This is a genomic window from Arthrobacter sp. NPDC080086, from assembly GCF_040702285.1.
This window is the reverse complement of the sequence record NZ_JBFBKP010000015.1, coordinates 1-54,437: the sequence shown is the minus strand read 5'-3', so window position 1 is coordinate 54,437 and position 54,437 is coordinate 1. Positions and strand designations below refer to the sequence as shown.

At 70.6% G+C, this 54,437-nt stretch carries 53 protein-coding genes and 1 pseudogene (1 of these 54 running past the window's edge); 27 read left to right on the top strand and 27 right to left on the bottom strand.

The window, feature by feature from the left end:
* Together AB0305_RS07890 and AB0305_RS07885 are read right to left on the bottom strand one after the other, a co-directional pair.
* Positions 1-2,577, bottom strand: the 5' portion of a protein-coding gene (locus AB0305_RS07890; RefSeq protein ID WP_364136151.1) for an HAD family hydrolase. It extends 588 nt beyond the left edge of the window; 2,577 of the gene's 3,165 nt are visible here — the first part of the coding sequence; its start codon is at positions 2,575-2,577; the stop codon falls past the left edge of the window.
* Between the two features lie 73 nt (positions 2,578-2,650).
* Positions 2,651-3,670 carry a polysaccharide deacetylase family protein gene (locus AB0305_RS07885; protein ID WP_364136148.1) on the bottom strand — a complete coding sequence of 340 codons (1,020 nt, stop codon included), beginning with the start codon at positions 3,668-3,670 and terminating at the stop codon, positions 2,651-2,653.
* A 141-nt stretch (positions 3,671-3,811) separates the two neighbouring features.
* Here AB0305_RS07885 and AB0305_RS07880 point away from each other — a divergent pair, with 141 nt between their 5' ends.
* Positions 3,812-5,761, top strand: a complete 1,950-nt coding sequence (locus AB0305_RS07880) for a heavy metal translocating P-type ATPase (protein WP_364136145.1) — start codon at positions 3,812-3,814, stop codon at positions 5,759-5,761.
* Between the two features lie 13 nt (positions 5,762-5,774).
* On the opposite strand, the gene AB0305_RS07875 is transcribed toward AB0305_RS07880, so the two are convergent.
* Positions 5,775-6,641 carry a helix-turn-helix transcriptional regulator gene (locus AB0305_RS07875; RefSeq protein WP_364136142.1) on the bottom strand — a complete coding sequence of 289 codons (867 nt, stop codon included), beginning with the start codon at positions 6,639-6,641 and terminating at the stop codon, positions 5,775-5,777.
* Between the two features lie 101 nt (positions 6,642-6,742).
* Between AB0305_RS07875 and AB0305_RS07870 the strand changes: the two genes are divergently transcribed.
* Genes AB0305_RS07870 through AB0305_RS07855 form a run of 4 tightly spaced genes read left to right on the top strand, consistent with a single transcriptional unit; the run spans position 6,743 to position 9,656 of the window.
* Positions 6,743-8,008 carry a multidrug effflux MFS transporter gene (locus tag AB0305_RS07870; RefSeq protein WP_364136139.1) on the top strand — a complete coding sequence of 422 codons (1,266 nt, stop codon included), beginning with the start codon at positions 6,743-6,745 and terminating at the stop codon, positions 8,006-8,008.
* An 11-nt stretch (positions 8,009-8,019) separates the two neighbouring features.
* Entirely contained in the window at positions 8,020-8,454 is a 435-nt protein-coding gene (locus tag AB0305_RS07865; protein WP_364136136.1) for a cupin domain-containing protein, read from the top strand.
* Complete coding sequence (locus tag AB0305_RS07860; protein WP_364136133.1) at positions 8,451-9,308, top strand: aldo/keto reductase; 858 nt, start codon at positions 8,451-8,453, stop codon at positions 9,306-9,308. The genes AB0305_RS07865 and AB0305_RS07860 overlap by 4 nt, the downstream gene beginning before the upstream one ends.
* Before the next feature lie 12 nt (positions 9,309-9,320).
* The gene (locus tag AB0305_RS07855) at positions 9,321-9,656 is read left to right on the top strand and encodes a carboxymuconolactone decarboxylase family protein (protein WP_364136130.1); all 336 of its coding nucleotides are present in this window, start codon (positions 9,321-9,323) and stop codon (positions 9,654-9,656) included.
* 22 nt (positions 9,657-9,678) lie between these two features.
* Here the strand turns inward: AB0305_RS07855 and ppsA are convergent, their stop codons facing one another.
* From ppsA to AB0305_RS07830, 5 genes are all read right to left on the bottom strand, one after another.
* Positions 9,679-12,078 (bottom strand): phosphoenolpyruvate synthase, encoded by a 2,400-nt coding sequence (ppsA, locus tag AB0305_RS07850; protein WP_364136127.1) that lies wholly within the window; start codon positions 12,076-12,078, stop codon positions 9,679-9,681.
* 62 nt (positions 12,079-12,140) lie between these two features.
* The gene (locus AB0305_RS07845) at positions 12,141-14,798 is read right to left on the bottom strand and encodes a cation-transporting P-type ATPase (RefSeq protein ID WP_364136124.1); all 2,658 of its coding nucleotides are present in this window, start codon (positions 14,796-14,798) and stop codon (positions 12,141-12,143) included.
* A gap of 144 nt (positions 14,799-14,942) precedes the next feature.
* Positions 14,943-15,737 (bottom strand): glycosyltransferase family 2 protein, encoded by a 795-nt coding sequence (locus tag AB0305_RS07840; protein ID WP_364136121.1) that lies wholly within the window; start codon positions 15,735-15,737, stop codon positions 14,943-14,945.
* Complete coding sequence (locus AB0305_RS07835) at positions 15,734-17,149, bottom strand: bifunctional PIG-L family deacetylase/class I SAM-dependent methyltransferase (RefSeq protein WP_366172328.1); 1,416 nt, start codon at positions 17,147-17,149, stop codon at positions 15,734-15,736. Before AB0305_RS07835 ends, AB0305_RS07840 begins: the two co-directional genes overlap by 4 nt.
* Entirely contained in the window at positions 17,143-18,234 is a 1,092-nt protein-coding gene (locus tag AB0305_RS07830) for an acyl-CoA dehydrogenase family protein (protein WP_364136115.1), read from the bottom strand. The genes AB0305_RS07835 and AB0305_RS07830 overlap by 7 nt, the downstream gene beginning before the upstream one ends.
* Before the next feature lie 198 nt (positions 18,235-18,432).
* Here AB0305_RS07830 and AB0305_RS07825 point away from each other — a divergent pair, with 198 nt between their 5' ends.
* Together AB0305_RS07825 and AB0305_RS07820 are read left to right on the top strand one after the other, a co-directional pair.
* Positions 18,433-19,875 (top strand): glycosyltransferase family 2 protein, encoded by a 1,443-nt coding sequence (locus AB0305_RS07825; protein ID WP_364136112.1) that lies wholly within the window; start codon positions 18,433-18,435, stop codon positions 19,873-19,875.
* The gene (locus AB0305_RS07820; protein WP_290256913.1) at positions 19,872-20,096 is read left to right on the top strand and encodes a hypothetical protein; all 225 of its coding nucleotides are present in this window, start codon (positions 19,872-19,874) and stop codon (positions 20,094-20,096) included. Before AB0305_RS07825 ends, AB0305_RS07820 begins: the two co-directional genes overlap by 4 nt.
* An 8-nt stretch (positions 20,097-20,104) precedes the next feature.
* On the opposite strand, the gene AB0305_RS07815 is transcribed toward AB0305_RS07820, so the two are convergent.
* Positions 20,105-20,458, bottom strand: a complete 354-nt coding sequence (locus AB0305_RS07815) for a thiamine-binding protein (RefSeq protein ID WP_364136109.1) — start codon at positions 20,456-20,458, stop codon at positions 20,105-20,107.
* An 84-nt stretch (positions 20,459-20,542) separates the two neighbouring features.
* Here AB0305_RS07815 and AB0305_RS07810 point away from each other — a divergent pair, with 84 nt between their 5' ends.
* From AB0305_RS07810 to AB0305_RS07800, 3 genes are read left to right on the top strand one after another with little or no spacing between them, the layout of a single operon-like run.
* Positions 20,543-21,211 (top strand): helix-turn-helix domain-containing protein, encoded by a 669-nt coding sequence (locus AB0305_RS07810; protein ID WP_364136106.1) that lies wholly within the window; start codon positions 20,543-20,545, stop codon positions 21,209-21,211.
* A 4-nt stretch (positions 21,212-21,215) separates the two neighbouring features.
* Positions 21,216-21,632: a DUF1232 domain-containing protein gene (locus AB0305_RS07805; RefSeq protein WP_290256918.1), complete on the top strand. Its 417-nt coding sequence runs from the start codon at positions 21,216-21,218 to the stop codon at positions 21,630-21,632.
* A 58-nt stretch (positions 21,633-21,690) separates the two neighbouring features.
* Positions 21,691-22,617, top strand: coding sequence for an NADP-dependent oxidoreductase (locus AB0305_RS07800; RefSeq protein WP_364136103.1), 927 nt, complete (start codon positions 21,691-21,693; stop codon positions 22,615-22,617).
* A gap of 62 nt (positions 22,618-22,679) precedes the next feature.
* On the opposite strand, the gene AB0305_RS07795 is transcribed toward AB0305_RS07800, so the two are convergent.
* From AB0305_RS07795 to AB0305_RS07780, 4 genes are all read right to left on the bottom strand, one after another.
* Positions 22,680-23,075 carry a hypothetical protein gene (locus AB0305_RS07795; RefSeq protein WP_364136100.1) on the bottom strand — a complete coding sequence of 132 codons (396 nt, stop codon included), beginning with the start codon at positions 23,073-23,075 and terminating at the stop codon, positions 22,680-22,682.
* A gap of 79 nt (positions 23,076-23,154) precedes the next feature.
* On the bottom strand, positions 23,155-23,466 hold the full coding sequence (locus tag AB0305_RS07790) for an AzlD domain-containing protein (protein ID WP_364136097.1): 312 nt from the start codon (positions 23,464-23,466) through the stop codon (positions 23,155-23,157).
* On the bottom strand, positions 23,463-24,221 hold the full coding sequence (locus AB0305_RS07785; protein ID WP_364136094.1) for an AzlC family ABC transporter permease: 759 nt from the start codon (positions 24,219-24,221) through the stop codon (positions 23,463-23,465). Before AB0305_RS07785 ends, AB0305_RS07790 begins: the two co-directional genes overlap by 4 nt.
* Entirely contained in the window at positions 24,218-24,670 is a 453-nt protein-coding gene (locus AB0305_RS07780; protein ID WP_364136091.1) for a hypothetical protein, read from the bottom strand. The genes AB0305_RS07785 and AB0305_RS07780 overlap by 4 nt, the downstream gene beginning before the upstream one ends.
* 160 nt (positions 24,671-24,830) lie before the next feature.
* On the opposite strand from AB0305_RS07780, the gene AB0305_RS07775 reads away from it, so the two are divergent.
* Both AB0305_RS07775 and AB0305_RS07770 read left to right on the top strand, forming a co-directional pair.
* Positions 24,831-25,742, top strand: coding sequence for an ABC transporter ATP-binding protein (locus tag AB0305_RS07775; protein ID WP_364136088.1), 912 nt, complete (start codon positions 24,831-24,833; stop codon positions 25,740-25,742).
* Positions 25,735-27,327 carry an ABC transporter permease gene (locus tag AB0305_RS07770; RefSeq protein WP_364136085.1) on the top strand — a complete coding sequence of 531 codons (1,593 nt, stop codon included), beginning with the start codon at positions 25,735-25,737 and terminating at the stop codon, positions 27,325-27,327. Before AB0305_RS07775 ends, AB0305_RS07770 begins: the two co-directional genes overlap by 8 nt.
* 37 nt (positions 27,328-27,364) lie before the next feature.
* Here the strand turns inward: AB0305_RS07770 and soxR are convergent, their stop codons facing one another.
* Entirely contained in the window at positions 27,365-27,865 is a 501-nt protein-coding gene (gene soxR / locus AB0305_RS07765; RefSeq protein ID WP_364136083.1) for a redox-sensitive transcriptional activator SoxR, read from the bottom strand.
* Positions 27,866-27,957: 92 nt separating this feature from the next.
* Here soxR and AB0305_RS07760 point away from each other — a divergent pair, with 92 nt between their 5' ends.
* Positions 27,958-28,104, top strand: a complete 147-nt coding sequence (locus AB0305_RS07760) for a hypothetical protein (protein ID WP_290256928.1) — start codon at positions 27,958-27,960, stop codon at positions 28,102-28,104.
* Positions 28,105-28,128: 24 nt separating this feature from the next.
* On the opposite strand, the gene AB0305_RS07755 is transcribed toward AB0305_RS07760, so the two are convergent.
* A complete protein-coding gene (locus AB0305_RS07755; protein ID WP_364136079.1) occupies positions 28,129-29,016 on the bottom strand; it encodes a glycerophosphodiester phosphodiesterase family protein in 888 nt (295 codons plus the stop codon).
* 154 nt (positions 29,017-29,170) lie between these two features.
* Here AB0305_RS07755 and AB0305_RS07750 point away from each other — a divergent pair, with 154 nt between their 5' ends.
* Together AB0305_RS07750 and AB0305_RS07745 are read left to right on the top strand one after the other, a co-directional pair.
* Entirely contained in the window at positions 29,171-30,376 is a 1,206-nt protein-coding gene (locus AB0305_RS07750; protein ID WP_364136679.1) for a DUF445 domain-containing protein, read from the top strand.
* A 67-nt stretch (positions 30,377-30,443) separates the two neighbouring features.
* A complete protein-coding gene (locus AB0305_RS07745) occupies positions 30,444-30,863 on the top strand; it encodes a hypothetical protein (RefSeq protein WP_290256930.1) in 420 nt (139 codons plus the stop codon).
* Positions 30,864-30,881: 18 nt separating this feature from the next.
* On the opposite strand, the gene AB0305_RS07740 is transcribed toward AB0305_RS07745, so the two are convergent.
* The 5 genes from AB0305_RS07740 to AB0305_RS07720 all read right to left on the bottom strand — a co-directional run bounded on the left by AB0305_RS07740 (position 30,882) and on the right by AB0305_RS07720 (position 34,908).
* Positions 30,882-31,433, bottom strand: coding sequence for a GNAT family N-acetyltransferase (locus tag AB0305_RS07740; protein ID WP_364136075.1), 552 nt, complete (start codon positions 31,431-31,433; stop codon positions 30,882-30,884).
* Positions 31,434-31,440: 7 nt separating this feature from the next.
* Positions 31,441-32,190, bottom strand: coding sequence for a 5-oxoprolinase subunit PxpA (locus tag AB0305_RS07735; protein ID WP_364136072.1), 750 nt, complete (start codon positions 32,188-32,190; stop codon positions 31,441-31,443).
* Positions 32,174-33,007, bottom strand: coding sequence for a hypothetical protein (locus AB0305_RS07730; protein ID WP_364136677.1), 834 nt, complete (start codon positions 33,005-33,007; stop codon positions 32,174-32,176). The genes AB0305_RS07735 and AB0305_RS07730 overlap by 17 nt, the downstream gene beginning before the upstream one ends.
* 173 nt (positions 33,008-33,180) lie before the next feature.
* Positions 33,181-34,554: an NAD-dependent succinate-semialdehyde dehydrogenase gene (locus AB0305_RS07725; RefSeq protein ID WP_364136069.1), complete on the bottom strand. Its 1,374-nt coding sequence runs from the start codon at positions 34,552-34,554 to the stop codon at positions 33,181-33,183.
* A 72-nt stretch (positions 34,555-34,626) separates the two neighbouring features.
* Positions 34,627-34,908, bottom strand: coding sequence for a hypothetical protein (locus AB0305_RS07720; RefSeq protein WP_364136066.1), 282 nt, complete (start codon positions 34,906-34,908; stop codon positions 34,627-34,629).
* Between the two features lie 26 nt (positions 34,909-34,934).
* Between AB0305_RS07720 and AB0305_RS07715 the strand changes: the two genes are divergently transcribed.
* A complete protein-coding gene (locus AB0305_RS07715) occupies positions 34,935-35,945 on the top strand; it encodes a 2-oxoglutarate and iron-dependent oxygenase domain-containing protein (RefSeq protein WP_364136063.1) in 1,011 nt (336 codons plus the stop codon).
* Between the two features lie 96 nt (positions 35,946-36,041).
* Here AB0305_RS07715 and AB0305_RS07710 read toward each other — a convergent pair whose 3' ends face one another.
* From AB0305_RS07710 to AB0305_RS07690, 5 genes are all read right to left on the bottom strand, one after another.
* Entirely contained in the window at positions 36,042-36,797 is a 756-nt protein-coding gene (locus AB0305_RS07710; RefSeq protein ID WP_364136060.1) for a class I SAM-dependent methyltransferase, read from the bottom strand.
* A 208-nt stretch (positions 36,798-37,005) separates the two neighbouring features.
* Complete coding sequence (locus tag AB0305_RS07705) at positions 37,006-39,336, bottom strand: glycosyl hydrolase family 65 protein (RefSeq protein WP_366172319.1); 2,331 nt, start codon at positions 39,334-39,336, stop codon at positions 37,006-37,008.
* A 59-nt stretch (positions 39,337-39,395) separates the two neighbouring features.
* Positions 39,396-40,139 (bottom strand): HAD-IA family hydrolase, encoded by a 744-nt coding sequence (locus tag AB0305_RS07700; RefSeq protein WP_364136054.1) that lies wholly within the window; start codon positions 40,137-40,139, stop codon positions 39,396-39,398.
* Positions 40,140-40,223: 84 nt separating this feature from the next.
* On the bottom strand, positions 40,224-41,249 hold the full coding sequence (locus tag AB0305_RS07695; RefSeq protein ID WP_366172316.1) for a LacI family DNA-binding transcriptional regulator: 1,026 nt from the start codon (positions 41,247-41,249) through the stop codon (positions 40,224-40,226).
* Positions 41,250-41,391: 142 nt separating this feature from the next.
* Positions 41,392-42,009: a phospholipase gene (locus AB0305_RS07690; protein WP_364136048.1), complete on the bottom strand. Its 618-nt coding sequence runs from the start codon at positions 42,007-42,009 to the stop codon at positions 41,392-41,394.
* Between the two features lie 371 nt (positions 42,010-42,380).
* Here AB0305_RS07690 and AB0305_RS07685 point away from each other — a divergent pair, with 371 nt between their 5' ends.
* The 7 genes from AB0305_RS07685 to AB0305_RS07655 all read left to right on the top strand — a co-directional run bounded on the left by AB0305_RS07685 (position 42,381) and on the right by AB0305_RS07655 (position 47,974).
* Positions 42,381-42,644: a DUF6458 family protein gene (locus tag AB0305_RS07685; protein WP_290256947.1), complete on the top strand. Its 264-nt coding sequence runs from the start codon at positions 42,381-42,383 to the stop codon at positions 42,642-42,644.
* A 289-nt stretch (positions 42,645-42,933) separates the two neighbouring features.
* Positions 42,934-43,752 carry a DeoR/GlpR family DNA-binding transcription regulator gene (locus AB0305_RS07680; protein WP_364136044.1) on the top strand — a complete coding sequence of 273 codons (819 nt, stop codon included), beginning with the start codon at positions 42,934-42,936 and terminating at the stop codon, positions 43,750-43,752.
* The gene (locus AB0305_RS07675) at positions 43,749-44,735 is read left to right on the top strand and encodes a hexose kinase (RefSeq protein WP_290256949.1); all 987 of its coding nucleotides are present in this window, start codon (positions 43,749-43,751) and stop codon (positions 44,733-44,735) included. The genes AB0305_RS07680 and AB0305_RS07675 overlap by 4 nt, the downstream gene beginning before the upstream one ends.
* 2 nt (positions 44,736-44,737) lie before the next feature.
* Positions 44,738-46,792 (top strand): fructose-specific PTS transporter subunit EIIC, encoded by a 2,055-nt coding sequence (locus tag AB0305_RS07670; RefSeq protein ID WP_364136041.1) that lies wholly within the window; start codon positions 44,738-44,740, stop codon positions 46,790-46,792.
* Positions 46,793-46,838: 46 nt separating this feature from the next.
* On the top strand, positions 46,839-47,117 hold the full coding sequence (locus tag AB0305_RS07665; protein ID WP_364136038.1) for an HPr family phosphocarrier protein: 279 nt from the start codon (positions 46,839-46,841) through the stop codon (positions 47,115-47,117).
* A 112-nt stretch (positions 47,118-47,229) separates the two neighbouring features.
* Positions 47,230-47,535 (top strand): hypothetical protein, encoded by a 306-nt coding sequence (locus tag AB0305_RS07660; RefSeq protein ID WP_364136035.1) that lies wholly within the window; start codon positions 47,230-47,232, stop codon positions 47,533-47,535.
* A 151-nt stretch (positions 47,536-47,686) separates the two neighbouring features.
* The gene (locus AB0305_RS07655; RefSeq protein ID WP_364136032.1) at positions 47,687-47,974 is read left to right on the top strand and encodes a Rho termination factor N-terminal domain-containing protein; all 288 of its coding nucleotides are present in this window, start codon (positions 47,687-47,689) and stop codon (positions 47,972-47,974) included.
* 36 nt (positions 47,975-48,010) lie between these two features.
* Here AB0305_RS07655 and AB0305_RS07650 read toward each other — a convergent pair whose 3' ends face one another.
* Positions 48,011-49,138 (bottom strand): Ku protein, encoded by a 1,128-nt coding sequence (locus AB0305_RS07650; RefSeq protein ID WP_364136029.1) that lies wholly within the window; start codon positions 49,136-49,138, stop codon positions 48,011-48,013.
* 40 nt (positions 49,139-49,178) lie between these two features.
* Here AB0305_RS07650 and AB0305_RS07645 point away from each other — a divergent pair, with 40 nt between their 5' ends.
* Complete coding sequence (locus tag AB0305_RS07645; RefSeq protein ID WP_364136026.1) at positions 49,179-51,668, top strand: ATP-dependent DNA ligase; 2,490 nt, start codon at positions 49,179-49,181, stop codon at positions 51,666-51,668.
* A gap of 102 nt (positions 51,669-51,770) precedes the next feature.
* Positions 51,771-53,072, top strand: a complete 1,302-nt coding sequence (locus AB0305_RS07640; RefSeq protein WP_364136023.1) for an amidohydrolase — start codon at positions 51,771-51,773, stop codon at positions 53,070-53,072.
* Between the two features lie 29 nt (positions 53,073-53,101).
* Here the strand turns inward: AB0305_RS07640 and AB0305_RS07635 are convergent, their stop codons facing one another.
* On the bottom strand, positions 53,102-53,359 hold the full coding sequence (locus AB0305_RS07635; RefSeq protein WP_364136020.1) for a hypothetical protein: 258 nt from the start codon (positions 53,357-53,359) through the stop codon (positions 53,102-53,104).
* A 79-nt stretch (positions 53,360-53,438) separates the two neighbouring features.
* Here AB0305_RS07635 and AB0305_RS07630 point away from each other — a divergent pair, with 79 nt between their 5' ends.
* Both AB0305_RS07630 and AB0305_RS07625 read left to right on the top strand, forming a co-directional pair.
* Complete coding sequence (locus AB0305_RS07630) at positions 53,439-53,930, top strand: GNAT family N-acetyltransferase (protein WP_364136017.1); 492 nt, start codon at positions 53,439-53,441, stop codon at positions 53,928-53,930.
* Positions 53,931-54,186: 256 nt separating this feature from the next.
* Positions 54,187-54,437, top strand: a pseudogene (locus AB0305_RS07625) (MFS transporter); the annotation flags it as partial.

Sequence of the window (54,437 nt, the reverse complement as noted above, 5' to 3'; positions counted from 1 at the left end):
CTCCGCCTCGAGGATCAGGTCCAGGCGTTCGATGTTCCGGTAGCGGCGGCGGTACCCGGCCCAGTCCAGCTCCCGGAGCTCGCCATAGCCGGCGAACTGGCTGATGATGCCCTCGCCGTGGAAGGGCACGAACATCCGCCGGCTCAGCCGCGCCCACCGGGTGATCTCCGCCGTCGTGATCCCCAGCCGGGCCTTCAGGTCCTCCATGTCAAAGCCCCTGACCGAGCGCATAATCCATTCGGCCTGGTCGAAGACCCAGGCGGCCATGACGTTGGTGTAGGCGTTGTCCGCCAGGCCCGCGTCCGGGTGCTCCGGGGGTCCGGTGTGGTACTCGTCCGGGCCCATGACGCCGCGCAGGTGGAAGCGGTCGTCCGCGGGGTCGTGCTCGGCCATCGACGCGAACAGCCGGGCCACCTCCACGATCAGTTCGGCGCCGTGCTGGGTCAGCCAGCCGCGGTCCTGGGTGGCCTCGAAGTACTGCCAGGCGTTGTAGGCCACGGCCAGCCCCACGTGCCGCTGCCGGTGGGAGTAATCCGGCAGCCAGTGGCCCGACAGCCTGTTGTACAGCAGGCTGGGAGTCTGTTCGGTGCCGTCGCTGCCGCTCTGCCAGGGGAACAGGGCGCCGGAGAGGCCAGCCGACCGGGCCGCGTCCCGCGCCGTCCCCAGCCGGCGCCACCGGTAGTCCAGCAACTCGCGGGCCAGGGACGGCAGCCGCGAGTTCAGCACCGGCAGGACGAAGAGCTCGTCCCAGAAGACGTGCCCCCGGTAGCCCTCCCCGTGCAGGCCGCGGGCCGGGACGCCGGCGTCCAGCTCGGCGGTGTGCAGGGTGAGGGTCTGCAGCACGTGGAAGACGTGCAGGTTGAGGATCAGCTGGGCCTGGGAGGGGGCATCCGAGTCGATGATGAACGGGGTCAGCAGCAGGGACCAGGCCCGCTCGTGGTCGGCCAGCAGCTGGTCGAAGGTGCCGGCGCGGGCCAGCACCGCCTGCGCTCCCGCCAGCGGCGAGGACACCGCATGGTCCCGGGAGGTGGCCACCGCAACGGTCTTGGTGACCGCGACCGGGGCTCCCTCCCCCACGGCGGCCTCCAGGCGGTGGGCGTAGAGGCCGGCGGACTGGTGGTAGGCGGTGTTCGCCGGGCCGGAGGCCTCGGTGCGCAAGGCCAGCGCGATCCCGATCCGGCTGCGGCTGGTGCGGACCTGCACGTCGAGGCCGACGGCGCCCGGGCCGGGTGCGTTGGCGGGGTTTTCCACCGCCTGCACCCCGGTCAGGTGGCGCTGGGCGAGGCCGGCGTCCTCGGGGACGTTGGCGTTGCGCACCGCGGTGTCGCAGCCGCTGCTGATGCTGATCCGGCCGCTCCAGCCCGCCGCGCTGATAACGGTCTCCAGGGCCGCGAGGTGCGGTTCGGCCATCGATACCAGCCTCCGCTGCACCACCCGCAGCCGCCGCCCGGCGTCGTCCTCCAGCTCCGCCTCCCGGGTCAGCAGCGCGCGTTTCAGGTCCAGGGTGCGCCGTTCCCGGCGCAGCCGCAGCCCGCCCTCCGACCACCACGGCCCGTCCTCGATCCGCAGGTCCAGGTGCAGCCAGTCCGGGATGTTCACCATGTGCTCGTCCGTGGTCCGCTGGCCCTCCACCGTGCTGGTGAGCCGGTTGTACACACCGGCCAAGTAGCTCCCGGGGTAGTGGATGGGGCCGGCGCGCTGTTCCGGGGCCGTCCCGCGGGTGGCCAGGTAGCCGTTGCCCAGGGTGGTCAGCGCTTCCCGGTGCCCCTCGTGCGCCGGATCGAAGCCCTCGTAGACCAGCAGCCAGGGGTGGGTGATGACCAGGCCTATGTCCAGTTCGCTGACGTCTTCGACCACGATGTCCGCGCCGGCGGCCTCCAGGTCCGCGCGGCGTCCGTCCCGGTCGATGCCGACCACCAGCCCGAAGCCGCCTCGGCGTCCCGCCCGCACCCCGGCCACCGAGGCTTCGATCACCATGGCCCGGCGGGGCGGGATGTCCAGCTTCCGGACCGCCTCCAGCGGGAGGGCGGGGGCGGGTTTGCCGGGCAGGCCCCGGTGCGCGGCGGTCTGCCCGTCGGCGATCTGGTCGAAGGCGCCGTCGAGTCCGACGGCGGCGAGCAGCGGCGACGCGTGCGGGGCGGAGGTGGCCAGCAGCACCGGGACGCGGCCGGCCCGGAGCCGCTCCAGCAGGGCGACGGAGCCGGGGTAGGCCCGTGGCGGGTCGGCCGCCAGCGCCGCGGCGAAGAGCTGGTCCTGCCTGGCGCCCAGCCCCGCCGCCGTCCACTCCCCCGGCGGGTCGGCGGGGTGTCCGGCCGGCAGCGCCGCCCCGCGGGAGGCCAGGAAGTCCGCCACCCCCTCGGCGGGGGTTCGGCCGTCCAGATAGGCGGTGAAGTCGGCGCCGGTGGGCGGGCCGCGCCGGGCGGTGGGCGGCAGCCGGGGGTCACGCAGGACCTCGTCCAGCAGGATCCGCCAGGCCGCGGCGCGTTGTTCGGCGGTATCCAGCAGCACGCCGTCGAGTTCGAAGACGACGGCGTCCACCGGCGCCAGTGCTGCGGCGACTGTGGGCGAGACCGTCATGCGTTATTCGTACCAGCCTTCCCGGGCGCGCGACAGGCCTGCACCGCAGCCCGCGGGCACGTCATCGGCACCGTCAGCGGAGGAGGGCACCGAGGGTGGTGAAGCCGTAGCCCGCCGCCCGGAGCCGCGCGATCAACTGCGGCAGGGCGTCGGCGTCGAGGGTGCTGCCGTCGTCGGGGTTGGAGCCGATGTGCATCAGGACAATCTCGCCGGGGCGCAGCCCGGCGAGGGTCCGGTCCAGCACGGTCTGGACGCTGATGCCGCCGCTGGTTCCCTTCCAGCCCAGCGTGTCCACGGTCCAGCGGACCGCGACGTAGCCCAGGGCGTTGACGGCGGCGATGGTGCGCGCGTCCCGCTCGCCAAAAGGGAACCGGAACAGCGGCCGGGCGGTCCCGCCGGCGGCGCTGATGGCGGCCTCCGCGCCGGCGAGCTGCTGGGCGATCTGGGCGTCGGTCAGGCCGGTGAAGCCGGGGTGGGTCATCGAGTGGTTGCCGATCCGGTGCCCTCCGGCCACGATCGCGGCCACCCACGCCGGATTGCCGGACGCCCACGCGCCGGTGAGGAAGAACGTCCCCCGCACACCCGTCGCGGAGAGGGTCTGCAGGATGCTGGGCAGCCCGGCGGAGTTGGCCCCGGCGTCGAAGGTCAGGGCGACCACCGGCCCGGCGCCGGGGATGACCTCGACGTCGGCGCCCCGGAGCGCGGCCGGAAACGGGTCCGCGGGCGGGGCGGGCGGTTGCGGTGGCTCAGGTGCCGGTTCGGGCGGTGCGGAAGGCTGGGGTGCCGGTGGCGCGGGAGGTACGGGCGGCGCGGGTGGCTCCGCGGCGGGCGGCGCCGGTACGCCCGGCTCAGGCGCGGCCGCCGTCGTCGTGGCCGGTGACGGGGCCGCCGTGGTCGTGGCCTCGGACGGTGACTCCGTGGAAGCGGAGGACGACGGCGGCACGGACAGTGTGGCCGGGGATCCGCCCTGCGGGCCCGAACCCCGCGGCCCCGAGGCCAGCAGCACCGCTCCGGCCACCGCGGCCGCCACGAGCAGGACGGCGAGCACCGCCGCCAGGAGCCGGCGCTGACCGCCGACGGGGATCGACCACATGCCCCACCGTGACCCCGGATCCGCTGCCCGGGATAGGGCTCAAAGACCCCTCCAACGGCCCCGGAAACCCGCCGTCCCCGGGCAGTAGGATGCTGGAAGAGGCACATCCCGGAATCGGCGCTGAGGCAAGGCAGGACCCCCGTGAAAACTCTCTTCCGGTACCCGCTGGTGGCAGGCACCCTGGCCGTCCTGCTGGCCGTGATCCTGCTGCTGGTGTCCGGCCAGGAGGGCATCGCCCGGTGGACCGCCAGCCTCTACGCCCTGGCCGTCGCCGCGTACCTGGCGGTGGGCATGGTCCGCCGGCTGATGGGCGGCACCTGGGGCATCGACATCCTGGCCGTGACCGCGATCGTCAGCACCGTGCTGGTGGGCGAGTTCGTCGCCTCCATGATCATTGTGCTGATGATGGCCGGCGGCACGGCGCTGGAGGACTTCGCGGCGGGCCGGGCCAAGGCGGAACTGACCGCACTCCTCGAACGCGTCCCGCAAACGGCGCACCGCGAGCGCGCCGGTGTGGCGGCGGACGGCACCCACGGGGATGGCAGCCTGGCCGACGGCCAGCACGAGGATGTGGCCGCCACCGACGTACGGATCGGCGACATCCTGCTGGTCCGCCCCGGCGAGGTGGTTCCGCTGGACGGGGTCCTGCTCTCCGACTCCGGCACCTTCGACGAATCGTCCCTCACCGGAGAGAGCCTGCCCGTGGAACGGGCCGCCGGGGAAAACCTGATGAGCGGATCCCTGAACGGCGAGGCGGCCATCAGGATGCGCGTCACGGCCCGGATGGAGGACTCCCAGTACAGCCGGATCGTGGCCCTGGTCCGGGAAGCCGCGGAAAGCAAGGCGCCAATGGTCCGGCTGGCCGACCGCTACGCCGTCCCCTTCACGGGCCTGGCGTACGTGCTGGGCGCCGTCGGCTGGATCATCAGCGGCAGCCCCGCCCGCTTCGCCGAGGTGTTGGTGGTGGCCACGCCCTGCCCGCTGCTGATCGCCGCGCCGGTGGCGTTCCTGGGGGGGATGAGCCGGGCCGCCCGCGGCGGGATCATCGTCAAGTACGCCGGGGTGCTGGAGCTGCTGGGCCGGATCCGCACCGCCGCGTTCGACAAGACCGGTACACTGACCTACGGCCGGCCGGCGCTGGTGGAAATCCGCACCACGGGCACCCTGGACGAGGACGAGGTGCTGCGCCTGGCCGCGTCCGCGGAGCAGTACTCCTCCCACGTGCTCGCCGCCTCCGTGATGGACGCCGCGAGGGCCCGGGTGCTGGGCTTCCACAGCGCCTCCGAGGCCACCGAGTACGCCACGCACGGCGTCCGGGCCCGGCTGGACGGGCGGGACGTGGTGGTGGGGAAACCGAATTTTGTGGCCGAATCGGCCGAGGGCGTGGTGGAGACGGAACTGGTGTCCGGGCAGCTGGGCATCTACGTGGGGGTGGACGGAAAATTCGTCGGCTGCCTGGTGATGAGCGACCCGCTCCGGGACGAGGCGCGCCGCACCCTGGGCGAGCTCCAGCACCTGGGTGTCACGCAGACCGTGATGCTCACCGGCGACGCCCTGGCCACCGCCGAGCACATCGCGGACGCGGCCGGCCTCACGGACGTCCGGGCCGAGTGCCTGCCCCCGGACAAGGTGGAGGCGGTGCGGTCCCTGCCGCTGCGGCCGGTGATGATGGTGGGCGACGGCGTCAACGACGCCCCCGTCCTTGCCGTCGCCGACGTCGGGATCGCGATGGGCGCGCGGGGTTCGACGGCGGCTGGCGAGTCGGCCGACGTCGTGATCATCCTGGATGACCTGTCCAAGGTGGCCTCGGCGGTGCGGATCGGCCAGCGCACCGTGAAGGTGGCGCTGCAGAGCATTTGGATCGGCATCGCGATGAGCGTGGCCCTGATGGTGGCGGCCGCCGCGGGCTACGTCCCGGCGATCGCCGGTGCCCTGTCCCAGGAGGTGGTGGACCTGGCCACCATCCTGAACGCGCTCCGGGCGCTGAGTGCGGGCGGCACGGGCACGGGCCGGAACCCGGCACCGGGGACGGGGACGGGCACGGGCACGGGCACGGGGACGGGGACGGGGACGGGGACGGAGGGACCGTAGAAAGCGCCGGTTATCAGGCGATGGGCTGCGAGGCGGCCCAGGAGGCGAGGAGGCTCAGCCGTTCCGCTGAGGGTGACCCGGGTTCGGCCGAGTAGACAAGGAGCACGTGGCCGGGATCGGCCGTGACGGCGAGCTCCTCGTAGGACAGGGTGAGCTCCCCGACCACCGGGTGCGTGAAGCGTTTGGTCCCCGACCCGTGGGTGCGCACGTCATGGGCCCCCCAGAGCCGGCGGAAGACGTCGCTTCGGGTGGACAACTCGCCGACGAGGTCCTGGAGGAGCTTGTTGTGCGGGTCCCGGCCGGCTTCCGCCCGCATGATCGCCACGCACATGTCGGCGAAGAGGTCCCAATCGGGATAGAAGTCCCTGGAGGCCGGGTCCAGGAATTGGAAGCGGGCCAGGTTGGGTGTGCGTCCGCCGTCGCCAATCACGGGCGAGTAGAAAGCACGGCCCAGATCGTTGGTGGCCACCATGTCCTGGTGCGCGTTCCGGACAAAGGCGGGACCGTCGGTGATGGAACGAAGTGCCCATTGGAGGCTCGGGCGCAGGGCGGGATTCCGGGTGATGCCGCGGCGCCGCGAACGGCCCGAGGTGGGAATCCCGTCGGCGGCCCGGGCCAGGTCAAATAGATGGGCCCTTTCCGTGTCGTTCAGCTGCAGGGCCTCGGAGATGGCGTCCAGCACCGAGGCGGAGGCCCCTGCGATGGTTCCGCGTTCGAGCTTGGAGTAGTACTCCACGCTGACGCCTGCGAGCATGGCCACCTCCGAGCGGCGCAGTCCCTTGACTCGCCGGTTCGGGCCGGAGGGTATCCCGGCGAGCTCGGGGGTGAGTTTGGCCCGACGTGACATGAGGTACTCGCGCACCTCGGCTCGATTGTCCATGTTTATGACGATACGACGATCCCCGCGGCGGAGGGATGCCCTGCCAGTACACCTCTTGACAGGGACTTCTTCGGCCTGCCGATAAGGGTTTTGCTGGATACATGACTGATTCCTCCACCCTCAACCAGACGGGCCGCCATGGCCGGTGGTTGGCGGCGCTGTTGCTGGTGCTGACGGTCTTTGGACCCATCTCCATGGACCTCTATCTTCCGGCTCTCCCTGCCCTGACCGCCGAGCTTGGCGCGAAGACGTCCACGGCACAGCTGACGGTCACCGCGTGCCTGTTGGGGCTGGCGGCGGGGCAGCTGGTCGCAGGCCCGCTCTCTGACCGCTTTGGCAGGCGAAAGCCGCTCCTGATCGGGGTGACCGCGTACGTCGTCGTGTCGGCACTGTGTGCGATGAGCCCCTCCGTTGAGGTGCTGGTGCTCGCCCGGCTGGTCCAGGGCGTGGCCGGCGGCGTAGGGATCGTGATCGCCCAGGCGGCGGGCCGCGATGTGTACGACGGCGGCCGCTTGATCCGCTTTTACGGCCGGCTGACCGTTATCGGCGGCTTTGCGGCCATCGTGGGACCCTTGGTGGGCGGTGCGCTCTCCGCGGTGATGGACTGGCGGGGACTGTTCCAGGTCCTTGCGGTCATTGGTGCGGCGATTCTGGCCTGGGTCGTCGTCGGGTTTGGCGAGACGCTGCCCGCGGGGTCGCGCACCCCGGGCGGGTTCGGCCAGGTGGGCCGCGATATGCGGGTTTTGTTCCGGGACCGCGGGTTCGTCGGCGCTGTCGTGGTTCAAGGGTTTGTCTATGCGGCGCTGTTTGCCTATCTCAGCGGCGCCACCTACGTCCTGCAGGGCGCCTACGGCCTCTCGCCTCAGCAATACGCCATGGCCTTCGGCCTGAATTCTGCGGGGTTCATGGCTTTCGGCTACCTCGCCGGCCGGTCCAGCGAACGGTGGAGCATCACCGGGACCCTCATGGTCGGCCTGGCCATGTGCGCGGCCGGAGCCGGGGGAATCCTGACCGCCGGTATCATCCACCTGCCCTTGCCCGCGGTGATGGTTTCCCTGCTTCTCCTGGTGAGCGGGACCGCGGTCACCAGCCCGCCCTCGACCACCATCGCACTGGCCGGCTATCCGACCATCGCCGGCGCCGCCTCGTCCTTCCTTGGGGCCGCCCGCTTCGCTCTCGGTGGAGTCGCCGCCCCGCTGGTCGGACTCGCCGGAGCACTCAGCATCCTCCCGCTGGGCCTGGTGACCGCCGCCGCGATCATCCTGGCAGCTGCGACCGCCCTGGTCCTGCTGCCCCGTGCGTCGCGTCCGGCAGGCCCGGAAAGACCGTCCTCTGAAACACCCGTTCCAGAGCATTCCCATCACTGAAAGGAAACACCATGCACGGCACCGAATTTAGCCAGATCTTCCCGCTGGGCCAGAAGAACGACGCGTATGCGCAGTACTTCACCGGCCAGAGTTATCTGGCGCCCCTCGCCTCGGGCCCGGTCCCCGTCAGCAACGTCTCTTTCGAGCCGGGATGCCGCAACAACTGGCACATCCACCACGGCACAGACGGTGGAGGCGACCAGGTCCTGCTCTGCACCGCGGGCAGCGGCTGGTACCAGGCCGACGGCGAGGACCCCGTCAGCCTGGAACCGGGAACGGTCATCCACGTGCCCGCCGGCACCAAACACTGGCACGGAGCGAAGGCGGACTCGTGGTTCTCCCACGTCGCTTTCATCACCCCGGGCAACGACGTCAGCAACGAATGGCTCGAGCCGGTGACCGACGAGGTGTACGGCGGACTGTCCCAGAACGGAGAAACAGCATGACCATAGTGAACGAAACTCTTACCCTCTCGAACGGCGTCGAGGTCCCCACCCTGGGGCTGGGCACGTGGTTCATCGACGATGACAAGGCCGCCGAGGCCGTGCGCCAGGCCATCGCGGTCGGATACCGCAACATCGACACCGCCCAGGCCTACGGAAACGAGCGCGGAGTCGGCGACGGCGTCCGCACCTCAGGGGTGGCACGGAACGAACTCTTCGTTTCCACCAAGCTCGCCGCCGAAATCAAGGACTACCCCGGCGCCGTCGCCGCCATCGACCGGTCCCTGGAGCAGCTGGGGCTTGAGTATGTCGACCTGATGCTGATCCACGCCCCGCAACCCTGGGACGACTTCCGTGGCGGCGACTACTCCGAGGGCAACCTCGCCGCCTGGCGCGCCCTGGAGGAAGCCCACCGGGCAGGGAAAATCCGCGCGATCGGAGTCTCCAACTTCCTGCAGGCCGATCTGGAGAACCTCCTCAACCACGGAACCGTTGCCCCGCACGTCAACCAGATCCTCGTGCACGCGGGAAACACCCCCACCGAGCTGATCGACTACTGCCAGTCGCGGGGCATCGCGGTGGAGGCCTACTCCCCGATCGCCCACGGCCAGGTCCTGAAGAACCGGGAGATCGCGGCGATCGCCGAGAAATACGGGGCGAGCGTGCCACAGCTGTGCATCCGCTACACGCTGCAACTGGGCGCCGTGTCGCTGCCCAAGACCGCTAACCCGGCCCACATGCGGTCAAACGCCGAACTCACCTTCACAATCTCGGACGAGGACATGGAAACCCTCCGCACCCTCGATGAAAAGAACTACGGCGAGCACGCCGCGTTCCCCGTTTACTCCGGAAAATAGAGGAGACCCACAATGCCTGAAAAAGTAACGGCCGGCCGGGACGTGCTCGGTGATTTCGCCCCGACGTTCGCCGCGCTCAACGACGACGTCCTCTTCGGTCAGGTCTGGGCCCGCGAAGAACAACTCTCCCCGCGGAGCCGCAGCATCGTCACCGTGACGGCCCTGATGGCCAGCGGGGTGCTGGACAGCTCGCTCCAGCATCACATCGGCCTCGCCAAGGCCAACGGCGTCACGGCCGACGAGATGGCCGAGGTGCTGACCCACGCGGCCTTCTACGCCGGATGGCCCAAAGCCTGGGCAGCGTTCCGCATCGCGACGGAGACCTATGGGGTCGACCTCCCGCGGTAGGCCTGTCCAGGCCTAACGCTCCCTACCCACCCGCGGGCCGCCGCTCCGCCTCGGCGATCAGCGGGACGGTCCTGAGATAGCTGTCCGGGTTCAGTGAGATGGAATCGATCCCCTCCCCCACCAGGAACTGTGCGAACTCCGGGTGGTTGCTGGGGCCCTGGCCGCAGATGCCGATCTTGATTCCGGCCGTGTGGGCCTGGCGGATCGCCTCGCTGATCATCGCCATCACGGCCTCGTCCCGCTCGTCGAAGAGCGCTGCCAGCCGCGCCGAGTCCCGGTCCACGCCGAGGACCAGCTGGGTCAGGTCGTTGGAGCCGATGGAGAACCCGTCGAAGCGGGCGGCGAACTGGGCGGCGAGCACCACATTCGACGGGATCTCGCACATCATGTAGACCTGCAGGCCGTTCTCCCCCCGGACCAGGCCGTTCTCCGACATCACCGCCAGCACCTTGTCCGCCTCCTGCGGGGTGCGACAGAACGGCACCATGACGATCACGTTGCCGAAGCCCAGCCGCTCCCGGACCCGTTTCAGCGCCCGGCATTCGAGGGCGAACCCCTCGCGGTAGCGCTCGTCGTAGTAGCGTGAGGCGCCGCGGAAGCCCAGCATCGGGTTCTCCTCGGCCTCCTCGAAGGCCGCCCCGCCCACCAGGTGCGCGTATTCGTTGGTTTTGAAGTCGCTCAGCCGGACGATCACCGGCCGGGGGTGGTACGGCGCGGCGATCTTGGCGATCCCCAGGGCCAGGGTGTCCACGAAGTAGTCCCGGGGGTCCGCATACCCGCGCGTGAGCTCGCGGATCTGCGCGGCCTCGCCGGGGTCCGTGACCCGTTCCGGGTGGACCAGCGCCATCGGGTGGACCCGGATCAGGGAGCTGATGATGAACTCCATCCGGGCCAGGCCCACGCCGTCCGCGGGCAGCCGCCACCACTGGAACGCGGCGGCGGGGCTGGCAATGTTGACCATCACCCTGGTGCGGGTCGCCGGCAGCTCGCCAAGGTCCACCTCCTCGGTCTCGAACGCCAGGCTGCCGGCGTAGACACGCCCCTGGTCGCCTTCGGCGCAGGACAGCGTGACGGCCAGACCCTCCGTGAGCACCGCCGTCGCGTTCCCGGTACCGACGACGGCGGGCACGCCCAGTTCCCGGCTCACGATGGCGGCGTGGCTGGTGGGTCCGCCATGGTCGGTGACGATCCCGGCGGCGCGCTTCATAATCGGCACCCAGTCAGGGTCCGTCATCTCGGTGACCAGGATGGCGCCGTCGCGGAAGCCCTCGATGTCCGCGGCGCTTCGGATCACGCAGGCGGTCCCCTGCGCGATTGAGTCGCCGATCGCGGCGCCGGCGACCAGGACCGGGCCGGTTTCCAGCAGGTGGTGCAGGGTGAAACGGGGCCCCGTCTTCTGCGACTGGACGGTTTCGGGCCGGGCCTGGACCATGAACAGTTCGCCGGTTTCCCCGTCCCGGGCCCATTCCATGTCCATCGGCCGGCCGTAGTGCTCCTCGACGGTCACGGCCCAGCGTCCCAGCGTGAGGATCTCCTCGTCCGTCAGGACAAAGGCGCGGCGTTCCGCCTCGGACGTGTCCACGGTGCGGGTGCGGGCGTGGCCGCCCCGGCTGTAGACCATCTTGCGTTCCTTGGCGCCGAGGGTCTTCTCGATGATCGGGCGGATGCCGGCGGCCGCGGACGCCTCCCCCAGCAGCGGCTTGAAGACCAGGTACTTGTCCGGGTTGATGCTGCCCTGCACCACCGTTTCCCCGAGGCCCCAGGCGGCGCTGATCACGGCTGCGCGGGGGAAGCCGGAGTCCGTGTCGATCGAGAACATCACCCCGGAGGCGCCGATGTCCGAGCGCACCATCCGCTGCACGCCGATGGAGAGGGCGACGTCGAGGTGGTCGAAGCCTTTCACCTCGCGGTAGCTGATGGCCCGGTCCGTGAACAGGGAGGCGTAGCAGCGGCGGCAGGCGTCCAGCAGTTCCCGCTCCCCGGCGACATTGAGGAAGGTCTCCTGCTGGCCGGCGAAGCTGGCGTCCGGCAGGTCCTCCGCCGTGGCGCTGGAGCGGACCGCCACGGAGAGCCGGTCCGTCCCGGAGCGGCGGCCCAGCTCCCGGTAATGGTCGCGCAGCGCCTCGGCCAGGTCCGGCGGGAATTCACCGCCGAGGAAGAGTTCGCGGATGGCCTCTCCGGTCTCGCGCAGCGTGGCCGTCCCGGCGCGGAAGGCGTCCAGGCGTTCCCGCATCCCGGATTCGATGCCGTTGGCGTCGATGAAAAGCCGGTAGGCCTCCGCCGTGGTGGCGAAGCCGTCCGGCACCCGCACGCCGCGGGTCTTCAGCGCCCCGATCAGCTCACCCAGGGACGCGTTCTTGCCTCCCACCCGGGGCACATCGGCCATGCCGATCTCCTCAAACCACAACACGTGTCCGGGCATGCGGTCGCTCCTCGGTGGTAGTCCGTCGATGCTCCGATCCTGCTGTGGGCGGCCCCGCGGGGTCAGAGTCTTTGGGCCCCCCGGACGCCGGCCCGGCGGTGCCGGAACTCGCGGTGCCGGAACGCCTTGTACGCCCAGTCCGCCAGTAGTACCGCGGGGATGGCGGCGAGCGCGACGGCCAGGCCGCCCGGTGTCGGCGGCGCCTGGCCCAGCAGATCTGCCACCGGGCCCAGAAAGAGGAAAACGGTGAGCAGCCCCAGCTCCGCGAGCACCGCCCACAGCAGCAGCCGGTTGCTGGCCCAGCCCAGCCGCCACGGCGGGACGGTGGCGCTGCGGCAGGCGAAGGCGTTGGCCAACTGACCGAGCACCACGGTGGTGAAGGCGGCACCTGAGGCGGCCATCAACGCGTCCGACGGCGGCAGCACGGCCCCCGGCGTCCAGGGGCTCCACCCGGCGCCGAGGAGCACCGCGGTGTACGCGGCCATCTCCAGAACCGCTTCCACCGGGCCGAGCAGTCCGAACACCCGGACCATCAGCGCCCGGTCCATCAGGTGCCGCCGCTCCGGTGGCCGCTTCAGGGCGCCCTTGCTGGGGGCCTCACTTCCCAGGGCCAGGGCGGGCAGCAGGTCGGTGCCGATGTCCAGGGCCAGGATCTGCAGGACACTCAGCGCCAAGGGGAACCGGCCGCCGGACAGCGCCCAGAAGACGAACGGCGTCAGCTCCGCGACGTTGTCCGTCAGGTGGTAGGTCAGGAAGCGGCGGATGTTGGCGTAGGTGGCGCGGCCCTGTTCGACGGCGGCGATGATGGTGGCGAAGTCGTCGTCGAGGAGCACCAGGTCCGCGGCCTCGCGGGCGACGTCGGTGCCGCTGAGTCCCATCGCGACGCCGATGTCCGCCTGCTGCAGGGCGGGCCCGTCGTTGACGCCGTCGCCGGTCATGGCCAGGACGTGGCCGCGGCGCTGCAGCAGCCGGGCGACGCGGAGCTTCTGCTCGGGTGAGACGCGGCTGACCACGACGCCGTCGCGGTCCAGGAGCGCGGCGAGCACCTCGTCATCCTCCGGGAGGGTGTGGCCCTCCAGCACCAGTTCCGGGGAGCCGATCAGCCCGGTCTCCCGCGCGATGGCGGCGGCGGTGAAGGCGTGGTCGCCGGTGACCATGGCCACCTTGATGCCGGCCTCGCGGGCGGCCTGCAGGGACACGCGGACCTCCGCCCGGGGCGGGTCGTGCAGGCCGATCAGGCCCAGCAGCTCCAGGTCCTGCTCCAGCTCATCGGCGGTGGCGCCGTCGGGGGCGGGGCGGGGCAGCCGCCGCTCGGCCACGGCGAGGACCCGCAGTCCGCGGGAGGCCATCCGGTCCACCAGTTCCCGGGATGCGCCGTTGCCGCCGCGGCAGACGGGCAGGACGGACTCGGGCGCGCCCTTGACGTAGAGGGTGGTCCCGGCGAGCGCGGACTCGCGCAGCCGGCGGGGGTCGAAGGCGAAGCGCCGGTCCGGCGTCGGCGTTGCACCGATGCCCGCGCCGCCGCCGCCGTCCGTTTCTTCGGCCGTCAGGGCGATCCCACCGCCCGTCAGCCGGGTGGCGAGCGCGTCGATGGCCGCCTCCATCGGGTCCCCCTCGGCGATCCACCGGCCCTCGTGAAGGACGGCCCGGCCGACGGAGGCCGCCCGCGCGGCGGTGCCGAGACGCCGCGCGGCCCGGAGCGCCTCGCCGGCGGGGGCGGCTCCGCCGGCGCTGATGTGGGCCTCGGGTTCGTAGCCCTGGCCGGCGACGTCCAAGGTCCCGGCGGGGGTCCAGACCTCCACGGCGTTCATCCGGTTCTGGGTGAGGGTGCCGGTCTTGTCGGTGCAGATGAAGGTGGTGGAGCCGAGTGTCTCGACGGCCTGCAGGTTCCGGACCAGGGCGTTGCGGCCGGCCATCCGCTGCGCCCCGATGGCCAGGGAGAGGGTGACCGTGGGCAGGAGGCCCTCGGGGACCAGTGCCACGGCGACGCCGATCGCGAAGAGGAAGGCATCCCGCCAGGAGATCCCCACCAGCAGGGACAGCAGGAAGAACAGCGCCCCGATCCCCAGCGCCACGGTGGCCACGATCCGGACAATGCGCTGCAGCTCCCGGGCCAGCGGGCTCGGCGGCGGTTCGACGCGGCCGGTCAGGGAGGCGATCTCGGCCAGCCGGGTGGTGGCCCCGGTGCCCTCCACCAGCCCCTCGGCGGAGCCGACCACCAGGAACGTGCCGCCGTAAAGCACCTCCCCGGCGGCGCGGGGCACCGGTTCGCTTTCACCGGTGAGCATGGACTCATCCACCGAGCAGCCCGCGGCCAGGATGAGGCGCAGGTCCGCGGGGACACGGTCGCCGGCCAGCAGCACGACGGCGTCGCCGGGGACCAGTTCCGTGGTGTGCACCTTGACCACCCGGCCGTCCCGCCGCACCGAGACCATGGCCGGCAGCAGCTCGCGAAGTTTCGCCGCGGCATGCTGGGCCCGTTCCTGCTGGATGTAGGCGAAGACGCCGTTGACCAAAATCACCACCACGATCGCGATGGCCAGCTGCGGCATCCCGGCGATGAAGGCCAGGACGGCCGCCGCCCACAGCATGACGGCAAAGAAGTGCGTCAGTTCTGCCAGCAGCCGCCGCCACCCCGGCACGGCCCGGGCCTCCGGCAGCCGGTTGGGGCCGGTGCGCTCCAACCGCCGGGCCGCCTCCGCCGAGGTCAAGCCCGTCATCGGCAGCACCGTGATCCGGCTCCGCCCCGGCGTGTCATGGATTCGACGATCCGCCCGCTCCCGCCCAGTGGGTTAGGGCCGAAAGTCCCCGGCGCGCGGCTGTTCCGGAGGGGGCTGGAGGCCCCGGCTGCGACGCCGGCCGCCCTAGCTGCCGGTGGCCGCCGGCGGCGCTTGCCGGCCCAGGGAGCGCAGGTACGCCGCGAAGCCCTGCGGTGCCCGCGCCTGCGTCCGCCCGGAGGTGAGCACCCGGACGCTGTCGGTGGCCAGGACGGTGAACGCCAGGCTGCGCAGGCCCTGGACCAGGGTGCGGTCCTCGTGCGACTGCTGCTTGGGGAAGCCGCCGGCGGCGAGGTAGGCGGAGGCCCGGACGCCGAAGTTGGCCCCGTAGATGTGTGGGTGGTTCTCCTCGAACGGGTGCCGCTCCAGCCAGCGGCGCAGCAGGTCCGGGTCCATGCCCACCGGGTCAGGTTCCACCGACCCCAGGACGGCGTCCGCCCCGGCGTCGGCGAATTCCAGTTGCCGGACCAGCCAGTGCGGCGGGACCCGGGAGTCGGCGTCGGTATTCGCCAGCCAGGTCTTTCCGCGCCAGGGCACGGGGGTGGAGCGCTGGCCCGGATGCCGGCGCGGACGGCCCAGCACGGCGGTGCGGATGCCCGCCGCCCGGCTGGCCCCGGCGCTGCGGAGCCCGACGGGGAGGACCTGGAAGCGCGGGTCGGCGTCAACGTAGCGTCCGGCGATCTCCGCGGACCCGTCGGTACAGGAGTCCAGCACCACCATTACCAGGACAACCACCTCCGGGCGGGCGCCGGCCAGCTGGTCCGCGGCGGCCTGCACGGCGGACAGCGCGCGGTCCAGGTGCTGGTCCTCGTTGTGGACGGGAAGGACGACGGCGACCGTGTCGATCGCGGGGCGCCGCCGGGCGGTCATGGCGACGGTCATGGATGCCGCTCCGGCGCCCGGAGGATTTCCAGCACGAAGTCGCGTTCCCGGTAGAGCCCGGCCCCGGCCCAGCGGAGCCGGTCGCGGGCCGTGGCGTGGACCGTGTCACCGTCCAGGACCCAGCCCTCCAGCGGGTGCCGCCAGTGGCAGAGGACCAGGGTACCGCCGGGCAGCAGCGAGGCTTCGACCCGCCGGAACAGCTCGTCAAGTTCGTCCGGGGAGAGGTAGTAGCCCACCTCGGAGACGACGATCAGGTCGAACCCGCCGTCGGGCCAGCCGTGCGGGACGGTGAGGTGACGGGTCTGCGCGGCGGGCAGGTGCTCCAGACGTTCGGCGGCGCGGGCCAGGGCGGTGCTGCTGGCGTCGACGGCGAGGAAGGTTCCGCAGCGTTCGGCCAGTTCAACGCTCAGCGTCCCGATCGAGCAGCCGATTTCCAGCCCGGCCTCGTAGTTCTGCTCCGGCAGCGCGGCAAGGGTCAGGGCGCGTTTGCGCTGTTCATACCAGGTGCCGGTGTAGCCCCAGGGGTCCTCGTCGCGGCCGTGGACCGCGTCGAAGAGCCGTTCGGCGTCGGCGGCGGCGTAGCCGGCGGCCGCGTCAGCGACGCCCTTGTCCCCGGCGGCGGCATCCCCGGCGGCGGGCGGGCGGGGCTGGTGCCAGGCGAAGGTTTCCCAGTGCCGCTCGAAGTGGGCCAGGAAGCCCGCCGGCAGCAGCACCTCGTCCCCGGGCTGCTCCGAGAGCGGGGCCACCTGGGAGGTGTGGGCGGCCATCGCCCGGGCCTTGGCCTGCTGGTCCTCCGGCCGCAGCGGGAACCGTTGCCAGTCCTGCCAGGCCGCGTCCTCCGGGGCGGCCCAGAGCCAGTACCAGATGGGAAATTCCAGCAGGCCGTAGCCGTGCCCGGCGGCTGTTTCCGCGGCGGCCAGGCCCAGGGTGTCGTGGTCGGTGTGGCCGTCGTGCCGGTAGGGCGCCACGAGCACAATCCGCTCGGCAGGCTTCCCGGTGTCCGCGGCCGCCTCCCGGATGGCCGCCGCGATCTCTGCCCGGTGCTCGGCGAGCCGGCCGTCGGGCAGTCCCAGGTAGCGGCGCCGGGGTCCGCCCAGCAGGTGTCCCAGGGCGCCGTCGAATTCGCGGAGCCGCACCTCGGCCAGCCGTTCGGGCGTCACTGTGGGCGAATCCGGGTGGGAGGCCTCGCCGGCGGTGCAGAGCAGCACCCGCACGTCCGCGCCCAGGGCGTGCAGCCGGGCCATGAGGCCGCCGGCGCCAAGGGTTTCGTCGTCGGGGTGGGCGGCCAGCACCAGGAACGCGGTGGCGGCGAGCTCGCCGTCGTTCAGCGGCAGCTCGGGCAGCGCCGCGGCGCCGGATCGGGCCCAGGCGCTTTCAGGGGTGCCGGCGTCCTGGTGCGTGAAGCTCACCATGGCTCGTCACCCTCGAAGCCCTTGAAGACCAACGAGCCCAGCTGCGCGTCGTCGCGCATGGCGTGGTGCTGCCGGATGTACAGCGCGAGGTCCGCCATGCGCTTGCCGTAGGCGGCGTCGAAGACCAGCGGTCCGGGCCCCAGGTTCTGGCTGACCAGGGCCTGGATGCGTTCGACGGCGCTGGCGACGGCTCCGCGGACGCGCAGCGCCTCGGGCCAGGCGCCGCTTCCGGAGAGGTCACCGGCGTCGATCCGGTCCGCGGTGCGGGCCAGGTAGGCGGTGAGCCCGGCGAGGGTGCGGTCGATCTCGCCCAGGTGCACGAGGGCCACTTGGTCGGGGGCCCGGCCGCGGTCCTCTGCGGCTTTCAGGGCGTCCCGGTAGCTGCGGGCCACGGCCACGGCGCCGCCCAGCCAGCAGGCCGCCACGCCGATGCCGCCCCAGGCGAAGCCGGGGCGGCGGTAGTACCAGCCCCCGCCGAGCGGGGTGGCGGGGACGGCGTCGAAGTTCACGGTGCCGCTGGGAACTTCCCGCAGCCCCAGGCTGGTCCAGCCGGGGTCGGCGACGCTCACGCCGTCAGCGTGGAGGTCGACGGCGAACGCGGCGCGGCCGCCGCCAGGCAGGTGCGCGGTCAGCACGGCCCGGTCCAGCTGCCCGGCCAGCGAGCACCAGGGCTTGGCGCCGGTCAGCAGAGTCCGGCCGCCCTCTTCAGCGGCGGTGAGGCTGAGGCCGGGTGCCTCCGCGGCGAAGACACCCCAGGTGCCCTCGAGGTCCGTGGAGGCGCCGGCCTCCCCCGCGTCCCTGGCCTGCTGCAGGATCGCGGCCGCGTCCAGGTGCGGTTCCAGGATGCGCCCGGCCGCGACGTCGACGGCGGTGACGGACGCGAGCAGTTCCCAGAGGAACGCGGTGCGGCCGGCGCCGGGCGCCGGCGCCCATGATCCGGCGTCCGCGGTGAGGGACAGCAGGGCGGGAACGTCCCCGACGGCGGCCGCGACGTCGGCCAGGAACGGATCCAGCCGGGCGAGCGCGTCCGGTCCGGAGCTGATCCGCACGGCCTTGGGCGGGCGGGGGTCCTGGGTCGCGTTCATGGGTCCTTTACGGTTCGTGGCTGGCTCCGGGGGAGCCGGCCAGCGCCGCTGCGCCTTCCCCCGATTGAATCTCAGCTTACTTACCATCGGCGGGGATGGCGCCATCTGCATGACCGGGCTCCCGCGTCCCGGTACCGTAGTCGCAAATCCCCCCATGTGACAGGTGCTGCTGGTGGGGCCACTGGTACTATCGTGCGCATGCGTGCGGGAAGGCTGAACCGAGCTGTTGGGATTGTCATCGCTGTCATTGCCGGAGGAGCAGCGGCGCTCCTGTGGTTTGCCGTGGCCGCCGGCGGCCCGGCGCTCAGTGAATCCCCCGCCCAGGGACTGGTGTTTGGTTTTTGGAGCATCCTCTACAACACCGACGCCCCGGCCCCCCGCGTGCTTCTGGCGGCCATGGCGATGGCCCTCCTCCTGGCGGCCGGCGTTGCGACCGTTGACCGGAGGATCGTCAACCGCTCCCGGCGGTCGCTGGACCCCCTCACCGGTCCGCTCGCTCCCCGGGTGGTGATGGCCGCAACCCGCGGTGAGTTCGCCGGCCCGGTCACGGTGACGGTCCTGATCCCCGCCCACAACGAGGAAGCTTCCGTGGGGCAGACCATCGCCTCCCTGCTGCAGCAGTCGAGGTCACCGGACCGGGTGATCGTCGTCGCGGACAACTGCACTGACCGGACCGTCGAGCGGGCCCGGGCTGCCGGTGTGGAGGTCATCGAATCGGTCGGCAACACGCACAAGAAGGCCGGCGCGCTGAACCAGGTCCTGGCCGGCCTGCTCCCGGGGCTCGGGGACAACGACGTGGTCATGATCATGGACGCCGACACCGTGCTCGATGACGGCTTTCTTGCGGCCGCCGTGGATCGTTTTACCGCGGACAGGGCCCTGATGGCGGTCGGCGGGCTCTTCTATGGAGAGGAGGGCCACGGTCTGATCGGACAGTTCCAGCGCAACGAATATTTGCGCTACGGGCGCGAAATCAGCCGCCGCCGCGGACGCGTCTTCGTGCTCACCGGAACCGCCTCGCTTTTCCGGTCCCGGGCGCTGCGCACCGTGGCAGCCAGCCGCGGCGTCACGATCCCGGGCACCCCGGGGGACGTCTACGACACTGCCGCACTGACCGAGGACAATGAATTAACCATCGCGCTGAAGTCCTTGGGCGGGCTGATGATTTCCCCCTCCCAGTGCACTGTCGTCACCGAATTAATGCCCGGTTGGCGGACCCTGTGGGCCCAGCGGCTCCGCTGGCAACGCGGTGCGCTGGAAAATATCGGAGCCTACGGCGTCACCCCGCCAACCATGCGGTACTGGGCCCAGCAACTGGGAATCGGGTACGGCGTGATCGCCCTGGGTTCCTACCTGCTCCTGATCTTCCTGATGGTGTTCGCCCTCGATGCCTGGATCTGGTTCCCCTTCTGGCTCGGGTTAGGCCTGCTGTTCATGGCAGAGCGGGTTCTCACCGTGTGGTCCGGCGGGTGGCGGGCACGGCTTCTGGCCGCAACCCTCTTCCCCGAACTGTTCTTCGATATGTTCCTCAACATCGTCTACCTCAAGGGCGTGGCGGACATCGCCCTGGGCAGGACGGCGACGTGGAAGCACCTCACCCCGGCGCCGGCACGGGCCTCCGAAGAAGCGGAGCAGGCATGAGTCCCTCGTTCCCGTCCGCCGTCCCCGCGGGACTGCTGTTTCCGGAATCGCTCCTTCATACCGACTGGTTCGCCGTTCTCGCCACCTTCGTCGCCATCAACACCGTGATGTACGCGGCCCTGGCCTTGGCGAAAGTCCTCCCGAAGGTCCACCCCACGGAGTGGATCCGTACCCGGAATGAGCGCGCCGAGAGTCGCAGCATCTACCCTGACGCAGACTAGGGCGGGGCCTACTCGCCCAGGGCCCGCTCCAGCCGGTCCAGCTTGCCGGTCAGTTCGCCGGTGTAGCCGGGGCGGATGTCCGCCTTGATCACCAGGGACACGCGGCTGCCGTAGCGGCCCACCGCCTCGGTGGCGCGCTTGACGACGTCGAACACCTCGTCCCATTCGCCCTCGATGGTGGTGAACATGGCGTCGGTGTGGTTCGGGAGGCCGGACTCGCGGACGATCCGCACCGCGGCGGCGACGGCGTCGTGCACCGACGCGTCGTCCGCGCCGGGAGCCGTCTCGGGGGCGGCAGCGGAACCGGAGGTGGGGGCGAATGGGGGACGGCCGGACGGGGCAACAGAAAAGGCAAGCAGCATGGCTCCAGTGTGCCCTCCGCGTCATAAATATGTGAACCCGCGGGTAACCGGTTCGCGCCGCCCCGGCGTTGCTACCCTGAGCAAATGAACCGGGCAGTAGACCGCAGGCCGCTCCGCGCGGACGCTGCACGCAACGTCAATAAGATCATTGCCGCGGCCCGCCAGTGCTTCCGTGAGCACGGGCCGGAGGTACCGCTGCAGACCATCGCCGTGACCGCCGGCGTGGGCCCCGCCACCCTGTTCCGGAACTTCGCGGACAAGGAGGAACTGGTCCTCGCCGCGTTGCACCAGCAGCTGAAACTGCGCGTGAACCCGGTGATCGACGATGCCCTGGCCGGGACCGATGCCGCCGAGGGCCTGTTCCGCATCGTGGAAGCACTGATGGCGGTGGCCAGCGATGAGGCCAATCTCCTCGGAGCTGTGGCCGGACGCCGCGGGGTGCTGACCGGGATCACCGGGGACCTGATCGAGTCGGTCGCAATCCTGCTGGGACGGGGCCAGGGGCAGGGCACCCTGCGCAGCGACATCTCCATGGCGGACATGATCCGGCTGCTGGCCATGCTGATCGGCGTGGTGGACACCATGGAGGCCGGCTCGGACGCCTGGCGCCGCCCGGTGGCCCTGCTCGAGGACGCCATCCGGGCCGAGCGGCCGGACCGCCCGCTGCCGCCCCAGACCCTGGTGCCCGGGACCCAGTACGGCACGGCGTTCGGCGTGGGGTTCGGGTCGCCCTCGGGGGCAACGTACCGTTGAGACCATGAGCTGGGAAACCCTCGCCGGCGTGATCGGCGGACTGATGCTGGTCTACGCCGCGCTGCTGGTCCTGCTGTGGAATTACGCGCGCCGGCACCCCGAAACCGTGACCATGAGGGACGCTCTCCGGCTGCTGCCGGATCTGCTCCGGCTGGTGAAACGGCTGATCGCGGACGGCACCGTCGCCGTGGGGGTGCGGGTCCGGCTGGTGTTGTTGCTGCTGTACCTGCTCTCCCCGATCGACCTGGTGCCGGACTTCCTGCCCGTGATCGGCTACGCGGACGACGTCGTGATCGTCGCCCTGGCGCTGCGTTCCGTGATCAAGCGGGCGGGCCCCGACGCCGTGCGTCGGCACTGGCCCGGCACGCCCGAAGGCCTGGGGCTCATCCTGAAGCTCGCCGGTATGGGTGCCGCCCACTGAGACCGCTTTCACCCCGGCGGTGCGGAATAGCGGCCCGGATGCGTCCGTTGACGCCTGCATGAAAGCAATCACGTACAGCGAATACGGCACCCCCGACGTCCTCGAACTGACCGACCAGCCCATGCCCAAGGTGGGCCCCGGCATGGTCCTGGTCAAGGTCAAGGCAGCCTCCGTGAACCCGGTTGACTGGAAGATCGTCTCCGGCGGACTCGACGGCATGATGGACCTGCAGTTCCCCGCGATTCCCGGCTGGGACGTCGCCGGCGTGGTGGAATCCGTGGGCATTGACGCCCCGCAGTACCAGCCCGGCGACGAGGTCATCGCCTATGGCCGCAAGGACTACGTCCACGGCGGCAGCTTCGCCGAGTACATCGCGCTCCCGGAGCGGGTCCTCGCCCGCAAGCCGGCCACCCTGGACTGGAACGAGTCCGCCGGCCTGCCGCTGGCCGGCCTGACCGCCTACCAGGTCTTGACCCGGCTCGGCACGGGCGAAGGCAAGACCGTCCTGATCCACGGCGGAGCCGGCGGCGTCGGCTCCCTGGGCATCCAGATCGCCAAGTCCCTCGGCGCCTCCGTGATCGCCACCGCCTCGGAGAAGAACCACGACTTCCTCCGCTCCCTCGGCGCGGAACCCGTCACCTACGGTGAGGGCCTTGCCGACCGCGTCCGCGCACTCCGCCCGGAAGGCGTCGACATCGTGGCCGACTTCGTCGGCGGTGTCCTCGACGCCACCCTGGCCGTCCTGGCCGAGGGCGGCAAGCACGCCTCGATCGCGGACGCCGAGGTCGAACAGCACGGCGGAACCTGGATGTGGGTGAACCCGGTGGGCGCCCAGCTTCAGGAACTCGCGGATCTGGTGGACAGCCGCGGCCTGCGCGTGGAGGTCGCCAAGACCTACCCGCTGGAGCGCACCGCGGACGCCTTCCGGGACAACATGGAAGGCCACACCCGGGGCAAGATCGTCGTCACGGTCGACGGCGAGTAACAGCGTTTCCGCCCGGACGGGCGGGTGACCTGAGGGCAGGTGCCGTCTTCCGGTGCCTGCCCTCAGCCGTGCCCGGGCTCCCCGCCCGGACCGCCGGTGTCGTGGTGGGTGTCGTCACGCTGCCCGCCGGAGTGGCTTGCGTCGTCATGGTGCTGCTCCCCGTCGTGGTGGGCCGGCTTGTGCTTGGCCTCCTCGAGGTGCTGCTGGAGCTTCTCCTCGGCCTCGCGGCGGCGCCGCGCCAGTTCCTGCAGGTCGCGGGTGGACACTGCTCCGGTGGGGATCCCGCCGGCGGCGCGGGACGCGGCCGCCCGGTCGTGGCCCTTCGCCGGCTGTGCCGGTTCCGTTTGCGCCCCTTCCGGGGTGGAATGCTCCGGATCGGCGCCTTCCGGGGTGGAATGCTCCGGATCGGCGCCTTCCGGGTCGCGGGCAGCGACATTGTCAGGCTCGTTGGTGGTCATCACTGGATGCTGTCACCGGCGGCCGGGCACCGGCTAGGGGCTAAAGGCCGGGCACGCGTGCGCGCACCAGTAGGCGCCGCTACCCCCAGCCGAGCAGCCGCAACCCGGCCGCCGCACCGGCGCCGGCCAGCACCACCACCAGGAACGGCGCCCTGAGCAGCAGGGCCAGTGCGGCCGCGGCCAGCGCGCCCACCCTTGCGTCGAGGGCCAGCGCCTGCCCGGAGGCCACCGCGTTGACCACCGTCAGGGAGGCGAGCAGCCCGATGGTCATTACCCCGGCCACGCGGGAAATTCGGGGGTTCTTCAGCCAGGCGGCGGGCACCAGGTAGCCCAGCAGTTTCCACGCATAGGCAAGCACGCAGGTGAGCAGCAGCCATAGCCAGAGCGTCATGCGCCCTCCCCCGCGGCCGCCCCGGCGCCGTGCCCGCGCCCGTGTTCACGCCCGGGGTAGGGGTCGACGTCGGGCTCCAGGCCCTCGTCACGCGGGCCGGAACTGAACCAGCCGAACACGGCGGCCACCAGCGCGGCCACCAGGATGGGCACCCCGGCGGGAACCATCGGGACGGCCAGCACCGTGGCAAGCGCGCAGACGAAGGCGATCGCCACGGGTTCGCGGCCCTTCAGCCGCGGCCAGAGCAGCCCCAGGAAGGCGGCCACCGCGGCGCCGTCGAGCCCCCACTGCTTGGGGTCCCCCAGCGCGCTGCCGGCGAGCGCGCCCACGGCGGTGAAGATGTTCCACAGCACGAACACCCCCACGCCGGCGGTCCAAAACCCCCGGCGCTGCTCGTCCGGATCCGTCTGACCGGTGCTGGTGGCCGTGGATTCGTCGATGGTGACCTGCGCCGCGGCGAAGCGCCGCCAGCCCTTGGGCTGCAGCAAGGCGTTCAACTGCATGCCGTAAATCCCGTTGCGCATGCCCAGCAGGGTGGCCGCGCCCATGGCGGCCAGTCCCGAGCCGCCGCCGGCCACCACGCCGATGAAGGCGAACTGCGAGCCGCCGCTAAACAGCAGCAGGCTCAGCGCCATGGTCTGCCAGAAGTCCAGCCCGGAGGCGACGGAAAGGGCGCCGAAGGAGATGCCGTAGAGCCCGGTGGCGACGCTGATGGACAGCCCGATCCGGACCGCCGGGGTGAGGGCGGTCCTCACCGGTGTGTCTGCCGGGGCGCCCTCGCCAGGCTCCAGGACCAGGCGATCAGCGGCGCCTGCAGCGGTAGCCGGATGCCGTGGATTTTGCGGGCGCGCGGGGACCCCTCCGGTCCGAAGGCCGTTCGGAGCGCGTCAACGTGGGCGGTCAGGAACGCGGTGAACAGGGCGGTGACGCAGCCGGCGCTGATTCGGCGGGTCCGGGGCAGAAGGAGGCCTGCGGCCGCGGCGCCCTCGAGCAGTCCCGTGGCGGCAACCCATTCGTCCCGGGAGAGGACCGCCAGCGGGCCGTTGCGGTGCTCGCCGGAGTCGTCCCGGCAGAGGTAAGACGGGACCAGCGGGGCGAAGAAGCCGGGATCCCGGAAGTGCTTTGCGGCGCTGGCCAGCAACAGTCCGCTCAGGGCGGTGGCGGACAGGGTTCGGGTTGCCCCGGGGGACCAGCGAAAAGGCATGCATCCATGCAACCACAACCGCGGCGGCGCCAACGAAAACGGGTCCCGCCGACTGCGTCGCGCCCGCGCCAGAGCATGGCCACGGCACGGGAGCCGGACACGCGAAACGGGACCTTCCGCAGGGGATCCGGGAGCTTCCTCCGGGAGTACCGTGGTTGCTATGGGCAACGTCGTGGAAATGGCGGGTGTGGTCAAGCGTTTTGGAACCGTGACGGCGCTGGACGGTCTGGACTTCACCGTGGCCGCCGGGGAGGTGCACGGGTTCCTGGGGCCGAACGGCTCGGGCAAGTCGACCACGCTGCGGCTCCTGCTGGGGCTGCTGCGGTCCGACGCCGGAACGGCGCGGGTGCTGGGCCTGGACCCGTGGAAGGACGTGGCGTCCCTGCACCGACGGCTGGCCTACGTCCCCGGTGACGTCTCGCTGTGGCCGAACCTCACCGGCGGCGAGGTGATCGAGCTGCTGGGCCGGCTGCAGGGCGGCCAGGACCGGGCGGAGCGGGACCGGCTCCTGCAATTATTCGAGCTGGACCCCACCAAGAAGACCCGCGCCTACTCCAAGGGCAACCGGCAGAAGGTGGCGCTGGTGGCGGCCCTGGCCACGGACGCCGAGCTGTTTTTGCTGGACGAGCCCACCAGCGGCCTGGATCCGCTGATGGAGGAGGCGTTCCGCGGTTGCGTCCGTGCGCTCCGGGACCAGGGCCGGACGGTGCTGTTGAGCAGCCACATCCTGAGCGAGGCGGAGGCGCTCTCGGACCGGGTCAGCATCATCCGCGCCGGCCGGGTGGTGGAGACCGGTCCGCTGGAGAAGCTCCGGCACCTGACCCGGACGGCCGTCACCGCCGACGTCGCGGCCGTCCCGCCGGGACTGGACCGCCTGCCCGGGGTCCACGACGTCACCGTGGTCAACCACCGGGTCAGCGCGCAGGTGGATCCGCCCGGACTGGCACCCTTCCTGCAGGCCCTGACCGCCGCGGGCCTGAAGTCCCTGACCAGCCAGCCGCCGACGCTGGAGGACCTGTTCCTGCGCCATTACGGTGCGGGGACCTTCGGCCGGGGGTCCGGCGATGCCTGAGACCCTGGCGGGGACCGGCACGCTGCTGCGGCTGGGATTGCGGCGGGACCGCTGGCTGCTGCCCGGCTGGGTACTGGGCTTCGCCGTCGTCGCCTATTCCACGGCCCGGGCCGGCGCCGAGCTCTACCCGGACGTGCGCAGCCGCGTCGAGGCGGCGGACGCGCTCAACGCCACCGCCTCGATGGTGGCGATGTTCGGCCGGATCTACGACCCGGCGTCCCTCGGCGCGCTCTCCCTCATCAAGTACACGGCTTTCATGACGGCCATCCTGGCGGTCCTGATGGCCGTGCTGGTCATCCGCCACACGCGGGCCGACGAGGAGAGCGGACGGCTGGAATTGCTCGGGGGCGGACGGCTGGGCCGTGACGCCCCGCTGGCCGCCGCGCTCATCATTGCCCTCACAGGCAGCCTGGGCGTGGGGTTGCTGACCGCCGCGGGGCTGGCCGCAGGCGGGCTGCCCGCTGAGGGGTCGCTGGCGTTCGGGCTGGGCTGGGCCGCCACCGGGCTCGCGTTCAGCGCCGTGGCCGGGGTTGCCGCCCAGCTGACGGCCGGCGCCCGGGCCGCCAACGGATTCAGCGTGGGCGTGATCGCGGTGACCTACGGACTGCGCGCGGTGGGCGACCTGGCCGAACCCGGACCCTCGTTCCTGTCGTGGCTCTCCCCCATCGGCTGGAACCAGCAAATCCGGGCCTTCGCCGGTGATCACTGGTGGGTCCTGGTGCTGCCGGTCCTGCTCAGTGCCGTCCTCATTCCGGCGGCCTTCGCGTTGCGGGCCCGGCGGGACCTGGGCGCCGGGTTGCGGGCCGAACGCCCCGGGCCGGCCGTGGGGTCAGTGTCCGGGGTGTGGACGCTGGCCGTGCGGCTGCAGTACAAGGTGTGGCTGGCGTGGGCGATCGCGTTCGTGGTGTTCGGGGTGGTGGTGGGATCGCTGATCGGGAACGTCGCGGAGATGCTGAGTTCGGCCAACGCCCAGGACCTGATCCGGCTGTTGGGCGGGGCGGCCGCGCTGCGCGACGCCTTCCTTGCCGCGGAGATCAGCATCATGGGCCTGCTGGCGGCGGCGTATGCGGTCTCCGCGGCGAACCATCTGCGGGCCGAGGAGTCCGCGGGCCATGCGGAGGCGTTGCTGGCGACGACGGCGACTCGGGCCCGCTGGGCGTCCAGCCACTTCGGCTTCGCTCTGGCCGGGTCCGCCGTGCTGATGGTGCTGGCCGGGGTCTCGATCGGCATCGGGGCGGCGCTGACGGTGCAGGACCCGGCGCTGGTGGGCCGGTCCACGGTGGCGGCCCTGGCCCAGATCCCGGCCGCCTGGGTGCTGGCCGGGCTGGCGCTGGCGGTGTTCGGCTGGCTGCCGCGGCTGGCCGCCGGGGTGTGGGTGCTGCTGCTGGCATTCGTGGCCTTGGGCGAGTTCGGTGTGCTCTGGAACGCCCCGGGCTGGCTGATGGATGCCTCCCCGTTCCGGCATTCGCCGCTGCTGCCGGTGACCGCCGACGCCGTGCCCGCAATGGCGTGGCTGACCGCCGTCGCCGTGGCCCTGGCGGTGCTGGGGTACGCGGGCTGGCGGCGGCGGGACTTGGCGGCGTAGCCGATGCCGAAGCTCGCCTGGGGTTGCGGGCCAGGCCTTAGTTCTGTCCAGGTCCTCTGTCTGCACCAGCGTCGGCCCCGGCCGCACGGCGGGCGCGCCGGGCCCAGCGGGAACCGGCCCCCTCGGCGGCGGCCTCGTCGCCCGGGTTGATCAGGGAACAGCGGCCCAACGACAGGCAGCCGCAGCCGATGCAACTGTCCAGGGACTCCCCCAGAACCTCCAGTTCGCGGATCCGCTCCGCCACCAGCCCCGCCCAGTCCCGGCTGATGGCGGTCCAGTCCGCCTGGTTCGGGGCCCGGTCCGCGGGCAGGCCGTCGAGGGCGGCTTTGATCTGCTCCAGGCTCAGCCCCACCCGCTGGCCGGCCGCCACCACGGCCAGACGGCGCAGGGTGGTCCGCCTGTAGCGGCGCTGGTTGCCGCTGGTGCGTTGGGACTGCACCAGGCCGCGGTCCTCATAGTAGCGCAGGGCCGGCACGGTGATCCCGGCGCGGGACGCGACCTCACCGACGGAGAGCAGGGAATCAGGGGCGGAAGGCACCCGTGCAGTCTGGCACGCGCCCGGCTTGACCTCAAGTTCACTTGAGGTTGTTCACTGGAGCTGACAGAACCGCTACGAACGAAAGCAGCACCATGAGGACCTCCCGCAAGACCGCACGCCAGGCCACCGTCACCCCCGAGGGGGACCAGGCCCTCCCGGGAAAAACCCTGCGCCAGCGCCGGCCGTGGGAGAACCGCTCGGTGGACGCCGCCCTGTCCTCTCTGTCCCAGTTCCGCTAGGGGCGGTGGAACGGGGACCGGCCGCTACAGGCTGACGGAGATCCGCTCCAGGACCTCGGCCGGGCGGTTGGTGGTGATCTCCTGGATCCCAACCTCCCGGCAGAGGTCCACATCCTCGGGGGCATCAACGGTCCATACCCGGAAACGGCGGCCGGACTCGAGCCAGCGGCGGACCGTGTCCGGGAATTCGCGGACGTAGTCGATGCCGGGCCCGGCCAGGCCCACGGCGCCCTGGTCCAGCAGTTCCTCGCCCTCGAGCTGGGCGGCCTTCATGACGTTGGCCATCGCGTTGCCGGTGATGGAGCCGACGCTGAACCTCTCCCGCACTTCGTCGACGTCGACGTCGTCCACCAGTTGGCAGATGGCCTCGGCGGGGACGGTCTGCAGCAGGTGCCGGACGGAATCCGGGTTGAAGCTCATGAATGAGACGCGGATGTTCTCCAGCATGCCGGTGGCCGGGTCCCAGCCCTCGGCGGTGAGGACCTCCAGCACCCGGTCCTCGAGCTTGAGCTGGTAGGGGCTGGGGTGCTTGAACTCGATGGCCAGCCCGATCTCGCGGCCGGCGGTGCGCAGGATGTCGAGCAGTTCGGGCAGGGTCAGAAACTGCTCGGACTTCGCCCCATACGCCTCGGGGATCCGGGCGCCCTTCCAGGAGCTGAAGTCGAGCTCGCGGAGTTCGTCCAGGGTGCGTTCGGCCACCGGGCCCGTGCCGTTGGAGGTGCGGTCCAGGGTAGCGTCGTGCAGCAGCACGGCGTGCTGGTCGCGGGTCAGGTGGACGTCGCACTCGACGCCGTCGGCGCCGTCGGCGATCGCCTGCAGGTAGGCGGCGCGGGTGTGCTCCGCGAAGGCCCCGCTGGCTCCCCGGTGGGCGTAGACGAGCGGGCGGGCGGCAGCGGACTCCTCAATGGTCATGCGAACACGTTAGCGGACCCGGGGTCCGGGGCCCGGCTAGGCTGGGCACATGCAGGTGAACTCTGAGCGACCATCCCGTGCGGGCGCCATAACGGCGGGCGCGAACCACCGGCTCTCCCCTGCCGATGCCGCGAAGGCAGCCGCGCTGCGGAAGATGAAAATGCTGGCGGGCTCGCTCCTGATCGGGATGGCGGTGGTGTTCGTCGTCGCGTTCGCCCTGCAGAAGCAATACCCGGCGCTGGAGTACGTCCGAGCCGCGGCGGAGGGCGGCATGGTGGGTGCGCTGGCGGACTGGTTCGCCGTGACCGCGCTGTTCAAGTACCCGCTGGGCCTGAAGATCCCGCACACCGCCATCATTCCCCGGCGCAAGGACCAGATCGGGGCGTCGCTGGGCGAGTTCGTGGAGACCAACTTCCTCTCCGAACAGGTGGTCAAGGAGAAACTGGCCAGCGTCGACGTCGCCCGCAAGGTGGGCGGCTGGCTCTCCGGCCCCGGCGGCGCCGAGCGGGTGGCGAAGGAGGGCGCCGCGGTGATCCGGGGCGCGTTCACGGTGTTGAACGACGACGACGTCCAGGCCGTCATCGAGGGCATGGTGCGCCGGCATCTGCTGACCCCGCCGTGGGGGCCGCCGGTGGGCCGTCTCGCGGAGCGCATCTTCGAGGACGGGCACCACCACGCGCTGGTGGACCTCTTGGTGGATCGCACGGTGGACTGGGTCCGGGACAACCACGAGACCGTCAACCGGGTGGTCACGGACCGCTCCCCCACCTGGGTGCCCAGTTTCGTGGACGGCCTGGTGGGCGACAAGGTGTATGTGGAGATCCTGAAGTTCACCCGCGCGGTGCAGGCCGACCCGCAGCACCAGGTCCGGCGCTCCATCGACACTTACTTGAAGTCGCTGGCGCATGACCTGCAGCACGACCCGGTGATGATTGCCCGGGCCGAGGGCGTCAAGGCCCAGGTCCTGGGCGACCCGGAGGTCCGCGAGCTCGCCTCCCGCACCTGGGGCACGGTGAAGGCGGCGCTGCTGACCGCCGTCGACGATCCGCACAGCGAGCTGACCATCCGGTTCAAGGCGGCCGTCCACGACTTCGGCACCCGCCTCACGGTGGACCCCGAACTCGCCGGGAAGGTCAACGCCTGGGTGGGCGACGCCGCCGGGTACCTGGTGAACAACTACCGTTCCGACATTGCCGGCGTCATCACGGACACCGTGGCGCGCTGGGACGCGGAGGAAACCTCGGAGAAGATCGAGCTCCAGGTCGGCAAGGACCTGCAGTTCATCCGCATCAACGGCACCGTGGTGGGGGCGCTGGCCGGGCTGGCGATCTTTACGGTGGCGAGTTTGGTGTTTGGGTAGGAACGGGGCCGAACGGGCGCACGGGACCCTCACCAGGCGGGGCAGTCGGCCCGTTTAGACTGCTTCTGTGAAGCGAACGTCCGACGCCGGTTCCGAGGGAACACCTTCCGGCCTGCACCGCAACAACGATCCCAACCAGCGGCCCAGCAATAGAAGCCTCCGGTTCTGGGCGGCATTCTGGACGGTTTTTTGGGGCCTTCTGGTCGGCGTCGGGGCTGCGGTTGCGTACGTGTTCCTCACCGACCGCCACCCAGTCGGCATTCTGTCGATTCTGTTTTTCCTGCTCGGATGCGGCCTCGGAGTGGGCCTGTATCTGCCCGCCCACTTCAGCAGCGCCCGTACGAAACGCGAGATGTTTGTCCGTGTCGGCGGCGATCCCACGGGAATCACGCCCTGGATGTTCGGCGCAATGGGAGGCAGCATCACTGAAGACGGCGAGTGGGAGTGGTACACCCCCTCGGGGTCAAGCGGAGAATCCGCTGTTTAGATCCCGCGGGCCGGCTTCTTAATCGTCTTCGCAGCTGCCAAGCGAGTGCTGAGCTCGGGGTGCAGCGGAACGCTCCATGCAGATGAGCCGGGGTCTGACTTCCCAGGACGGGACGGGGACGAATCCGCGCCTCCGGTAGAGCCGGATGGCGTCCTCCCGCCAGTCCCACACCGTGAGCCGGACGGGATCGTGCCCGGCCCCGTCGGCGAACTCCAGCGCGGCGTCGAGTAATGCCGCACCGACCCCCAGGCCGCGGGCTGCCGGATTAACCCAGATCCGTTTGATCTCCCAGGCCGTTCCGGCGCGGTGAACCGTGATGACGCCTGCCGGTCCGGTCCCCGCGTCCGCCAGGAGGACCTCCGCGCCGGCATAGGCTCCCGCCGGGTCATCCACCTCACGGCGGTACCGCTCCGGAAGTACCCCGGAAAACGGCGCTCCGCCGAGCTGGGCTGCCTTTTCCCGCTCGGTCTGCAACAGGTAGGCGGCCACCAGCCCGCCAACAGCGGCGGCATCGGCACAGGTCAGGTCGGCGGTCCGGACCGGGGTCGTGCCCGAGGCGACACAGTCCACGGCGTACTTATGCGAAGGATTCCAGCTCGACGCCGGCCTGCTCCAGCGCGGAGCGGACGGCGGCGGCCACAGCCACCGAGCCGGGGGTGTCGCCGTGCAGGCAGAGTGAGTGCGGCGTGCGTTTCACTACGGTCCCGTCGATCGCTTCGACCTCGCCCTTGAGCGCCAGCCGCACCGCCCGCCGGACGATCTCGTCCGGATCCTCGATGAAGGCGTCGTTCTCCAGATGCGGTACCAGGGTGCCGTCCGGACGGTAGGCGCGGTCGGCGAAGGCCTCGTGGAAGACCGGGCTGCCGGCCTCGGCGGCGAGCCGCAGCAGGGCGGACCCCTCCAGCCCCAGGACCGGCAGGCCCGGATCGTAGGCCTGGACGGCGGCGACGACGGCGGAGGCCTGCTCCTCGTCGTGGACCGTGCGGTCGTACAGCGCGCCGTGGACCTTGACGTAGTCCACGGAGGCACCCACGGCGTGCGCGACGCCGTCGAGCGCCCCGAGCTGGAACAGCACCGAGCCGAACAGGTCATCGAAGCTGATGTCCATGGCGCGCAGGCCGAAGCCGCCCAGGTCCGGGTAACCCAGGTGGGCGCCGACGCGGACGTCGAGTTCGTAGGCCGCGCGGCAGGTGTCCAGCATGGTCACCGGGTCACCGGCGTGCTGCCCGCAGGCGACGCTGGCGCTGGTGACCAGGGGGAACATCGCGGCGTCATCGCCCATGGTCCAGGAGCCGAACGACTCCCCGAGGTCAGCGTTCAGATCCACCGTGCGCCCCTTTCAGCCCGGTTCCGGCGTCGCCCGTGTTGAGGTCGCCCGTGTTCAGGTCCGCAGAGTGCAGGTCGCCGGGAATGGTGATCGGCATGGGGCCGAAGGCCTCCTTGGCGTTCTCGATCACGGCGCGGCCCATCATGCGGTTGCCGACGCCACCCACCACGGCGCCGACGCCGAACGGCAGCGCCCGCCCGAGGAATGCGGTGCCCTGCCGCTTGAGCAGGTTACGCAGGAAGGCCCGCTGGATCTGCTCGCGGACCGAACCGAAGCCGGCCAGCGGGGCGCGCCGGGCGAACAGGGAACCCCACGCCTGGGTGGGGCCCTTGCCTTGGCCCGCGGCCTGGCCGCTGAGGGAGCTGAGCAGCGTGGTGCCCTCCTCGCCGAGCATGATCGCCATGACCAGGGTGCTGGCGCGCTCCGGGTCCTCCAGCCGCACGCCGTGCAGCTCGGCCAGGGACGTGGCGAACAGGGCGGTGGCCTCCAGGAAGCCGGCGGTCGCGGCGGCGGAGAGCCCCAGCGCGGCCACGGTTCCGACGCCGGGGACGACGGCCGAGCCGCCCACCAGGGCACCTCCCCCGGTGACGGCCATGAGGTAGTTGCGTTCCAGGATCGCGGCGAGCTGCGCGGCACTGGCGTTCGGGTGCTTCTTCTGCAGCCGCCGCAGGTTCGCCAGGACCAGCGGCCGCTGGATCTCCACGGCCCGCAGGAGCACGTTGTGCACGCCGGGTTTGGGCTTGCCCTCGGCGTCGAACATCGCGCTGTGGGCGGCTTGCTGGGCAATCTTCATCGCCGGGTTGCTGCGCTTGGCCATCATCGCCTCTCATAAACCATAAGGGTGCTGAACGTCGTCCTAGGTTAAAGACTAGGCCACGCCCGCATCGGGCACGGCGACGGCCGCGGACGGAGGCACTTGCCCCGTCCGCGGCCGTGAGTGGCCGGTCGCGCCGAAGCTTTTCGCACGGCGGCCGGCGGCGCCGTCGGCGTTTAGCGCGGGGTGCGGATGAGCTTCTTGTTGACGAACTCGTCCATGCCGAAGCGGCCCAGCTCGCGGCCGACGCCGGAACGCTTCACGCCGCCGAAGGGCATGTCAGCCTGGGTCTGGGCCACCGAGTTGATGAACACCATGCCGGTGTCCAGCTGGTCGGCGACGTCCTGGGCCTTCGCAGGGTCGGCGCTGAACACCGATCCGCCGAGGCCGTAGGGCGAGCCGTTGGCCAGGTCGATCGCTTCCTCCACGCTGGCCACCTTGTAGATGACGGCGGCGGGGCCGAACAGCTCCTCGGAGAACGCGCGCATCTCCGGGGTGACGTCGGTCAGGACGGTGGGCTCCACGAAGGCGCCGGGGCCGTCCACCTTGTGGCCGCCGGTGCGCAGGGTGGCTCCCTTGTCCACGGCGTCCTGGATCTGCTCGACCAGGCCGTCCGCGGCGCTCTGGGAGGACAGCGGACCGAACCGGGTGTCTTCCTGCTGGGGATCGCCGGGCTTGATCCGGGCCATCCGCTCGGTGAACTTCTCCACGAACGGCTCGTAGAGGTCTTCGAGGACGATGAACCGCTTGGACGCGGTGCAGGCCTGGCCGGCGTTGCCCATGCGGCCCCCGACGGCGGCCTTGACGGTGGCGTCCAGGTCATCGGAGTCGAGCACGATGAACGGGTCACTGCCGCCGAGCTCGAGGACGTACTTCTTGAGGTTCCGCCCGGCGACCTCGGCCACGGCCGCGCCGGCCCGCTCACTGCCGGTCAGGGAAACGCCCTGGACGCGCGAGTCCGCGATGATCTCGGCCACCTGGTCGTTGTCAAGGAAGAGGTTGGTATAGGCGCCCTTCGGCAGGCCGGCGTCGTGGAAGATCGTTTCGATCGCGAGGGCCGACTGCGGGCAGCTGCCGGCGTGCTTGAGCAGGATGGTGTTACCCAGGACCAGGTTGGGCGCGGCGAAGCGGGCCACCTGGTAGTAGGGGTAGTTCCACGGCATGATGCCCAGCAGCGGGCCGATCGGGGTGGAGCGCACGAGCGCGTCGCCGCCACCCTTGACCTCCAGCGGTTCGTCCTTGAGGAATTCGGGGCCCTCAGAGGCGTAGTAGTCGTAAATCGAGGCGACCAGCTTGACCTCGCCGCGGGCCTCGACCACGGGCTTGCCCATTTCCTTGGCGATCAGGCGCGCCAGCTCGTCCTGGCGTTCCCGGTACAGCTCGGCGACCCGGGCGATGACCTTGGTGCGCTCTTCCACGGGCGCCTTGCGCCATTCGAGGAACGCCTGCTGCGCGCCGGCGAGCGCCGTCTCGACCTCTTCCTTGGTTGCGAGCGGAAATTCCTTTTCCGTCTCTCCGGTCGCGGGGTTCACTGTCTTGTAGGCAGTCATTGGTCCACCATCTCCGTTTCTGGCTGGGTTGAGCCGGTGTGGGCGTGGGCCGTGAACGACGCCGGCACGGCGTCACTCCGCGGCCCCCGCCCGGGTGAAGACTGGCCGCAGCAGGTGCGCGGCCCATCCTTTAGGCGGCAACCGCGCGGTCTCCGGCTGTATTCCAACCGTGATCTCCTGCACGCCGGCGGCGGGTCCGCCGTTGGCGCCGGCGTCGCCGCCGGACGCGCCGCCGTCGTCGCAAATACCCCATCGCTCCGGCCCGCACAAGGCGGTGACGCATTTCGAAATGCAGTGCTGCCGCCGCGAGCATCCGGTCGTAACGTTGAAGAAATTAAGGACTTCGATTTCCACATCGCGCCACGAAGGGCTATAGGACCGTGTCACTCGAATCACTCCCCGTTCTGGACTACTCCCGGCTGAACGCCGGGCCGGAGGAAGCCTCCCGATTCCGGGACGAACTCCGCGACGCCATGCACAACGTCGGGTTCCTCTACCTTTCCGGCCACGGCATCCCGCAGGATTTGGTGGACGCCATGCTCGAGACCTCCCGCCGGTTCTTTGACCTGCCGGAGGCGCAGAAGCTCGCCGTGGAGAACATCCACAGCCCGCAGTTCCGCGGCTACACCCGGATGGGCGCCGAGCTCACAGACCGGGCCGTCGACTGGCGCGAGCAGATCGATATCGGCGTCGAGCGGGCCGCGGTGGAGCCGGGCGACGGCGTCGCCGACTACTGGCGGCTGGAGGGCCCGAACCTGTGGCCGTCGGAGCTGCCCGGGATGCGCGACGTCGTCGCCGCCTGGACGGACCGGCTGAGCACCATCTCGCTGAACCTGCTCCGTGCACTGGCCGTGTCCCTGGGCGCACCCGAGGACAGCTTCGACGACGCCTTCGGTGACCGCGCATTCCCGATGCTGAAGATCGTCCGCTACCCTGGCGAATCCGGCGACGAACCCAAACAGGGCGTCGGCTCGCACCGCGACGGCGGCGTCCTCACCCTCCTGCTGGTGGAACCGGACAAGGGCGGCCTGCAGGTGGAATACCAGGGCCGGTGGATCGACGCGCCGCAGGTGCCCGGGACGTTCGTGGTGAACATCGGCGAGATGCTGGAGCTGGCCACCAACGGCTACCTCAAGGCCACGCTGCACCGGGTCATTTCCCCGGCCAGGGGCACGGACCGGATCTCGCTGCCGTTCTTCTACAACCCCGCGCTGGATGCCACCATGCCGCAGCTGGCCATGAACGCGGAGTTCCAGGCCAAGGCCCGCGGCCTGTCCGTGGACCCGACCGACAGCCCCATCCTGGAGACCTACGGCGATAACGCGCTGCGCTACCGGCTGCGGGCGCACCCGAACGTCGCGGCCATCCACCACGCCGACCTGCAGGGGTAGGTTCCGCGGGTCCGCTTCCGCCGCCTAGACCGAACCCTCGGGGCGCACACTGTCGACTCCGCGCGTGCCGCCGTCGTCCGCCGTTTCGTGCAGGCCTCAGCGCGACGGCAGTCGGTAGACCGAGACGTGGCTCCGGGAGTCCGCCGTGAAGTCGCTCCGGTCCCAGTCCGCCCAGCGGGATTCCAGTTCGAAGCCGGCCAACCGGGCCATCAGGTCCAGCTCCGCCGGCCAGATGTACCGGTGCGGCGTGCGGCCCATCCGAGCCTCGCGGCCGCCGGAAACGTCCGGATCGAACCGCACATGGTGCGAGACCACCAGCTGTTGGAGCACGTCATAGGTGTCCACCAGCAGGTAGCCGGGCTCGCTGACCTCCACGGTCGCCCCGCGGCCGGGCGGCAGCGAGCGCAGCTGCGGCACCCAGAGTTCGACGACGAAGCATCCGCCGGGGGCCAAATGCCGGGCGGCGTTCCGGAAGCACCGGACCTGCTCCTCCTGCGTCAGGAGGTTGGAGATCGTGTTGAAGACCAGGAGGGCCAGGGCGAAGCCCTCCCCCGCCGAGGCCTCCACCATGTCACCCCGCACCACGGGAATCTCCTGCGGGCCGGCCTTCTCCCGCAGCCTGGCGATCATGGCGTCGGAGAGCTCGATGCCGGTCACCGGGACGCCGGCCGCGGCCAGCGGAAGGGCCACCCGGCCGGTTCCGATGGCGAACTCGACCGCCCGTCCCCCGGCTGCGAGCTCCGCAAGGACCGCGACGGTCGGTTCGAGCACCTCCGGGGCGAACATCCCCTCGCCGGGTGTGTCATAGCGGGAGGCGGCGTCGGCGTCCCAGAGCTGCTGCTGGTTGATCATCCCGCCACTATTGCACCCGGAACCCCGGTCCGAAAGGAGAGTGGGCGTTCCCGGACCGCCCTTCAGCGCCCGCCGTTTCGACGGTTCCCTGCCGGATAGACGCTCAGAAGCGTCGAATCCGCGGGGAACCGTCGAAACGGGAACGAAGAGCGGGCGCGAGCGGGCAGATGCGAAGAGTGGGCGCGAAGAGGAGCCAGCCCCCGCTCCCCTACCCCGCCGCGTGGATTACCGGGATGGACGCCGTCGCCGGGCCGGGAAAGACCGTCGGCTCGGGGCTCTCCACCGGCTGCACGGCGAAGGACACGGCGTCGGCCCCGACGGTGCGGTGTTCACCGCGCACGTGGACCTCCAGCGGGCCGCCATCGACCATGGCCAGCCGCAGTTCCCGGTGGTCCAGCTGCACGTGCAGCAGGCCGCCGCGGAGCTTCAGGTGGAAGTCCAGCGAATCCCACTCGGCGGGCAGCCGCGGATCGAAGTACGGCACCTCGCCCTGGTCCCGGAGGCCGGCGAAACCGCTGACCAGCGAGCTCCACACGCCGCCGGTCGAGGCGATGTGGACGCCGTCGATGGTGTTGCCGTGGGTGTCGTCCAGGTCGATGTAAACAGCGTGAAGGAAGTGGTCCAGCGCGGCCTTGCCGTAGCCCACCTCGGCCGCCATGATTCCCTGCACGCAGGCGGACAGGGTGGAGTCCCCGGTGGTGATCGGGTCGTAGAAGTCGAACGCCCGGCGCTTCTCCTCGGCGCTGAAGTCCTGCCACTGCAGGAACATCGCCAGCACCGTGTCCGCCTGCTTGAGCACCTGGTGCCGGTAGATCACCAGCGGGTGGAAGTTCAGCAGCAGCGGGTACTTCGAGCGCGGGGTGTTCCAGTCCCACGGCTCCAGGGTCATGAAGTCGTTGTCCTGGGAGTAGACCTGCAGGTCGCCGTCGTAGGGCAGGTGCATCCGGTTGGCGGCCTGCTCCCACAGTTCGCGCTCGGCGTCGTCGATGCCCGGGTGGTCCAGCGCCGCGGCGGCACGCAGGTTAAAGCGCGCCATGACGTTGGTGTAGAGGTTGTCGTTGACGACGGCGGTGTACTCGTCCGGGCCGGTCACGCCGTGGATGTGGAACAGTCCGTCCTTGCCGAAGAAGCCCAACGAGGCCCACATCCGCGCGGTCTCGATCAGCAGCTCGGAGCCCTGGGTTTCGCGGAAGGCCGCGTCCCCGCTGGCCCAGATGTAGCGGTTGGTGGCGAAGGCGATCGCGGCGGCGATGTGGAACTGCGCGGTGCCGGCGGCGTAGTAGGCGCTGGCCTCCAGGCCGTTGATGGTCCGCCAGGGGAAGAGCGCGCCGTCCACACTGAGTTCCTTGGCCCGGACCCGGGCCTCGGGCAGCAGTTCGTGCCGGAATTCCAGGACCTGCCGGGCGTTGTGCGGGTTCGTGTAGGTCAGGTACGGCAGGAGGTAGACCTCCTGGTCCCAGAAGTAGTGCCCGTCGTAACCGGAGCCGGAGACGCCCTTGGCGGGGATGCCGGCGACGTCGGCGCAGGCCGTGGCCTGGGCCAGCTGGAAGAGGTTCCAGCGGATAGCCTGCTGCAGCTCGGACCGGCCGCCCACCACGATGTCGCTGGTGGTCCAGTACTCGCGGTAGTGCGCCTCGCTCTGGGCGAAGATGTCCGCCACCGGCAACAGCTCGCGCTCGGCGGTCTCCGCCGGGTCCTCCTCCACGCCGCGGGCCACGGCGTAGCTGACGCTCTTCTCCAGCCGGAACGGCTGGTCCGGGCTGACGGCCAGGACGTAACGGACGCTGCTGTCGTCCTGGTCCACCTGGGTGTCGAAGGGCTGGACGTTGGCGGAGGTCCAGTGGTCCACGGCCATGCCCAGCCGCTGCCGGGACTCCGAGGCCTCCCAGGAGAGGCGCAGCGAGCCGTCGCCTCCGTCCAGCCGGAGCGGCAGCAGCACGCGTCCGGCGTGCCGGCCGGCGCGGCGCGGGTCGTGGGCGGAGTGGTCCTCCACCGGCTGGTCCTGGCGGTTGACGACGGCGGAGGTCACGTCCGCGGAGATCTCGCGGTCGGCGGAGACCTCCAGCGAGATACCGAGGGTGCCGCGGGCCTGATAGCCCACGGCGCGGCGTTCGGTGGTGGTCACCGTGGACCCGGACCGGCACTGCCAGACGATCCGGCACTCGTAAATGCCGGTGGCAAAGTCCACGCTGCGCCGGTAGTCCAGGACCGTGGACTCCTCCAGGCTGAGCATCTCGCCGTCGATCACCACCGCGAAGTTGTTGGCATCGGGGATGTAGAGGATCCGCTGGCCGGTGCGGGCGGAGCCATAGGCGTTCTCCGCGTGCTTGATGTCCCAGATTTCGTGGAAGCCGTTGATGAAGCTGCCGGGCAGTTCGGCGTCGGCGGCGGCCCAGTGCGCGCCGCGGATACCGAGGTGGCCGTTGCCGAGGCTGAACAGGGTCTCCAGGGTGCCGGCGTTGCCGGGGACGTGGGCGGTCTCCACGAGTTGCCAGGGGTCGTTGGGGAACCTGGCGCGGTCCGAGGTGATGAGAGCCATGGTGGGGGTCCTTCTGGGGCGGAGGGTCTGGTGCGGGTGGGGTGGGTGGCGGCTGCGGGCTAGAGCAGCTCGGCGAGGTCGCTGACCACGAGGGTGGCGCCGGCGTCGAGCAGGGTCTGTCGGCCCGCTCCCCGGTCCACGCCGATGACCGAGTGGAAGCTCCCCGCGCTTCCAGCCTGGACACCGGAGACGGCATCTTCGACAACAATGCATTCCTCGCTCGGCAGCTCCAGGAGCCGGGCCGCGTACTGGTACGTGGCCGGGCTGGGCTTGCCGGGCAGGCCTTCGGAGAGGGCGACGACGCCGTCGACCACCACCGGGAAGTAGTCCGAGAGTCCCGCGGCCTTCAGCACCGGGACCGCGTTGCGGGAGGAGGAGACGACGGCGAGCTTGAGTCCGCGCTGGAGGGCGGCCTCAATGAAGCGCACCGAGCCCTCGTAGGGCTGCACGCCGCCGGCGGCGACAATGTCGTTAAACACCTTGTTCTTGCGGTTACCCAGGCCGTGCACGGTGTCGTGGGCCGGGTCGTCGTCGGCCGGCCCCTCGGGCAGCACGATGTCGCGGGAGGCCAGGAAGTCGCGGACGCCGTCGAAGCGGGGCTTGCCGTCGATGTGGTCGAAGTAGTCGCTCTCCCGGTAGGCCTGCGCCCCGGGGACGTCCTTGAGGTACCCGTTGAAGAGTTCCTGCCAGGCGCGCTCGTGGACCACCGCGGTGGGTGTCAGCACGCCGTCGAGGTCGAAAAGGACGGCGGAGGCGCCTGCGAAGGCGTCGGTCGGCAGGGCCTCGGGGGAAGTGGCAGTCATGGCTTCGGGTGTCCTTTCAGACGGATGTAAAGATTCGGGGGTGGAGCCGGGGTCCGCTGTCCGGCCGCGGGGCCAGGAGTGTGGTCAGCGTCGTCGGCGGGTACTGCGCCGCTCCACCAGCTTGGTCTCGAGCAGGTGGACGGTGCGGGCCGGCGGTTCCGGCCGGAGCAGGCGCTCCACCAGCAGGTTCGCGGCGAAGGCGCCCTGGTCCGCGACCGGCTGGGCCACGGTGGTCAGGCCCAGGAACCAGCTCATTTGATGGTCGTCGATCCCGATGATCGAGACGTTTTTCGGCGCCGACATGCCCAGGTCGCGCAGGGCCATCAGCGCACCGAAGGCCGTTTCGTCGCAGCCGGCGAACACGGCGGAGGGGAGCCTGCGGTTCTCGACCAGTTCGGTCATGGCCCGGCGGCCGCCCTCGATGCTGGAGCCGGCATCCAGGACCAGGTCCGGGTCCAGCGTCAGGTCGTGCTCCGCGAGCGCCCGTTCGAAGCCGCGGCGCCGGGCGTCCGCGGTGACCACGGTGCTCGACGGCGGCTCCGTGCCGGCCAGCATTGCCAGGTCCCAGTGGCCCAGGTCCAGGAGGTGGCCGGTGGCCTTCCGAGCCGCTTCCTCGTCGTCGATCCCGACGTTGTCCCACGGCACGGACTGCATGCCCACGCTGGCGACGGCGAGGCCGCAGTCCTCCAGGGCCGCGACCTCGGCGGCGTCCAGCGCCACGTTCAGCAGCAGGACCCCGTCCACGCGCTGGGCCAGTCCGGCCAGGTCACTGAACAGCTTGCGCTGCACGCTGGGCCGGCTCCGGAGGCTGATCAGCACCGTGTCGTAGCCGCTGTCGGCGAAGACCTCCTCCGCGGCCTCGACGGCCTGGGCGAAGAACCACGCGGTGGCGGTGGGAACGATGATGGCGACGGCGCCGGTGGAGCCTCCGGCCAGGCGGGAGGCTGCGCTGGATGCGCGGTAGCCCAGCTTGCCGGCCGCGTCCGCGACCTTGGCCTGCGCCTTTTCGGACACATTGGGGAGGTTGCGGAGTGCACGGGAGACGGTGCAGATCGAGAGCCCGGAGAGGGCTGCCACGTCCTGGATGGTCACGCGCGGTGCCTTAGCCATGCGACACGGGCCTAGACCTTTCTCCCCAGCAAGTAGTGGGCCGATCAAATTGGCCAAATTAGAGTGTAAACGCTTATAAAAACAGGGCGCAAGTACCCGGATTCGGGCCATCGAATGGATTATCCGCCGGGCCCGGGCTCCGTCAACGCAGGACGTAGTGCCGCAGGAACGCCCCGACGTCCACCAGCTCGGCCGCCGAGATCGAATGCCCCATCCCGGGGTAGCTGCGGGCCGTGAGCTGGGTGTGCTCTTCCAGCCATTCGGCTGTGTGTTCGGTGGCGGCGTCGTTGATGACGGCGTCGTCCTTGTCCCGGCCCCAGAAGAACGGCGGGCGGGCGTCGAACGATTCACTCATGGCCAGCAGTTCGTTCTCCAGCACGAACCCGGAGAGCCCGACGGCGGCGCGGAAGCCTTCGGGTCGCAGGCGCAGCAGGGTGCTGGCCATGGCCATGCCCTGGGAGTAGCCAAGGAGAGTGACGCTGCTGTGCCGGTCCTTGACCGAGTCGATCCAGGCGAAGACCCTGTTGGCGGCGGAAATCACGTCCGCGAAGTCGTGGGTGAGGAAGTAGTCCAGCAGGAACCAGCCGTAGTCGTCGCCGATCACCTTCGGGCCGCGCAGCGCGGCGCAGGTGAACTCGGGCGGCAGGCTGCCGAAAAGGTTCGACATCCGGGTTTCGTCCGTGCCGTAACCGTGCAGCATCACCAGCAGCGGGGTGCCCTCCCGCTCCGCCTCCGGCCTGGACCAGGCAACCGTCTCCATCCCGCCAGCCTAGCGAGAACCCGGGCCGCGCCGTCGAACCGGGCCTGCCGCGCCGGTTCCGGACATCCGCTGCGCTTCCGGACCGGCGCACCCCGGGTCCGGGCCGCGCCGGTCCGGAAGGGGCGCGGAAACCCGGAAGTGACGCGAAAAACCGCCCTCACCTGCGGTTTTTCCGTCAAACCGGGGCCGAAATCGTTGTAGCCGGGGGTGCCGGGCTGTAGCGTGACAATGGACAGCATGCTTAGCGTTGGCCGCGGCCCTTCAGGCGGCGGCCCTGGTCGCGACCCGGACTCTTCGATACCGACTGCACCACAGGACTTCACCAGACTCAGCCAGTGACACCGTCCATCCGGACCCCTAAGGAGCAAGAAATGAGAATCGGATCCTCCATCTTCCTGATCGCCCTCGGTGCCATCCTGGCCTGGGCCATCACCCCCGGACTGATCCCCAACGTGGACCAGACCATGATCGGGTACATCCTGATGATCGTCGGCGTGATCGGCCTGATCGCCTCGCTGATCCTGGCCTCCCCCGGCCGCAGCCGCACCCGCCGCGTCAGCGAGACCCGCTCGGTGGTTGACCCCAACACCGGCGAGACCATTACCCGCAACGAGAGCCGCGACGCCGGCATCTAGCCCGAGGCCCGCCGTCCCGGCGGACTGAGGACCCGCAAAACACCGCCCGGATGCCGGGCCGGACCCCACAGGTCCGGCCCGGCATCCGGCATTTAAGCAGCATCCGCCCCACCCCTCCGGGCCCCGCCACCGAAACCTCCACACCAACGTTCTTTGTTCTTGTGGTTTTTCGTTGACAAAGCCACATGATCAAAGATAAAGTCAATCAATTCCACTTTGATGTGACAGCGGTCACCGAAGTCGGGACCAGCAGGATCCGCAGCCACGTCAACGCCGCAATGGAGGGCAAGTGTTCGCCGAGGAACGCCAGCAACTGATCGTTGAGCTCGTGGCCGCCAGCGGCCGGGCCAGCGTGACGGACCTCGCCGAGCGCTTCAGCATCACCACCGAAACCGTGCGCCGCGACCTGGCCGCCCTCGAGGCCGCCGGCAGCGTCCGCCGGGTCCACGGCGGCGCCGTCTCCCCCGAACGGATCAGCACCACCGAGGAGAGCATCCTCGAACGCACGGTCCAGCGACCCTCGGAGAAGACCCGGATCGCCTCGGCGGCCCTGGCCCTGATCCCCGAGGACCGTTCCGGCAGCATCCTGATCGACGCCGGCTCCACCACCGAGGCCCTAGCCGGCATGCTGGCCGCCCGCTCGGCGGCAGGCACCACCGGAACCGGCGCCGGCAGCAACGGTGCCGACGCCGAACTCGTCGTCATCACCCACGCCCTGCCGATCGCGGCCAGGCTCTCCGGCGAGACCGGCATCGCCCTGCACCTGCTCGGCGGCAAGGTCCGCGGCCTGACCCAGGCCGCCGTCGGCCAGTCCACCGTGGAGGCCGCCGGCCGGATCCGGCCGGACATCGCCTTCATCGGCACCAACGGCATCTCCGCGGCCTTCGGGCTGAGTACTCCCGATCCTGAAGAAGCAGCCGTCAAGGCCGCCTTCGTCCGCTCGGCACGCCGGATCGTGGTGCTGGCCGACTCCTCCAAGCTGGACGCGGAAACGCTGGTCCAGTTCGCCTCCCTGAAAGATCTGGACACCGTGATCACCAACTCGAACCCCAGTCCGGCCCTCGCGGCCGCACTCTCGGATGCCGGAGTGGAGGTGGTGGTCGCATGATCGTCACCCTCACCGCCAACCCCAGCCTGGACCGCACCGTCGCCCTCCCGGGTCCCCTGCAGCGCGGCGAAGTCCAGCGCGCCCTCTCCGTCCGGCAGGAATCCGGCGGCAAGGGCGTCAACGTCTCCCGGGCCCTCGTGGCCTCCGGGTTGAAGACCCTCGCCGTGCTCCCGGGCGCGGAGGCCGACCCGGTCCTGGCCGGGCTCCGGGACACCGAGGTACCCTTCGCCGCCCTGCCGATCGGGGAACCGCTGCGCAGCAACGTGGCCCTCACCGAACCCGGCGGCGTCACCACCAAGATCAACGAACCCGGCCCGGTTCTGAGCGCCGAACAGCAGGAGGCCCTGATCGGGCTGCTGCTGGACTCCGCCCGCGGCGCCAGCTGGGTGGTCCTGGCCGGCTCACTCCCGCCCGGAGTCCCGGCCGATTTCTACGCCACCGTCACCCGGCGGCTGCGCTCCACCCACGACGGCTCCGAGGCACCCCTCATCGCCGTCGACTCCTCCGGCGAACCCCTCGCCGCAGCGGTCTCCGGCGACCCCCTCGGCATGCCGGACCTGCTCAAGCCCAACGCCGAGGAACTGGCGGAACTGGCTGCAGCGGCCGGCTTCGCCACTGACAAGTCCGCCGAGGAGCTCGAGGCCGATCCGGAGGCAGCCGCCACGGCCGCCGCCGCCGTCGTCCGCTCCGGGGTGGGTGCCGTACTCGCCACACTCGGTTCCAAGGGTGCGGTCCTTGTGACGGCCGACGGCGCGTGGCTCGCCACGCACCCGCCGGTCACCGCGGTCAGCACGGTGGGCGCCGGCGATTCGTCGCTGGCCGGCTACCTGCTCGCCGCAAGCCAGGGCGCCGCCCCGGCTGATTGCCTTCGTCAGGCGGTGGCCCACGGTGCCGCCGCCGCCTCCCTGCCCGGCTCCCGAGTCCCGGCAGTGCACCAAACCACCCCCGATGCCGTAACCATCACGGCCCTGACAAAGGATTGACAGTGACCCAGCTCATCACTCCCGAACTGGTCGAGCTCGACCAGAATCTCGGCACTTCACCCGAGGACGTGATCCGGCACCTGGCAGGCAAGGTTGCAGCCAACGGACGCGCCACCGAGGTCGAGGGCCTCTTCGCCGACGCCTTCGCCCGTGAGTCCAAGACCGCCACCGGCGTGCCCGGCGGCATCGCCATCCCGCACTGCCGCTCGACGGCGGTCACGGAGGCCACGCTGGCCATGGCCCGCCTCTCCAACCCGGTCAACTTCGGCGCCAAGGACGGCCCCGCGGACCTGATCTTCTTCATCGCCGCCCCGGAAGGCGCCGACCAGGAGCACCTGAAGCTGCTCTCCAAGCTCGCCCGGTCCCTGATCAAAAAGGACTTCACCGCCGCCCTCCGCGCCGCGTCCAGCCAGGCCGAGGTCGTGGAACTGGTCGAGGGTGCCCTGGCCGACAAGCCCGCCGCCCACGCGGCAACTCCCGCCGAACCGGCAGCCGCAGCCACCGGCGCCGCTGCCGCTGGCACCGCCGGTACTGCGCGTGCCAAGCGCCTCGTCGCCGTCACCGCCTGCCCCACCGGCATCGCCCACACCTATATGGCCGCCGACTCCCTCGTCGCCGCGGCCAAGGAGGTCGGCGTCGACCTGCAGGTCGAGACGCAGGGTTCCTCGGGCGCCAAGGCCCTCGACCCGGCCGTGATCGCCGCTGCCGACGCCGTGATCTTCGCGGTCGACGTCGACGTCCGCGGCAAGGAGCGCTTCGCCGGCAAGCCCGTCATCAACGCCCCGGTCAAGCGCGGCATCGACGAGCCGGACAAGATGGTCCAGGAGGCCCTCGCCGCCGCGGACAACCCCAACGCCCGCCGCGTCCCGCACTTCGGTGCGGAGGAACAGGCCGAGCACGAGGCCGAGGAGCGCGGCGAGCACGTCGGCCAGAAACTGAAGAAGGCCCTGCTCACCGGCGTCAGCTACATGATCCCGTTCGTCGCCGGCGGCGGCCTGCTGATCGCCCTGGGCTTCCTCATGGGCGGCTACCTGATCACGAAGTTCGCGGACAACATCGTCCTGCAGAACTCCCTCTTCAACCTGCCCACCCAGTACCCGGACAACGCCTGGGGCCCGCTGGGCGCCTACCTCGGTGCCGTCCTGTTCAAGATCGGCGCCCTCTCGCTGGGCTTCCTGGTCCCGGCGCTGGCCGGTTACATCGCCTACGCGATCGCCGACCGTCCGGGCATCGCCCCCGGCTTCGTCGCGGGCGCCGTCGCAGGCTTCATGGGTGCCGGCTTCCTCGGCGGCATCGTCGGCGGCCTGCTGGCCGGCTACATCGCCCTCGTCATCGGCCGCCTGCAGGTGGCCCGCTGGCTGCGCGGCCTGATGCCCGTGGTGATCATCCCGCTGGTTGCCTCGCTGGTGGCCTCCGGCCTGATGTTCGTCATCCTCGGCGGCCCGATCGTGGCCATCACCAACGGCCTGAACTCCTGGCTCTCCGGACTGACCGGCGCCGGCGCGATCGCCCTCGGCGTGATCCTCGGCCTGATGATGTGCTTCGACCTCGGCGGCCCGGTCAACAAGGTTGCCTACTCGTTCGCCGTCGCCGGCCTCGGCGCCGCCTCGATCGACAACCAGGCCCCGTGGCAGATCATGGCCGCCGTGATGGCCTCCGGCATGGTTCCGCCGCTGGCCATGGCCCTGGCCTCGACCGTCCTGAACAAGAAGCTCTTCAGCCTGGCCGAGCAGGAAAACGGCAAGGCCGCCTGGCTGCTGGGTGCCTCGTTCATCTCCGAAGGCGCCATCCCGTTCGCCGCGGCCGACCCGCTGCGCGTCATCCCCGCCAGCATGCTCGGCGGGGCGGTGACCGGCGCCATCTCGATGGCGGCCGGCGTCGGATCCAAGGCCCCGCACGGCGGACTCTTCGTCTTCTTCGCCATCGACAACTTCCTGATGTTCGTCGTTGCGATCGCCGTCGGCACCGTGGTTACCGCCCTGTCGGTGATCGCGCTGAAGCGCTGGGCAGTCAAGAAGACCGTTGATACGGTGGAACCGGTCCCCGTCACCGTCTGAGCCGGTTCACCACAGACCATTCCACGCTGAAAATCTAGGAGCAACAATGACCGAACGTAACGCCACCATCGCCAGCCGCGTGGGCCTGCACGCCCGCCCGGCCGCCATCTTCGCCGAGGCCGCGGGCGAGTTCGATCTGGAGATCACCATCGCCCGGCTCGGCGAACCCGCGGACGAGGCCATGGACGCCGCCAGCATCCTCTCGCTGATGAGCCTGGGCGCCTCGCACGGCGAGGTTGTGGTGTTGCGTGCCGAAGGCGACGGCGCCGACGCCGCCCTCGACCGCCTGGTCCAGATCCTCGAAACGGACCACGACGCCGAGTAGTCACCGACGCCGGAAGGCCGCCGCCTCCTCCCCTTGCGGGACGGAGCGGCGGCCTTCCGCTTTTATGCCCGGGCTTCCTTGGGATGCAAGGCGGCGGAGCTAGGCTGGGGCCATGACTTCGGGGGAATCTCATCCGGCCGGCTCGCGCTTTCGCTGGCAATTACTCCTAGTGCCGCTCCTTGGGATGGCAGCCATCGCCGCCGGGATTGCCGCACTCCAAGCACCACGCCGGAGTGCAGGCTGGTTTGCCTATGCTCCGCTGGCCGACCAGGCATTCTTCTCGGGCGACTTCATCCTGATGGACGACCAGGCCCGTGCGGGTTACCTGCTGGTCGGGGCGGGACTACTCACACTGGCTTTCTGGCTCGGCTTCCGGCTGGGACGACGCCGCGCAGGTCACCACGGTCCTCGGATGTAACGGGTCCCACGGACGATTGGTCAGCATGCTGACGAAATGCTTGTGTTCGCTATCGCCCGTGGTTAGCGTGGGCAGAAAGGGCGCAGGAGGCCGGCCGGCTCCGGCGCCGCACGGATTCAGGACGGTTCAGGACCGATCAGGAGGAGTAGGCATGCCGACCAAGAAGGGCGCACCGCAGGGCTCCGAGAGCCCAAGCATCAAGGACCCCGAGATGTATGAGGCGCTCCTCGAGGACGGCGCCTCCAAGCAGAAGGCGGCACGGATCTCCAACGCCGCGGCCAAGCGCGGGCGTTCCAACGTGGGCAGCAAGGGCGGCCATTCGGGCGACTATGAGGACTGGACGGTCCCGGAACTGAAGAAGCGCGCCAAGGAAATCGGCCTGACCGGTTACTCGAGCAAGAAGAAGAGCGAGCTCATCTCCGCTCTGCGGAACTCCTAGGCGGTGTCGGCGCTGCCCCCGGCGGCCTCCCCCGGCTTAGGCGCCCTTCCGCGCCGCCGTCTTCGCGGTCCCGGACTTGGCGGCGCTGGTCTTAGCGGCGGCAGTCTTGGTGGCGGCCGTCTTGGTACTGGCAGTTCTGGTCGCGGCAGACTTGGTCCCGGCGGACGTGCCGGCGGCCGACTTCGCGGTGCCCGTCTTCGCGGCCGCGGGTTTGGCTGCGCTGGTCTTGGCGGTGCTGGTCTTGGCGGTGCCAGATTTAGCGGTACCGGTCTTGGCGGTGCCCGCCTTGGCGGCGGCAGTCTTTGTCGTGCCCGACGTGGCCGCACCCCTTGCGGACCCGCCGGACGAGCCCTCGGAGGCTTCGCCGTCGGACCCGCCGCCGCGCTTGCGTTCGATGCTCCGCTTCAGGGCGTCCATCAGGTCGATCACCTCGCCGGTGCCCGCCTCCGCCGCCGGAGCGCCGAAGGTCTCCTCCGTGTCCAGCGAGTCGCCCTGCTCGATCTTGGCGTCGATCAGCTGCCGCAGCTGGAGCTGGTAGTCATCGGTGAACTGCGCCGGATCGAAGTCGGCCGCCATCGAATCGACCAGGGCAGCGGACATCTCCCGCTCCTGGGCGGAGATCCGGACGGTGGTCTCCAGGGCCGGGAAGTTGGCCTCGCGTACTTCGTCGGCCCAGAGCAGGCTCTGCAGGACCAGCACGTCGCCGCGGATCCGCAGGGCGCCCAGACGGGTCTTCTCCCGCAGCGCAAACTGGACCACCGCCACCCGGTCCGTGTCCTCGAGCGCCCGGCGCAGCAGCATGTATGCCTTCGGCGACTTGGCGTCAGGCTCCAGGTAATAGCTCTTCTCGAACATCATCGGGTCCAGCTGGTCGGCGGGGACGAACTGCACCACCTCGATCTCGTGGCTGTTCTCCGCCGGAATGGACTTCAGTTCCTCGCGGCTGAGTATCACCGTCCGGCCGTCGTCCTCGTACGCCTTGTCGATGTCCTCGTAGTCGATGACCTTGCTGCACACCTCGCAGCGGCGCTGGTAGCGGATCCTCCCGCCGTCGGCGTTGTGCACCTGGTGCAGGCTGATGTCGTGATCCTCGGTGGCGCTGTAGACCTTGACGGGGACGTTGACCAGGCCGAACGCTATCGCGCCTTTCCAGATGGCTCTCATGGCTCAAGTGAACACCAGACCGGCACGGAGGTGAAGCCCCGTGGCTGAGGGCAAGGAACGGGTCCGGGTGGACGGACGGGAGCTCACGCTGACCAACCTGGACAAGGTGATGTACCCGGAGACCGGCACCACCAAGGCCGACGTGCTGGCGTACTACGCCGCCGTCGCACCCGTCCTGATCCCGGCCGCCGCGGACCGCCCGGCCACCCGCAAACGCTGGGTGCACGGCGTCGGCACCGCGGACGCGCCCGGCGAGATGTTCTTCCAGAAGAACCTGGACCATTCCACCCCCGGCTGGGTGCCGCGGGCGTCCATCACCCACAAGGACCGCACCGTCCAGTACCCCCTGGTCAACGATCCGGCCACCCTCACGTGGCTGGCCCAAATCGCCGCCTTGGAGATCCACGTGCCGCAGTGGCGGGTGGATTCCGACGGCGATCCGCTGCCCCCGGACCGCCTGGTCCTCGACCTGGACCCGGGAGAGGGCGCGGGCCTGGCCGAATGCGTGGAGGTGGCCACCCTGGCCCGGGCCATCCTCCGGGACGTGGGCCTGGACCCCGTGCCCGTGACCAGCGGCAGCAAGGGCATCCACCTCTATGCCGCCCTGGACGGCACGCAGAGCTCGGACCAGATCGCCGACTTCGCCCACGAACTGGCCCGGGCGCTCGAGGCGGACCACCCGGACCTGGCCGTGAGCGACATGAAGAAGACCCTCCGCGCCGGCAGGGTCCTGGTCGACTGGAGCCAGAACAACGCGGCCAAGACCACGATCGTCCCGTACTCGCTGCGCGGCCGGCTCCGGCCCACCGTCGCCGCCCCCCGCACCTGGCGGGAGCTCGCGGCCCCGACGCTGCACCAGCTGGACTACCGCGAGGTGATGAAGCGGGTGGCCGCCGGCAAGGACCCCTTCGCCGTCATTTCCGGAAGGCACGACGGCGGTGCCTCTGCCGCTGCCCCGGGCGACGGCGGGGACACCGACCCCCGCCTGGAGAAGTACCGCACCAAGCGCGACGCCGCCGCCACCCCGGAACCGTTTACCGCCGAGCGGCACCGCAACCGCGCCGCGGAGGAGACCCTCCGGGAGAGCTTCGTCATCCAGGAACACCACGCCAGCCGGCTGCACTACGACTTCCGGCTGGAGCGCGACGGCGTGCTGGTCTCCTGGGCGCTGCCCAAGGGGGTGCCCGTGGCCAAGGCCAAGAACCACCTGGCGGTGCAGACCGAGGACCACCCGATGGATTACGCGGACTTCGAGGGGACCATCCCCAAGGGCCAGTACGGCGCCGGAACCGTCAGCATCTGGGACCGCGGAACGTACGAGTGCGAGAAGTGGATCGCCGGCAAGGAGGTCATCGCCACGCTCACCGGGCAGGACGGCGGCGGGCTGGGTGGGGCCCGGCGCTTCGCCCTCATCCACACCGGCCAAGCCAAGGACCAGTGGCTGATCCACCTGATGGACGAGGCCAAGGAACACCACGAGGATTCGAATGACGGCGACGGCGGCGCGGCGGGAAACGACGGGCCGGGCCAAGACGGCGGCACGGTCGAGGCCGCCGCCCCGGACCCGGCCCAGCTCTCCCCCATGCTGGCCAGCCCGGGAACGCGCGCGGACCTGACCGACAATGACTGGCAGTTCGAACTGAAGTGGGACGGCGTCCGGGCCCTGGTGCTCGGCGACGCGCAGCGGATCCGCCTGATCAGCCGCAACGGGATCGACATGTCCGCCAGCTACCCCGAGCTGACGGACCGGTCCTGCTGGCCGCCGCAGGACTTCGCCGCCGACGGCGAGATCATCGCCGTCGGCCCGTCCGGGCGGCCCGACTTCGGGCTGCTGCAGGGCCGGATGAAGCTGACCAAGGCCGGCGACGTGGCCAGGGCGCGGGCCGCCACCCCGGTGCGTCTGATGCTGTTCGACCTGCTCACCGACGGCGGCGAGGACCTGCGCCGCCGACCCCTGACATCCCGGCGGAAACGGCTGGATGCCTTCTTCGCGGCCGTATCCCGGGGCGATTGCCCGGTGCAGCTCTCCGAGGTGATCGACGCCGACGTCGGGCATCTGCTCGAGAGCGCGCAGGAACTGGGCCTCGAGGGCATCATGGCCAAGCGCACGGGCGGCCGCTACGTCGGCCAGCGCAGCCGGTCCTGGCTGAAGCTGAAATTCGAGCGGACCCAGGAGGTGGTGGTGGGCGGCTGGCGGCCGGGCAACGGCGGCCGGAGCGACACCGTCGGGTCCCTCCTGGTGGGCATCCCCGACGGTTCGGGACTCCGCTACGTCGGCCGCGTGGGAAGCGGCTTCAGCACCCGCGAGCTCGCCGAGATGCGCCGGACCCTTGACGCGATCCCGCGCAAGACGCCACCCTTCGACGAGGTGCCCGCCGCGGACGCCGCCGACGCGCACTGGGTCTCGGCCAAGCTCGTGGGTGAGGTGACGTTCGGCGAGTGGACGGGCACCGGGAAGCTCCGCCACCCCGTCTGGCGCGGCTGGCGGCTGGACAAAAACCCGGCCGACGTCGTCGTCGAATCCGGCTGACGGGGCCTGAAGCTTTCCAAACCTGCGGCTTTCCAAACCTGCGGCATTCCGAACCTGAGCTTTTCCAACGATGAGCCATTCCAGCAATGAAGGGACCGGACCATGAGCGAGACCAGGCACGACGACCACCAGGAAGCCTCGGAACCCGGTGAGCCCGGAGCCCGGATCACCGCCGGCGCGGCGGGGATCGCGGCATGGCAGGAGGAACTGTACAAAGACCTGCACCGGCACCCCGAACTGGGCCATCAGGAGACCCGGACGGCATCCCTGGCGGCCGGCCTGCTGCGGGACTTCGGCTACGAGGTGCACGAGAACATCGGCTCCACCGGGGTCGTCGGCATCCTGAGCAACGGCGACGGGCCCACCGTGCTGATGCGCGCCGACATGGACGCGCTCCCCATGGCCGAAGACACAGGGCTGCCCTATGCCAGCACGGACACCGCCGCGGACGGCCACGGCGGCACCGTACCGGTGGCCCACGCCTGCGGCCACGACGTGCACGTCGCCTGCCTGCTCGGCGCCGCCCGCCTTATGGCGGAAGGCAAAGCCTCCTGGGCCGGCACCTACATCGCCCTGTTCCAGCCCGCGGAAGAGGTGGCGGATGGGGCGCGGCGGATGGTCGACGCCGGCCTGGCGGACCTGATTCCACGGCCGGACGTGGCGCTGGCCCAACATGTCCTGGCGTTCCCCGCCGGCCAGGTGCGGACCCGGCCGGGCGCGGTCCTCTCCAGCGCGGACAGCGTCAAGATCACGCTCCACGGGCGGGGCGGCCACGGTTCCATGCCCCAGCTCGCCGTGGACCCGGTGGTGCTGGCGGCATCGATTGCCCTACGGCTGCAGACGGTCGTTTCCCGCGAGGTGGCACCCGGAGAGTTCGCCGTCCTGACCATCGGCCGTCTCAGCGCGGGAGCCAAGAGCAACATCATCTCCGACCGGGCAGAGCTGGAACTGAACATCCGCACCTTCAGCCCGGCCACCCGGGAGCAGATCATCGCCGCGGTCCGGCGGATCGTGACCGGCGAGTGCCTGGCCGCCGGGTCCCCGAAGGAGCCGGAGTTCGAGTTCTACGACCACTATCCGCTCACCAATAACGGCGGCGGGGCCACGGCTCGGGTCGACGCCGCCTTCCGCCGGCACTTCGGCGCGCAGGCGTCCGGCCTGGACCGGCAATCCGCCAGCGAGGACTTCAGCGAGATACCCGACGCCCTGGGCACGCCCTACACCTACTGGGGCCTGGGCGGCAGCGACCCGGAAGCGTACGCGGCGGCGGAGTTTGCCGGGACGGTCACGCAGGACATCCCGGCCAACCACTCCCCGCACTTTGCGCCGGTCATTGACCCCACCCTGCGGACCGGAACGACGGCCGCCGTCGTTGCCGCGATGGCCTGGCTCGCCACGGATTAGGGACGGGCCAGCGGCGGCCGCAACCCGTCCTAGTCGTGGTGCGGGATCTGCGGCCGGCTTTGGCGGTGCATGGCGGCGTCGGCCACCTGCTGGCCCTGCTGTGAGTGGACGGAGTCGCGGTCCCTGGGGTGGTGGTGCTTGCCGCTGCCGTCCGGCCACGGGTGGCCGTCCGCCGGCGACGGCGGGGCGGGCCGCTTGATCTCCGGGCCGGGGACCTTGTCCATGGACTGGGTGAGGTGTTGGGCGACCTCCGGCTCAAGCTGCTCTTTCGAGTGATGATCCGCCATGACTCTTCCTTTCCGCGATGAAATGAAGCGTCCCACCATGGTAGGTCTGCCGCCGTCGCCATGTCTCTAGGCTGGGGGCATGGAATACCACCTGCGGCAGGCCACGCCCGCCGACGCCGAAGCCCTGGTCGAGATGCACACGCTGGCCCATGAGGAGTGCTACTCCCACGTCCTCCCGGCGGAGTTCTTCGCAGCCCGCCGCGCCTCCTTGCCGGAGCGGACGGAAAGCCGGCGGCCCTCCCTGGTGGGCCCGTCCGCGCCGGTGATCGCCCTCGACGACGGCGGCCGGATCGTCGGGTTCGCCCACGGCGGCCCCGGACGGGACGAGGACCGGCCGGACCAACGGGAGCTCTACGCGATATACACGCTGCGGGCCGCCTACGGTTCCGGGCTGGGCGCGGCCCTGCTGCACGCCGCCGTCGGCCCCGGCCCGGCCTACCTGTGGGTCCTCGAAGACAACCCCCGGGCGCGGGCCTTCTACGCCCGGCACGGCTTCACGCCGGACGGCACCCGGAAACTGCTCCCCAAGGACTGGTTCGAGCTCCCCGAAATCAGGCTGGAACGGCGGTAAAAGGCCCGAAATCCGGGGCTTCGGGGCGGTCGCGGCCCAATTGTTACCAAACTAATAAGCTCACTGCTTACTTCCCAGTGATGACGCGGAATATGCAGTCACGGCTTCGCGCCCGCCCCGGGCGTCCGGCGGCCGAAAAGGGGCATCCTACGGCACAAAAATCGGAATGACTACGGAAATCCCGTAAAATTGAGAGCCTGCCCAGAGCGGGGCAGCTAGAAGTCGCAAGCAAATGACCTCCACAGGAGCCTCCCAAATGCCCACAGACCGAAGCACGACCGACTCTTCCGCAGGCGTAGCCAACGCCACCGGAACCAACCCTGGCGCACCCGTCGCCGCCAAGAAGCCACGCCTCCGCCGCCGCCGGCTCCGCGAGTCCGACGTCAACGTCGTTGACCAGCCGATGCTGAAGAAGGCCCTCGGCGGAACCATCGTCGGCAACACCATGGAATGGTACGACGTCGGCGTGTTCGGCTACCTGATCACCACCATGGGCCCGGTCTTCCT

What these genes read in the sequence shown, in the direction of transcription:
- AB0305_RS07885 (WP_364136148.1), bottom strand. Translation starts at nt 3,670, where the DNA reads ATGTGGTCGATCCCCGTCGGCGGTCAGCGCCGGCTCCTGGCGGCGGTG.
- AB0305_RS07875 (WP_364136142.1), bottom strand. Translation starts at nt 6,641, where the DNA reads ATGGACAATCGAGCCGAGGTGCGCGAGTACCTCATGTCACGTCGGGCC.
- AB0305_RS07870 (WP_364136139.1), top strand. Translation starts at nt 6,743, where the DNA reads ATGACTGATTCCTCCACCCTCAACCAGACGGGCCGCCATGGCCGGTGG.
- AB0305_RS07865 (WP_364136136.1), top strand. Translation starts at nt 8,020, where the DNA reads ATGCACGGCACCGAATTTAGCCAGATCTTCCCGCTGGGCCAGAAGAAC.
- AB0305_RS07860 (WP_364136133.1), top strand. Translation starts at nt 8,451, where the DNA reads ATGACCATAGTGAACGAAACTCTTACCCTCTCGAACGGCGTCGAGGTC.
- AB0305_RS07855 (WP_364136130.1), top strand. Translation starts at nt 9,321, where the DNA reads ATGCCTGAAAAAGTAACGGCCGGCCGGGACGTGCTCGGTGATTTCGCC.
- ppsA (WP_364136127.1), bottom strand. Translation starts at nt 12,078, where the DNA reads ATGCCCGGACACGTGTTGTGGTTTGAGGAGATCGGCATGGCCGATGTG.
- AB0305_RS07845 (WP_364136124.1), bottom strand. Translation starts at nt 14,798, where the DNA reads ATGACGGGCTTGACCTCGGCGGAGGCGGCCCGGCGGTTGGAGCGCACC.
- AB0305_RS07840 (WP_364136121.1), bottom strand. Translation starts at nt 15,737, where the DNA reads ATGACCGTCGCCATGACCGCCCGGCGGCGCCCCGCGATCGACACGGTC.
- AB0305_RS07835 (WP_366172328.1), bottom strand. Translation starts at nt 17,149, where the DNA reads ATGGTGAGCTTCACGCACCAGGACGCCGGCACCCCTGAAAGCGCCTGG.
- AB0305_RS07830 (WP_364136115.1), bottom strand. Translation starts at nt 18,234, where the DNA reads ATGAACGCGACCCAGGACCCCCGCCCGCCCAAGGCCGTGCGGATCAGC.
- AB0305_RS07825 (WP_364136112.1), top strand. Translation starts at nt 18,433, where the DNA reads ATGCGTGCGGGAAGGCTGAACCGAGCTGTTGGGATTGTCATCGCTGTC.
- AB0305_RS07820 (WP_290256913.1), top strand. Translation starts at nt 19,872, where the DNA reads ATGAGTCCCTCGTTCCCGTCCGCCGTCCCCGCGGGACTGCTGTTTCCG.
- AB0305_RS07815 (WP_364136109.1), bottom strand. Translation starts at nt 20,458, where the DNA reads ATGCTGCTTGCCTTTTCTGTTGCCCCGTCCGGCCGTCCCCCATTCGCC.
- AB0305_RS07810 (WP_364136106.1), top strand. Translation starts at nt 20,543, where the DNA reads ATGAACCGGGCAGTAGACCGCAGGCCGCTCCGCGCGGACGCTGCACGC.
- AB0305_RS07805 (WP_290256918.1), top strand. Translation starts at nt 21,216, where the DNA reads ATGAGCTGGGAAACCCTCGCCGGCGTGATCGGCGGACTGATGCTGGTC.
- AB0305_RS07800 (WP_364136103.1), top strand. Translation starts at nt 21,691, where the DNA reads ATGAAAGCAATCACGTACAGCGAATACGGCACCCCCGACGTCCTCGAA.
- AB0305_RS07795 (WP_364136100.1), bottom strand. Translation starts at nt 23,075, where the DNA reads ATGACCACCAACGAGCCTGACAATGTCGCTGCCCGCGACCCGGAAGGC.
- AB0305_RS07790 (WP_364136097.1), bottom strand. Translation starts at nt 23,466, where the DNA reads ATGACGCTCTGGCTATGGCTGCTGCTCACCTGCGTGCTTGCCTATGCG.
- AB0305_RS07780 (WP_364136091.1), bottom strand. Translation starts at nt 24,670, where the DNA reads ATGCCTTTTCGCTGGTCCCCCGGGGCAACCCGAACCCTGTCCGCCACC.
- AB0305_RS07775 (WP_364136088.1), top strand. Translation starts at nt 24,831, where the DNA reads ATGGGCAACGTCGTGGAAATGGCGGGTGTGGTCAAGCGTTTTGGAACC.
- AB0305_RS07770 (WP_364136085.1), top strand. Translation starts at nt 25,735, where the DNA reads ATGCCTGAGACCCTGGCGGGGACCGGCACGCTGCTGCGGCTGGGATTG.
- AB0305_RS07760 (WP_290256928.1), top strand. Translation starts at nt 27,958, where the DNA reads ATGAGGACCTCCCGCAAGACCGCACGCCAGGCCACCGTCACCCCCGAG.
- AB0305_RS07755 (WP_364136079.1), bottom strand. Translation starts at nt 29,016, where the DNA reads ATGACCATTGAGGAGTCCGCTGCCGCCCGCCCGCTCGTCTACGCCCAC.
- AB0305_RS07750 (WP_364136679.1), top strand. Translation starts at nt 29,171, where the DNA reads ATGAAAATGCTGGCGGGCTCGCTCCTGATCGGGATGGCGGTGGTGTTC.
- AB0305_RS07730 (WP_364136677.1), bottom strand. Translation starts at nt 33,007, where the DNA reads ATGGCCAAGCGCAGCAACCCGGCGATGAAGATTGCCCAGCAAGCCGCC.
- AB0305_RS07725 (WP_364136069.1), bottom strand. Translation starts at nt 34,554, where the DNA reads ATGACTGCCTACAAGACAGTGAACCCCGCGACCGGAGAGACGGAAAAG.
- AB0305_RS07710 (WP_364136060.1), bottom strand. Translation starts at nt 36,797, where the DNA reads ATGATCAACCAGCAGCAGCTCTGGGACGCCGACGCCGCCTCCCGCTAT.
- AB0305_RS07705 (WP_366172319.1), bottom strand. Translation starts at nt 39,336, where the DNA reads ATGGCTCTCATCACCTCGGACCGCGCCAGGTTCCCCAACGACCCCTGG.
- AB0305_RS07700 (WP_364136054.1), bottom strand. Translation starts at nt 40,139, where the DNA reads ATGACTGCCACTTCCCCCGAGGCCCTGCCGACCGACGCCTTCGCAGGC.
- AB0305_RS07695 (WP_366172316.1), bottom strand. Translation starts at nt 41,249, where the DNA reads ATGGCTAAGGCACCGCGCGTGACCATCCAGGACGTGGCAGCCCTCTCC.
- AB0305_RS07690 (WP_364136048.1), bottom strand. Translation starts at nt 42,009, where the DNA reads ATGGAGACGGTTGCCTGGTCCAGGCCGGAGGCGGAGCGGGAGGGCACC.
- AB0305_RS07685 (WP_290256947.1), top strand. Translation starts at nt 42,381, where the DNA reads ATGAGAATCGGATCCTCCATCTTCCTGATCGCCCTCGGTGCCATCCTG.
- AB0305_RS07675 (WP_290256949.1), top strand. Translation starts at nt 43,749, where the DNA reads ATGATCGTCACCCTCACCGCCAACCCCAGCCTGGACCGCACCGTCGCC.
- AB0305_RS07665 (WP_364136038.1), top strand. Translation starts at nt 46,839, where the DNA reads ATGACCGAACGTAACGCCACCATCGCCAGCCGCGTGGGCCTGCACGCC.
- AB0305_RS07660 (WP_364136035.1), top strand. Translation starts at nt 47,230, where the DNA reads ATGACTTCGGGGGAATCTCATCCGGCCGGCTCGCGCTTTCGCTGGCAA.
- AB0305_RS07655 (WP_364136032.1), top strand. Translation starts at nt 47,687, where the DNA reads ATGCCGACCAAGAAGGGCGCACCGCAGGGCTCCGAGAGCCCAAGCATC.
- AB0305_RS07650 (WP_364136029.1), bottom strand. Translation starts at nt 49,138, where the DNA reads ATGAGAGCCATCTGGAAAGGCGCGATAGCGTTCGGCCTGGTCAACGTC.
- AB0305_RS07640 (WP_364136023.1), top strand. Translation starts at nt 51,771, where the DNA reads ATGAGCGAGACCAGGCACGACGACCACCAGGAAGCCTCGGAACCCGGT.
- AB0305_RS07635 (WP_364136020.1), bottom strand. Translation starts at nt 53,359, where the DNA reads ATGGCGGATCATCACTCGAAAGAGCAGCTTGAGCCGGAGGTCGCCCAA.
- AB0305_RS07630 (WP_364136017.1), top strand. Translation starts at nt 53,439, where the DNA reads ATGGAATACCACCTGCGGCAGGCCACGCCCGCCGACGCCGAAGCCCTG.